The sequence below is a fragment of the Ralstonia sp. VS2407 genome, from assembly GCF_052950655.1.
Window position 1 is genome coordinate 397,318 of record NZ_JBRFVG010000004.1, and the last position, 56,029, is coordinate 453,346.

Genomic DNA, 56,029 nt, shown 5'->3' on the forward strand with positions numbered 1-56,029 from the left:
CGACCTCGGCTTCGCCCAACAATCGTGCACCGCGCACCGTGATGAGGTCCGCCGCGCCCGGGCCGGCACCAATCAGGCTCACGCGGCCGAGTGTTTTGGGGGTCTTCGCTTCCATTGCCTAGGTTCCTTTGCCTTTTCCTGCGGGGCGCACTACCGCGCCCCATCCACATCAGGAAAATGCACGGATCATGCCAGCCGCCACTGTATGGTGCGTGGCTTCGTCCACCAGGATGAACGCGCCGGTCGCCGGGTTGTCACCGTACGCGTCGCACACGATCGGCTTCTGCAGGCTGATATTGACCGTACCGATATCGTTGAGCGCGATCTGCTTGCGGCCGGTTTCGTGCGACAGCGTATGCACGTCGAGCACACGCTCCACATCCGACACGCGTGCAAACACGGTGGCCGTGGTGTGCTTGAGCACGTATTTGCGGGCCGGGTTCAGTTCGTGTTCGTCGAACCAGCACAGGTCGGCGTGCAGTTTCTTGGCTGCGTTGGCGGCAGTGGTCGGGGCAGCGACGATGGTGTCGCCGCGCGAGATGTCCACGTCGTCCGCCAGGCGCACGGTGATGGTCTCGCCGGGGCCGGCGGATTCAGCCGCGCCATTGGGCGTCAGCACCTCGGCCACCGTGGTTTCGCGGTTGGCAGGCAGCACGCGCACGGCTTGGCCGACGCGCACTGTGCCGGCTTCCACACGACCCATGTAGCCGCGGAAATCATCGGCTTGCGAGCCATCCTGGCGCGCCACCAGCTGCACCGGGAAGCGCAGCGCATCGTCGCCCGCCGGAGCGGTCTCTTCCACCTTCAGGTCTTCGAGCAAAGCCAGCAGCGGCTCGCCCTGATACCACGGCATGGCTTCCGATGCGTGCACGATGTTGTCGCCGCGCAGCGCCGACACCGGCACATAACGGACGTCGCGCAGGCCCAGTTGCGTGGCCAATGCATCGTAGGCGGTACGGATTTCGTTGAAGCGCGTTTCGCTGTAGTCGACCAGATCCATCTTGTTGATGGCCACGATCACATGTTGCAGCTCCAGCAGCTTCACGATGGCCGAATGGCGCTTGGTCTGGGCCAGCAGCTCCGTCTTGCCATCGACGGTCGTCACACGCGTGGCATCGATCAGGATGATGGCAGCGTGCGCGGTCGAGGCGCCGGTCACCATGTTGCGGGTGTACTGCTCGTGGCCCGGCGTGTCGGCAATGATGAACTTGCGACGCGCAGTCGAGAAATAGCGGTACGCCACGTCGATCGTGATGCCCTGCTCGCGCTCGGCTTCCAGGCCGTCGGTCAGCAGCGAGAAGTCGATCTGCTCGCCGGCAGTGCGCTTGTTCTTGGCGTTGGCCAGCGCTTGCAGCTGGTCGGTCAGCACGGCCTTGCTGTCGTACAGCAGGCGGCCGATCAGTGTGCTCTTGCCGTCGTCAACGGAACCGGCGGTGATGAAGCGCAGCAGGCCTTGGTGCGATGCAGGATGCGTCGAATGCGTTGTCATGATCAGAAATACCCTTCCTTCTTGCGCTTTTCCATTGAGGCTTCGCTCGTCTGGTCGTCCATGCGCGTGGCGCCGCGTTCAGTGATTTCGGTGACGGCCGTCTCGGCGATGATCTCGGCCGGCGTGGCGGCAGTGCTCGCCACCGGGCACGTGCAGCTGATGTCGCCCACGGTGCGGAAGCGCACCGACAGGACTTCACTCACGTCGCCATCGGCCTTGGGCGTGATCGACGTCACCGGCACCAGCAGGCCGTTCTTGCGCACAACTTCACGTTGATGCGCGTAGTAGATCGGCGGCAGGGCCAGGTTCTCGCGGGCGATGTACTGCCACACGTCGAGTTCCGTCCAGTTGGAGATCGGGAACACGCGCATCTGCTCGCCTTGCGCCATGCGGGCGTTGTACAGGCTCCAGAGTTCCGGGCGCTGCGCCTTCGGATCCCACTGGCCGAATTCATCGCGGAACGAGAAGATGCGTTCCTTCGCGCGGGCCTTTTCTTCATCGCGCCGGGCGCCGCCCATCAGGGCGTCGAAGCCGTGCGATTCGATCGTTTCCAGCAGCGTGACAGCCTGGGCGGCGTTGCGCGAGTCGGTTTCCTTGCGCAGGCGCACCGTGCCGCGCTTGATGGAATCTTCCACATGCCCGACCACCAGACGCGCACCCAGCTTGGCAACCTGCTCGTCGCGGAAGGTGATCACTTCCGGGTAGTTGTGCCCCGTGTCGATGTGCACCAGCGGGAACGGTAGATCGATCTTGCGGTCACCCAGGCGGAATGCCTTGAGCGCCAGATGCAGCATGACGATCGAATCCTTGCCGCCGGAGAACAGCAGCGCCGGGTTGCGGCACTCGGCCACCACCTCGCGGATGATGTAGATCGACTCGGCTTCCAGCCAGTCGAGGTGTTCGTTCTGCACAGGCGTCAGGGCCGTGCCGGGGATCTCGCTCATCACTCCCATGATTCTTCCTTCGCTTTCGCTCAATTCTTTTGCGACAGATTCGTCGCCGAATTTGTCACCGCATTTGCCGCATGCAGACCGCATTCCTTGCTGTCGCGCGATTCCCACCACCACCGGCCGGCACGCACGTCCTCGCCGGCACGCACCGCGCGCGTGCAAGGCTCGCAGCCAATGCTGGGATAGCCCTTGTCATGCAGCGCGTTGGTCGGCACGTTGTGCTGCTCGAGGTAAGCCCAGACTTCGGCCTCGGACCAGTCGAACAGCGGGTTGTACTTGGCGATGCCGCGCGCGGTGTCGTCTTCGGCAAACGGCAGGTCGGCACGGGTGACAGCCTGCTCTCGGCGCTGGCCCGTGAGCCATGCGTCGGCGTCTTTCAGTGCGCGGTTCAGCGGCACCACCTTGCGGATGTTGCAGCAGGCCTTACGCAGCTCGATGCTGTCGTAAAAGGCGTTGAGGCCATGGTCGCGTACGTAGGCTTCCACCGCGCGAGCGTCCGGTGTGTATTGCTCGATCGCATAACCGTAGTGCGCGCGGATGCGGTCGAGCATCGCGAGCGTTTCGGCATGCAGGCGCCCGGTTTGCAGCGTGAAGATCGGCAGGTGCGCGCGTACGGCTTCGGGGCTGCGCAGGATGGCATCTGTCACGACCATGTCTTCGGCGGCCAGGCTGGTGGCGAACTTCGCCACGCCGTGCTTGGCGGCAATCTCGGCCAGGCGCTCAAACAGCGCAGCTTCCTTGGCGGCCAGGGCTTCCGCCGTGCCGGTGTAGACGGGGCGCGCCCACAGCACGGGGCGCCCGATTGCGGACACCGGCACTTCGGACACGGCGATCTCTTGGCCTTCTTGTGCGTCACTCAGGCTCACGCGGCCTCCTGGACAGCACGCTCGCGGCGGAACAGCGGGCGCGGTTCATCGACGGCGCCTTGGTACCGCACGCTGATCTCGCCAAAGCCATTCAGCGCGTCGTCGATGTTCTTGTCTGCGCGCACGGCGTAGGCGTCAAAACCGCAACGGCGCATGAAGTCGAGCTGATCGCGCAGCACGTCGCCAATGGCGCGCAACTCACGCGTAAAGCCCAGGCGCTGGCGCAGCAGGAACGCGGTGCTGTAGCCGCGGCCGTCACGAAAGACCGGGAAATCCACCGCCACCAGCGACAGGTTCGGCAGGTCAGCCTCCAGCGCGAACGGCTCGTCGTCCGGAGCGAGCCACACCGCCAGCGTGCCAGCGCGGGCGCGGCCGAGCAGCGCATCGCGGTTGGCTTGCCAATAGGCCAGCGGCACGATGGCGTGCGCAGCGGCCTCCACGTCGGCTTGCGTCAGTTCGCCCCCTTCCGGCGCACGCAGCACGGCCCATTCGTCAGCCACGACTTGCGGGGCACCGTTTTGCAGCTTGATGATCTTGCTCATGTTCATTTCCCTCGGCGTTCAGGCTTCTTCACGGGCGTAGACGCGTTCCTTGAACGGAGCCATGCCGATGCGGTGATAGGTGTCGATGAACAGCTCGTCTTCCGTGCGGTTGGCAACGAAGGTGTCGATGATGCGTTCGATCACGTCGGGCATTTCTTCAGCCTTGAACGACGGGCCGATGATCTTGCCGATCGCCGAATCGTTGCCCTGCGCGCCGCCCAGCGACACCTGGTACCACTCCTCTTCGTGCTTATCGACACCCAGGATGCCGATGTTGCCGACGTGGTGGTGCCCGCACGAGTTGATGCAACCCGAGATGTTGAGCGAGAGCTCGCCCAGATCGTGAACGAAGTCCAGATTGTCGAAACGGGCCTGAATTGCTTGTGCGATGGGGATCGACTTGGCGTTCGCCAGCGAGCAGAAGTCGCCGCCCGGGCACGCAATGATGTCGGTCAGCAGGCCGATGTTTGCGGTGGCCATGCCGTGTTCCTTGGCCAATTGCCACAGCTCGAACAGATCGTGCTTCTTCACATCCGGCAGGATCAGGTTCTGCTCGTGCGCGACACGCAGCTCGCCAAAACCAAAGCGCTCGGACCAATCCGCCACCAGCGACATCTGCTCGGCCGTCGCATCACCCGGCGGCAGCGCCGCGCCCGGCTTGAGCGACAGCGTAACGGCAGCGTAGCCCGGCACGCGGTGCGGATGCACATTGCGGCTCACCCAGCGGGCGAACGCCTTGTTCTCCAGCAGCGCCTTTTCGTAGGTGGCGTCGGTGTCGGCCAGCTTTTCATACGCGGGCGGCGCGAAGAATTGCGCCACGCGGTCGAACTCGGCCTGCGGGATGGTCGACGGGCCATCCTTGATGTGCTGCCACTCTTCTTCCACCTGGCGGGCGAATTCTTCCGCGCCGATGGCCTTCACGAGAATCTTGATGCGCGCCTTGTACTTGTTGTCGCGGCGGCCGTAGCGGTTGTACACACGCACGGCAGCCTCGATGTACGACAGCATGTGCTGCCACGGCAGGTCTTCCTTGATGATCGCGCCCAGGATCGGGGTGCGCCCCATGCCGCCGCCGGCCAGGATGCGCAGCAGGGTCTGGCCGTTCTTCTCATAGGCGTAGACACCAATGTCGTGCAGTTGCGTCACGGCACGGTCTTCGCGCGAGGCCGACACGGCGATTTTGAACTTGCGCGGCAGGAACGCGAATTCAGGAATGAACGTCGACCATTGGCGCAGGATTTCTGCAAGCGGACGCGCGTCGATCACCTCGTCCGGTGCCACGCCGGCAAACTGATCCGTCGTGATGTTACGGATGCAGTTGCCCGAAGTCTGGATGGCATGCATCTCCACCGAGGCCAGCTTGGCCAGGATGTCGGGCACCTGCTCCAGCTCGATCCAGTTGTACTGGATGTTCTGGCGCGTGCTGAAGTGGCCGTACCCGCGATCATGCTCGGCGGCGATGTGGCTGAGCATGCGCAGTTGCTTGGCGCGCAGATGGCCATACGGAATCGCCACGCGCAGCATGTAGGCGTGGCGCTGGTAGTACAGGCCATTCTGCAGGCGCAGCGGCAGGAACTCTTCTTCCGTCAGTTCGCCCGAGATACGGCGGCGCACCTGGTCGCGAAACTGCTCTACGCGGTCTGCGACGAGGCGGTGGTCGTAAGCGTCGTATTGATACATGACTGTTCGGTCCAATCCGGCTGGGCCGGCGTGCGATTCAATTTGGGGAAAGCGTTTCGTTATGGTGCTGCTGCCGGCTCAGCGACAGCAGCCACAATCAAGCAGGGCCGGCATGCGATCACGCATCACGACACCAGCTTGATGGCCGTGATCGTCAGCGTGGCGGCAAGCGCGCCGCGCACCAGACGTTCCGGCAGATTCTTGGACAGGCGCGCGCCCAGCCAGATACCCGGGATGGAGCCCACCAGCAGCGACACCAGCAGGTTCCAGTCGATCGTGCCCAGATACATGTGGCCCAGGCCCGCCACGGCGGTCAGCGGCACGGCATAGGCGATGTCGGTGCCGGCCACTTCGGCGCTCTTCAATTCGGGATACAGGATCAGGATGAGCGTCGCGCCCACGGCGCCTGCACCAATGGACGACACCGTCACCAGCACGCCCAGCACCACGCCGACGATGACCGTGGCCACGGCCAGTGCCGTGCCCTGCAGACGATAACGCGGGTTGGCCGCCAGCCAGCCCAATACGCGCTGACGGAACAGCAGCGAAATCACCGTCAGGATGACCGACGCGCCGATCGTCACGCGAATCACGTGCATCCACTCCGCATCCAGGTTGCCGGCCGTCTTCAGCACGATCACCGTCACCAGCGCGGCGGGCAGGCTGCCCAGGCAGAGGCGCTTGACGATGTCCCAGCGAATATGACCGTGGCTACGATGTGCGATCGTGCCAACGCCCTTGGTCAACGAGGCAAATGCCAGGTCCGTGCCGACAGCGGTCGCTGGCGAAAAGCCGAACATCAGCGTCAGCAGCGGAGTCATCAGCGATCCACCGCCAACGCCCGTCAGGCCGACCAACAGGCCGACCAGCAAACCGGAAACCGTATAGGCGAGCGTCATGGCGCGGGGGACAGTGAGGGCGTGTTATCACGAAGTTCGAGCATCGTAATGAACGCGCCTCATATCCCAAACCAATAAAAAATTGTTTGTTTATATGGTGTCGGTTATAAGTAGCGTTCAGTTCGCACCCGTTCTTCTTTATCGACCGCGCAGCCATGAACCTTCACCAATTCCGCTTCGTGCGCGAAGCCGTGCGGCAGAAATTCAACCTGACAGAGGCCGCGAAAGCGCTCTATACATCACAACCCGGCGTCTCCAAGGCGATCATCGAGCTGGAAGAGGAGCTGGGCGTCGATATCTTCACCCGGCACGGCAAGCGCATCCGGGGTCTCACGGAACCGGGCAGACGCATCCTGGCCTCGGTCGAGCGCGTGCTGGAAGAGGTCGAAACCCTCAAGCGCGTCGGCAAGGACTACGCTGCGCAGGACCAGGGCAACTTCACCATCGCCACCACGCACACGCAGGCGCGCTACGCGCTGCCCAAGGCGATTGCCGAGTTCACGCGCAAATACCCCAAGGTTCGCCTGTCCATTCAGCAGGGCACGCCCGCGCAGATTGCCGAGATGGTCCTGCACGACCAGGCCGACCTTGCCATCGCCACCGAAGGCATGTCGCATGTGAAGGATCTGATCTCGATCCCGGGTTACCAGTGGCAGCATGTGGTGGTCACGCCGCCTGATCACCCGCTTCTGTCTCGCCAGCACCTGACGCTGGATGACCTGAAGGGTTATCCGATCATCACATACGACCAGCACTTTGCCGGGCGCCCCAAGATCGACCACGCCTTCGAGCTGCGCCAGATCAAGCCCGACATCGTGCTAGAGGCCATCGACGCGGATGTCATCAAGACCTACGTGGAAGTGGGCCTGGGCGTCGGCATCGTGGCGGGCGTCGCGTTTGACGCAGAGCGCGACCGCAACCTGCGCGCGATTCCGGCCGGCCACCTCTTCGGCACCAACGTCACGCACCTCGGCGTCAAACAAGGCGCGTATTTGCGCGGCTTCGTCTACACCTTCATCGAACTGTTTGCGCCGACGCTCACGCGCAAGCTGGTAGAACAACTCATGTCCGGCGATCACGAAGCGTACGAGCTCTGATTCGCCCGCAATTGCAATTGCCCAACTTCCCCGGAGATTTCATGACGACCCGACGTCGCCTGCTGTGCGGCCTCGCGCTCCTTGCCAGCGCAGCCGCCATTGCCCTGCCCGCCCAAGCCGACATCCGCGTGGGTGTGGTGCTGTCGACCACTGGCCCCGCTGCGGCCATTGGCATTCCCAGCAAGAACACCGTGCAGATGTGGCCCGCGACCATCGGCGGCCAGCGTGCGCAGGTCATCATCCTGGACGACGCATCCGACCCGTCGATGGCGGTGCGCGACGTGCGCAAGCTGATCGCCGAAGACAAGGTGGATGTGATCGTCGGCCCGACGATCGTGCCGACGGCGCTGGCCTCGCTCGACGCGGTGGCTGAAGGTCAAACGCCGATGATCACGCTGGCCGCCTCCGCTTCCATCGTCGAGCCGCAGGACGCCAAACGCCGCTGGGCCTTCAAGATGCCGCAGAACGATTCGCAGATGGCCACGCTCGTTACGCAGCACATGGCGGACAGCGGCGTGCACACCGTCGGCTTTATCGGCTTTACCGATGCGTATGGCGAAAGCTGGTGGCGTGAATTCTCGAAGCTGGCCGAAGTGCGCAAGCTGCACGTGGTGGCCAACGAGCGCTTTGCGCGCACAGATACCAGTGTGACCGGCCAGATTCTCAAACTGATGGCCGCCAGGCCCGACGCCATCCTGATTGCCGGCGCCGGCACCCCGGCCGCCCTGCCCCAACGCACGCTGGTCGAGCGCGGCTACAAGGGCCACATCTACCAGACGCACGGCATCGCCAGCACGGAATTCCTCAAGGTGGGCGGCAAGGACGTGGAAGGCACCCTCTTCCCGACCGGCCCCGTGGTGGTGGCGCGCGAGCTGCCGGCCAGCCATCCGGTACGCAAAGTCGCCGTGGAATTTGCCGATCGCTATGAAGCCAAGTACGGCCCCAACACCGTCACGCAATTTGCGGGCGACGCATGGGGCGCGTGGCAGTTGCTCGACAACGCCACGGCCCGCGCGCTCAAGACCGGCGCCAAGCCTGGCACACCCGCTTTCCGCGCCGCCCTGCGCGACGCGCTGGAAAACACGCGCGATCTGACTGTGCCCAACGGCGTGCTGAACCTGAATGCCCAGGATCACCAGGGCTTCGACCAACGCTCGCGCGTGATGGGCATTATCAAAAACGGCCGCTTTGCTTACGCTGGCCCGCGCTAATCCAACACGCACAGATCTGCCATGACACGTATCGCCTTCATCGGCCTCGGCAACATGGGCACGCCGATGGTCCAGCACCTGATTGCCGCCGGGCACACCGTGCGCGCCTATGTGCGCCGTCCGGAGGCCGCCGACAATGCGCGCGCCATCGGCGCCGAGCCCTGCAGCACCCCTGCGGAAGCCGCACGCGACGCCGAAGTCATCTTCACCAACATCACCTCCACGGCCGATGTGGAAGGCGTGCTGCTGGGCCCGGATGGCGTCGTCCATGGCGCACCGCGCGGCGCTGTGTGCATCGACCACAGCACGATCTCCGCCGTAGCCACGCGCCGCATTGCGGCCGAGCTGGAAGCAGCAGGCATCGAATTTCTCGATGCGCCGGTTTCGGGCGGCACCATGGGCGCGCAAAAGGCCACGCTGTCGATCATGGTGGGCGGCAAGCCTGAGGTGCTGGAACGCGTTCGGCCGCTGCTCGAACTGCTGGGCACGACGATCACACACGTCGGCGATCACGGTGCCGGCCAGGTAGCCAAGGCGTGCAACCAGATCGTGCAGGTCATCAATATTCAGGGCATTGCCGAAGCCATGCTGTTTGCACGAGCCCAGGGCACCGACCCGTCGCGTGTTTTGGCAGCCATCGGCCCGGGCTTTGCGGGCAGCCGCATGCTCGACATGATGGGCCCCAAGATGGCAGAGCGTAACTTTGCCGCCGGCATCGAAGCCCGCCTGCATGACAAGGATTTTGGCCTCGTGCGCGAGATCGCCCAGGAACTCGGCCTGCAGATGCCGGCGATGGAGCTCGTGGCTTCGCAGCTCAATACGCTGGTCGCCAATGGCTGGGGATATGACGATACGGCGTCGCTGCTGCGCGTGCTGGAGCAGCAGAACAATCAACAGGCGGATTGAGCATCTTCCAGCCCGCCTTGTTTGGCTGGCCAGACTTCTGGCATAATTGCCGGCTCATCAGCACCCGCCCGAGTGGTGAAATTGGTAGACGCAGGGGACTCAAAATCCCCCGCCGCAAGGCGTGCCGGTTCGATTCCGGCCTCGGGCACCAGAATTCAAGCCGCTTCTGTTCACGCAGAAGCGGCTTTTTCATTGGCACTCACCAACCCGACGACAGCCAGCAACGCGCCCCGCCAGGCGTGGGATAATGCGGGTTTTGCCCCGGGCGCGGCTCAAGAGGTTGATCGCACGGGCGCGCGAGGGCCTTTATCCGCGTGGCCCGCCCCACCATCGACTTTCTTCAGCACCCAAAATGCCCGCATACCGTTCCAAAACCTCCACCGCCGGCCGCAACATGGCGGGGGCACGCTCGCTCTGGCGCGCCACCGGCATGAAAGATGAAGACTTCCAGAAGCCGATCATCGCGGTGGTCAACTCGTTCACCCAGTTCGTGCCCGGCCACGTGCACCTGAAAGACCTCGGTCAGCTCGTCGCGCGCGAGATCGAAGCCGCGGGCGGTGTTGCCAAGGAATTCAACACGATTGCCGTGGATGACGGCATCGCCATGGGCCACGACGGCATGCTGTATTCGCTGCCCAGCCGCGACATCATTGCCGACTCGGTCGAATACATGGTCAACGCGCACTGCGCCGACGCCATGGTGTGCATCTCCAACTGCGACAAGATCACCCCGGGCATGCTGATGGCCGCCATGCGCCTGAACATTCCGGTGATCTTCGTCTCGGGCGGCCCGATGGAAGCGGGCAAGACGCGCCTGGCCAACCCGGTCACCAAGGCCATCGAGATCAAGAAGCTCGACCTGATCGACGCGATGGTGATCGCGGCCGATAGCAAGTATTCCGACGAGGAAGTGGCCGAAGTCGAGCGCTCGGCATGCCCGACCTGCGGTTCGTGCTCGGGCATGTTCACGGCCAACTCGATGAACTGCCTGACCGAAGCCCTGGGCCTGTCGCTGCCGGGCAACGGCACCGTGGTCGCCACGCACGCAGACCGCGAGCAGCTCTTCAAGCGCGCCGGCCACCGCATCGTTGAACTGGCCCGCCAGTACTACGAGCAGGACGACGAACGTGTGCTGCCGCGTTCGGTCGGCTTCAAGGCATTTGAGAACGCCATGACGCTCGACATCGCGATGGGCGGTTCGACCAACACGATCCTGCACCTGCTGGCCATCGCACAGGAAGCCGAGATCGACTTCACGATGGCGGACATCGACCGCCTTTCGCGCGTCGTGCCGCAGCTGTGCAAGGTTGCGCCGAACACGAACAAGTACCACATCGAAGACGTGCACCGCGCCGGCGGCATCATGGCCATCCTGGGTGAGCTGGACCGCGCTGGCAAGCTGCACACCGACGCTCCCACCGTGCACGCGCCCACGATGAAGGACGCGCTGGACCAGTGGGACATCGTCCGCACGTCGGACGAAGCCGTGCAGACGTTCTACCGTGCCGGCCCCGCCGGTATCCCGACGCAGGTCGCGTTCAGCCAGAACACGCGCTGGCCGAGCCTGGACCTTGACCGCGCCGAAGGATGTATCCGCTCGAACGAGCATGCGTTCTCGAAGGAAGGCGGTCTGGCCGTGCTCCGGGGCAACATCGCGCTGGACGGCTGCGTGGTGAAGACCGCCGGCGTGGACGAAAGCATTCTCGTGTTCGAAGGCACGGCGCACGTGACCGAATCGCAGGACGAAGCGGTCGCGAACATCCTCGCCGACAAGGTCAAGGCCGGCGACGTGGTGGTCGTGCGTTACGAAGGCCCGAAGGGTGGCCCCGGCATGCAGGAAATGCTGTACCCGACGAGCTACATCAAGTCCAAGGGCCTGGGCAAAGCCTGCGCGCTGCTGACGGACGGCCGCTTCTCGGGCGGCACGTCGGGCCTGTCGATCGGTCACTGCTCGCCGGAAGCGGCTGCAGGCGGCGCGATCGGCCTGGTGCGCAACGGCGACAAGATCCGCATCGATATCCCCAACCGGACGATCAACGTGCTGGTGTCGGACGAAGAACTCGCGCGTCGCCGCGAAGAGCAGAACGCCAAAGGCTGGAAGCCTGCGCAGCCGCGTCCGCGCAAGGTGTCGGCCGCGCTCAAGGCGTACGCCAAGCTGGTCATGTCGGCGGACAAGGGCGCGGTGCGCGACCTGTCGCAACTGGACGACTGATGCGTCACGGGCCAAGCGCTCGTCAACGTGAAAAAGCCGCTCCGAAGAGCGGCTTTTTCTATTGTGCCGACGGCGCGGCGTTCAATCCCACGCCGGCGCAAGCCCCTCGGGTGACACCTCGCGGCCGTTGCGCTCAAGCGCGGCGATCTGCGCCATGTCGTCTGCCGTCAGTTGCAGCGCTTGTGCGCGCAGGTTGCTCGCAAGATTCTCGCGCTTGGTCGACGACGGGATCACCGAATAGCCGAGCTGCATCGCCCAGGCCAGCACCACCTGCGCCGGCGTTGCCTCGTGCCGCCGCGCAACCGCGCCGATCACCGGATCGCCCAGCACCTTGCCGTACGCAAGCGTCATGTACGACGTGACGTGAATGCCCTCGTGCTGCAGGAATTCAACGAGCTTGCGGTTCTGCAGATACGGGCTCAGCTCGATCTGGTTGGTGGCGATGGCGTCTTTGCCGACCGCCGCCATCGCCTGTTGCGTCAGCGCGATGTTGAAGTTCGAGACGCCGATCTCGCGCGTCAAACCCCGGGCCTTGGCATCGGCCAGCGCGGTCATGAATTCTTCGAGCGACACGCCGTTGTTGGGCGCAGGCCAGTGGATGAGCGTGAGGTCGACGTAGTCGGTTCGCAGCTTGGCGAGGCTGTCTTCGAGGCTTGCCGCAAGCTTGCCCTTGGCGTAGTTGTCGACCCAGATCTTGGTGGTGAGGAAGAGGTCTTCGCGGCGCACGCCGGAGCCGACAATGGCCTCGCCCACGTCGGCTTCATTGCCGTAGATCTGGGCCGTGTCGATTGCGCGGTAGCCGAGTTCCAGGCCATTGCGAACCGAGTCGATGACAACCTGACCCTTCAGGCGAAACGTGCCAAGGCCAAAAGCGGGAATCTTGTTCATCTTGTGCTCCAAGGGGAAATCGAATCAGGGGTTCATGGCAAGGCGCGTCCTGCGCTGCACGACATGCAGCCCCACCAGCGCAAGGCCTGCCGCAGCAATCGCGGCGCCGACAATCGGCACTGCCGCATAGCCCAAGCCTGCGGAGATAGCCGCACCACCCGCTGCCGCGCCCAGGGCGTTGCCGAGGTTGAACGCCCCCACGTTGACCGACGAAGCGAGGCCCGGCGCTTCAGCCGCGGCGCGCATCACACGCATCTGCAACGGCGGCACAACCGCGAAGGTGGCAATGCCCCACACCAGCAGCGCGGCGGCCGCACCGACGTGTGTCTTGGCGAGCAGAGGAAACGCGAGCATCGTCACGATCAGCAACAACAGAAAGCCGATCAGGCTGCCGTCGAGCGAGCGATCGGCCAGGCGGCCACCGGCAATGTTGCCGATCGAAAAACCGATGCCGATCAGCACCAGCATGGCCGTCACGAACGCCGGCGAGGCACCGGTCAACTGAGCGAGTGTGGGGGCGACGTACGTGTACAGCGTGAACATCGCGCCCGCACCGAGCACCGTGGTGGCAAGGGCGCCCAGCACGGCGGGACGTGTGAGCACCGCAAGTTCCGCGCGCAGGTTGGGCATCTTGCCGGCATCGCCCTTCGGCAACGCGGTGAACAGGCCGGCGATTGCGATCAGGCCCAGGCTTGCCGTGGCGGCAAACGACATGCGCCAGCCGATCATCTGGCCAAGCCACGTCGCGGCCGGCACGCCACCGACGTTGGCGATCGTCAGGCCCATGAACATCGTCGCCACGGCGCTGGCCTGCTTCTCACGCGGCACGAGGCTAGCGGCAACCACGGAACCCAGCCCGAAGAACGCGCCGTGGTTGAGGCTGGTGACGAGCCGCGCGAGCAGCAGCGTCGTGTAATCAGGCGCGACGGCCGACAGCAGGTTGCCGATGGTGAAGATGCTCATCAGCGCGATCAGCGCCTTGCGTCGCGGCCAGCGTGCGAGCAACAGCGTCATGATCGGCGCACCGACCATCACGCCGATCGCATACGCGCTGATCAACATGCCGGCCTGGGGGATCGATACATGCACGCCCTCGGCAATCACGGGCAGCAAGCCCATCGGCGAGAACTCGGTGGTGCCGATGCCAAAGGCGCCGGCGGCAAGCGCGAGCAGCGGCAGCGTCGCGCTGCTGCGCGTGGGCTCGGCGGAAGTGGGGGTGGGGTTCATGCGGTGTACTCCAAAGCAGAGGAATGGAAAGCGGGCAGAACCTCTGCCGCGATTTCCGCAAACGTTTCAGCAAGCGGGCGACGATTTCGGCGGAAGTGCAGCCCGATATGCTGCACACCGGCTTCGCGCATCGCCGCCAATTCTTCGGACAGTGCAATGCGCCCGGCACGTGCGCCAAAGCGATGACGTTGCAGCGGTTCGTGCGGGTCTTCGGCCAGATCGAGGTGGATGAAGCTCACGTAGGGCTTGTCGCCCGCAACGGCACGCCATGCGGCGGCGCGTTGCGCGTGATCGGCCGGCGCGCCCGGGTAGGCAAGGCAACCGTCCATGTGGGTGCCGATCCACGCTGGCGTCTGTTGCGCCAGGCCGGCCACCAGCAGCGGAAGCGGCGTGCGCATGGCCGGCAGAATCTCCACCCCGGCGGGCAAGCTGCCGCGCGCCCCGTCACGCAATAGCGCGACCTGGTCGCGGAAGCTTGCACCGCGCGATTCGAAGTCGCGGCCGAACAGCGGATATTCGACGGGCCGGTCTCCGCTTGCCACGCCAAGCAGCAGACGACCGCCACTCAATTCCTGGATGGTCGTGGTCGATTTGAGCGTCAGCAGCGGCTCGCGCAGCGGCACCACAACGGCCGCCGTACCGAGCAGAATGTTGCGCGTGATGCCAGCCAGGTAGCCGAGGTAAGAGAACACTTCGAACACCTGCGCGGCATCGCCGAATGCGGGGTCATACACCGGCACATCGCGCACCCACAGGGCACGAAAGCCGAGTGAATCCGCGAGTTTGGCGAGGGTTGCGTGGTGTTCGATATCGGGCACACCGTGGCGGCGCCCGTCACGCAGGCGCTTGGCGTCGCCGGTGGCGGACCAATCGTTGTCCAGCGGCAGTTCAATGCCAATGCTGAAGCCGCCGTGGGTCAGTTTGTCGAGTGCGGGAGGCATGATTGTGATCGGGTCAAAAGGCGCGCTGCGGGCGATGCATTCGCTATCAGCGCAAAGGGCATGGACCGCAGTGTGCGGGCTCCACCTTTGCAGAAAAACCCGCCCGTCAACGAAACAGTCTTGATTGGCAATCAACAATCCACGCAAGTCAGAACGCACTCCGGGTTGGCAATACAGCAACACGGCGGGCTTTCCCAAATATGTCACACCGTGATATATTCCGGCCCGAACCGTTTGATTCCGCCATGTCTACCCCCGCCCGACCTTTATCCAAGCAGGAGTTCGAGAGCCTCTCCGATTTCCGCTATCACCTGCGCCGCTTCCTGCGCGCATCTGAAGATCTGATCCACGCCAAGGGCATCACGCCGCTGCAGTATCAGCTGCTGCTGCACGTGAAAGGCTATGCCGGGCGCGAATGGGCCACCGTCGGCGAGCTGGCCGAGCGCCTGCAGGCCGCGCCGCATGGCACGGCGGCACTCATCACGCGCTGCGAAGAAGCGGGCCTGGTCGAACGCCGTCAGAGCGATACCGACGCGCGTCAGGTGGAAGTGCACCTTTCCCGCAAGGGTGATCACCTCGTCGCGCTGCTGGCCGGGCTGCATCAGAGCGAGCTGTCGGCCTTCAGCCGCGCTTTCAAGATCCCCCACCTCGATCACCCCGCCGATCCCTCCGCCGAGCAGTAACCTCATGCAAACCCTTGAACACCACCAGCACCGGCGCGACTTTGCGACCGACACCACGCTGTTCCGCACCACTGCGCTGGCGGTCGTCATCGCCGCGTTTGCCACGCTGGCCGCCGTGGCGCTGCTCAACCTGATCCGCTTCTTCACCAACCTATTCTTTTTCCAGACGCTGTCGCTGGCCGACCGCTCGCCGGCCACCAACACGCTCGGCGCATGGGTGATTGCGGTACCGCTCATCGGCGGGCTGATCGTCGGGTTGATGGCGCGCTTTGGCTCGGAGAAGATTCGCGGCCACGGCATTCCCGAGGCCATCGAGGCCATCCTGTTCGGCAAGAGCAAGATGTCGCCCAAGGTGGCGGTGCTCAAGCCGCTGTCGTCGGGCATCGTGATCGGCAGCGGCGGCCCGTTTGGCGCGGAAGGCCCGATCATCATGACGGGCGGCGCGATCGGCTCGCTGTTCGCGCAGTTCTTCAAGCTGACGGCCGCCGAGCGCAAGACGCTGCTGGTGGCCGGTGCCACGGCGGGCATGACGGCCGTGTTCGGCACGCCCGTGGCCGCGCTGCTGCTGGCGGTGGAACTGCTGCTGTTCGAATGGCGCCCGCGCAGCATGCTGCCCGTGGCGGTGGCATGTGCCGTGGCGGGCTTCCTCCGTGTGCTGGTGCTGGAACCCGGCCCCCTCTTCCCGCTGGAAACCGCACCGGCAACGCTGCCTGCGCTGGGCTCGTGCGTGGTCGCCGGGTTGCTGTGCGGCGCGCTGGCACGCTCGCTGTCGATGGCGCTGTACAAGACCGAAGACCTGTTCGGCCGCCTGCCCATCCACTGGATGTGGTGGCCGGCCATCGGTGGCTTGGTGGTTGGCATTGGCGGCTACTTCGAGCCGCGCGCGCTGGGTGTCGGCTACGACGTCATCGGCGATCTGCTGCACAACCATCTCGCCATCAGCGTGGCGCTGGCGCTGCTGGTGGTCAAGGCCATCATCTGGGTGATCGCGCTGGGCTCCGGTACGTCGGGCGGCGTGCTCGCCCCGCTGCTGATGATGGGCGCCGGCTTGGGGGTGCTGATCGGACCCGTGCTGCCGGGTGGTGACCCAGGCCTGTGGCCGCTAGTATGCATGGCCGCCATGCTGGCCGGCGTGCTGGGCGCCCCGCTCACCGCCATCGTCTTCGCCTTCGGGCTGACACACGATGTGAACGCCCCGCTGCCAATTCTGCTGGCCGTGGCCGTGTCCTACGGCTTTGTCGTGCTGACCATGCCGCGCTCGATCATGACCGAGAAGATCGCGCGCCGCGGCTTCCACATCTATCGCGAATACGCTGTCGACCCGCTTGAGCGCCACGCCGTGGATGAAGTCATGACGCGTTCGGTGCAGACCATCGACGCACACGCCACACTGGCCGATACACTCGCCAACCGCTTTGGGCCCAAGCAGGCGCACCGCGCGTTTCCGGTCGTGCAAGGTGGGACGAATGGCAGGCTGATCGGCATGCTTGACCGCGATGCGCTGCTGGCGGGCCAGAAGCGCGGCGCCGTCACCGTTGCCGAATTGTTTGGTGCGAATGCTCCCGTGATGGCACTGCCCGGCGAGACCTGCCGCATCGTCGCCACGCGCCTGGCAGTGCATGGGTTGGAGCGGCTGCCGGTGGTGGCCGATTCGCAATCGCGCGCGCTGGTGGGCATTGTTTCGCGCAGCGATCTGGTCAAACCCTCCCTGGCGTTCTTTGATGAGGAGCAGCGCCGCGAGCGCTTCCGCCGTGTGCCGCTGTCGGGCACGCGCACGCAGCTCGAACTTCGCCGCCGCCGCGCTGGCCGCGTCGCGCGCTAGTCGCCAGTTTCAGCCGGCGACGTGCCGGTTGCGCCCGCTTTCCTTGGCGCGATACAGCGCCAGGTCGGCGCGCTTGAGCATCTCCGACGCCGTATCGCCCGGGCGGCAGACCGTCATGCCCATGCTGACGGTCATCGACAGTCCGGTCGGGAAACTCTCGTCCGTCTCGGCCACTGCCGTACGCAGGCGCTCCGCCACCTCGGTGGCCGTCTCCAATGTGGTGCGGCCCATCACCATGGCGAATTCCTCGCCGCCCAGACGCCCGACCAGATCACTGCTGCGCAGCACGCCCGTGGCAAGCGATGCAAAGCGCTGCAGCGCCATGTCGCCCACAGCGTGGCCCCATGTGTCGTTGATGCGCTTGAAGTGATCCAGATCGGCCAGCACAAGCACGAGCGGTTCGCCGCGATTGTGGGCACGTGCGAGCACCGTATCGAACAGCGCCAGGAAGCGACGCCGCGTCAGCACACCCGTGAGATGGTCGAAATGCGCCTCGTTGGCGAGCGCGCTGTTGGTGCGCTGCAGCCGCTGGTTCAGATGGCGCGTCAAGCGGTGATGCTGCCGCTCGCGCACCAGAGACCACGCCACCAGCACGAACGTCACCAGCACGCTTACAAACAGCACGAAGCCGATCGCGCGGTTGCGCGCATGATTGGCGATCTGCTGGCCCCACGCAGGCAGCGGCTCGGCCACGACGACGGTGAGGTCCGCACTGGCATTGCGAGACACGGTGAGCGATGGCATCGCACTGCCCTCGCGCCAAGCCAGCGTATCCCGCACCTCGGCCGGCACCCAGCTGGGCACGTCGTGATGCGCCTTTGCCGTGGGCTGATAGGGCCACGGTTCGAAGTCGACGCGCTGGTAGGCGTTGTACCGGTCGCTGGCGCCCATGCGCTGCAGGCGCGCATCCGGCAGGATCTTGCCCACCAGCGACGCGTCAGTCGATAAAATGATCAGCCCGTTCGGATCGGTCACCAGCGACGTCGGGTGCGACACCCAGTGCTGCAGCCTCGCGAGGCTCACCTTGGTGCCCATCGCCGCGACCAGGTATCCACCAGCGTCATACACCGGCGCAGCGAAGAACAAGCCCGGCACGCCCGTCACCCGGCCAATCGTGAACTGTTCGCCGAGGCCGCCCAGCATCGCCTCCTTCATGTACGGCTGCATGCTCGACTGCACGCCAACGAACGAATCGGCATGACCGGCGTTATTGGCCAGCACCACGTAATTGTGTTGGTTGACGACCCAGACGTAGTCGAGCCCGAGATTGCCGGCGGTCGTGTTCAGGAATGCGTCGATATCGGCCACTTCCGGGTGCGACATCGCCTCTTGGGCACGCGAGCCCTGGTCCATCAGGTTCCAGCGCCGGGTGTCGACGCGCGCTACGGCACGCGGGATGGCATCGATCTGCGCGAGCGTCTGCGGCAGCGCCCGCAGCAAGGCCACGTCGGCCGTGATCTGGCTCGACATACCTTCCGCTACCTGCGCGGCCAGCTGGCGGCGCGCATCGATCATCTGCTGCATGTCGCGCGCGCTCATCGAATCCGCCACGAAGCTGGCGGCAAACCAGGAGGCACCGACGCCCACCGCCACTGCCGACAGCCAAAGCGCCAACCGCACAACGCGCAGCCGGGTGCCGTGCGACGGCGTTGCAGCGGCAGGCGCAGGCGCCTTCATGTCAGGCCTCGCTACTCAGGAAATCCGCCACCGTCGGGTAGCGCAGCGCCATACGCAACTCCCGCACGAGCCGCGTGTTGCGCAGCCGGCGCGATTCGCTCATGAACGACAGCAGCGCGGGCTCGATCTGCTGTGCGGCCTCGGCTCGCGAAATGCGCGGCGGCCGCTGCAAGCCGCGCGCGTCGGCCACCGCATCAAAGTAATCGCCCATGCGCAGCTCCGATGCGTCAGTGGCATGCACAACGCGCTGCGGTTTCCCCCGGAACAACGCGGCAACGACGGCGCGCGCCAGGTCGTCGGCGTGAATGTGGTTGGTGTAGACATCGTCCTCGGCGCGCAAGGCGGGCGTGCCGCGTTCGAGCCGCGCAACAGGCAGCCGGTCCGCCGCATAGATGCCGGGAATGCGCAAAATCGACGTGCGCCAGCCGCCGCCCGCACCGAACCAGCGCACACGGCGCTCTGCGGCGACACGGCGCTGGGCACGCGCCGTGGTTGGCTTCACCGGGCGGGATTCGTCGACCCAGGCGCCGCCTGCATCGCCGTAGACGCCACTGGTGCTGGCATACACGAACGCACGCGCTTGGAGGGGAGTTTTCAAGCGGCCAGTGAGGCCACGCGGCCTGCGTGCCCGCTCGGGTAAAATGCGAGGTTTTGTAGCTGGGGAAACCGGGGCTGGCTGCGCCAGCACGTGCAGTAGCGCGGCAGTACGCGGATCATCGTTGCCCGCAGAGGGCGGCGGTGCCAGATGCAGCACGCGGGCGCTTAACCCTCGCAGGCGGCGCAACGACGCGGGATCGTCCAGATTGGCGACAATCGGCACGGCACCGGCTTCGCGCAACGGAGCGCACCCTTCAAGGCGTGAGGTGACGGCAAAGACGCGAAAACGCGTGCGGAGCGTCGCCAGGCAGCGTTGCCCAACATCGCCGCAGCCGACGATCAGCACGCGGGGACGGCGCAAGCGCAGCGAAGATTTAGATGGCCGAGCGGCTGACTGATTCACCATCGGACGTGCTGCCGGATTGACCATCATTGCATGCCCAGATGGGCGACCAGACACACTTTTCAACATATTTGGATTGTAGTATGGCTTACCAGATCAACGTGCTGCCCAGCGGCCGTCAATTCCAGGCCGAAGACGGCGAGACCATCCTTGCAGCCGCGCTGCGCCAGGGCATCGGCCTGCCGTACGGCTGCAAGAACGGCGCGTGCGGCTCGTGCAAGGGCCTCGTGCGCGAGGGCTCGATCGTCCAGGGCAACCACTCGCCCAACGCGCTGAGCGCCCAGGAGGCCACCGAAGGCCGCGCGCTGTTCTGCTGCGCCACGCCTGCCACGGACGTCACCATCGAAGTGCGCGAAGTGCACGGCGCGGGCGATGTCCCCATCAAGAAGATTCCATGCCGCGTCGCGTCGCTGGAAAAGGCCGCGCCGGACGTCACCATCGTCAAGCTGCAACTGCCTGCCACCGAGCGTATGCAATTTCTGGCCGGACAGTACGTGGAATTCCTCCTGCGCGACGGCAAGCGCCGCAGCTACTCGATCGCCAACCCGCCGCACGACGACGGTCCGATCGAGCTGCACATCCGCCACATGCCGGGCGGCGCCTTTACCGACTACGTGTTCGGCGCCAAGGAAGGCGCCCCGGCCATGAAGGAGCGTGACATCCTGCGCTTCGAGGGGCCGCTCGGCAGCTTCTTCCTGCGTGAAGAATCCGACAAGCCGATCATCCTGCTGGCCTCGGGCACCGGCTTTGCGCCCATCAAGGCGATCATCGAGCACGCACAGTTCATCGGCAGCACGCGCCCGATGACGCTGTACTGGGGCGGCCGTCGCCCGCAAGACCTGTACATGCACGCCAAGGCCGAAGAATGGGCGCGCACGCTGCCGAACTTCACCTACGTGCCGGTCGTCTCCAACGCCCTGCCCGAAGACGCCTGGACAGGCCGCACCGGCTTCGTTCACCAAGCGGTGATGGCCGATCACCCCGACCTGTCGGGCCACGAGGTCTACGCCTGCGGCGCGCCGGTGGTAATCAACTCGGCCCGCACAGATTTTGCCGCCCAGTGCGGGATGCACCCGGATGCGTTCTTCGCCGATTCCTTCACCTCAGAGGCGGATCTCCACCCGGCCGGCTGACGTTGCACAAATCCCAAGAACGTCAAAATTTCGTTTTGACTTGACTTGGCATCCGTCTTATTCTTGCGCCTTATGAACCCAGCCCTGCACCTCCGACGCCGCCGTACGTTGCTCCCTCCGGGAAGCCACGCGGCTGTCTGCTGATTGCATATCGGGTTCACAGGATTCGACGATCACAAGGCCACGGGGCAACCCCCGTGGCCTTTGTCTTTTTCCAACTCGCGTTTTTTCGGTTTTTCATCTTCCTGCCGCCTTTTTCTGGAGCTTTGCCATGGCGTTTGCTGACTACCCCGTCCAGTCCCTGATGTACATCACCAACCGGCCCGAGATCGTCTTCACCGAAGGCAAGGGCTCTTGGCTGACGGACCACAACGGCAAGCGATACCTGGACTTCGTGCAAGGCTGGGCCGTCAACTGCCTCGGCCACTCCAACGATGGCATGATCGAAGCGCTGAACGCGCAGGCCAGGAAGCTGATCAACCCGAGCCCGGCGTTCTACAACGAGCCGATGGCCAAGCTGGCCGGCCTGCTGACCGCGCACAGCTGTTTCGACAAGGTGTTCTTCGCCAACAGCGGCGCCGAAGCCAACGAAGGCGCCATCAAGCTCGCCCGCAAGTGGGGCAAGAAGCATAAGAACGGCGCCTTCCAGATCATCACGTTCGACCACAGCTTCCACGGCCGCACGCTCGCAACCATGAGCGCATCCGGCAAGGCCGGCTGGGACACCATCTTCGCGCCGCAGGTGCCGGGCTTCCCGAAGGCCATCCTGAACGACATTGCCTCGGTGGAAGCGCTCATCACCGACGAGACTGTCGGCGTGATGCTGGAGCCGGTGCAAGGCGAAGGCGGCGTGCTGCCCGCCACGCCGGAATTCATGCAGCAACTGCGCGCGCTGACCAAGAAGCACAAGATCCTGTTGATCGTTGATGAAGTGCAGGCCGGTTGCGGCCGCTGCGGCACGCTCTTCGCCTACCAGCTCTCGAACATCGAGCCGGACATCATGACGCTCGGCAAGGGCATCGGCGGCGGCGTGCCGCTCTCGGCCCTGCTGTGCACGGATGAAGTTGCCAGCTTCGAGGCCGGCGACCAAGGCGGCACTTACAACGGCAACCCGCTGATGACGGCCGTGGGGTGCTCGGTGATCGAGCAACTCCTGGCCCCGGGCTTCCTGGCTGGCGTGCAAGAACGCGGCGCCTATCTGCGCACCCAACTGCTCAAGCTGAGCGAAGAGTTTGGCCTGGCTGGCGAACGCGGTAACGGCCTGCTGCGCGCCCTGCTGCTCGGCAAGGATATCGGCGGCCAACTGGTGGAAGCCGCTCGCGAGATGAACCCGACCGGCCTGCTGCTGAACGCCCCGCGCCCCAACATCCTGCGCTTCATGCCTGCGCTGAACGTGACGACAGAAGAGATCGACACGATGATCGGCATGCTGCGCACGCTGTTGAAAGCACACGCCTAAAGCGCATCGCATGACCCCGAGGGCGGCGCGCAATGCGTCGCCCTTCATCGCCCCATCGCTGCTCCCACTCTGAGGTTTGCCATGGCCGTGACGCGAGACGTTCCGGCCACGGGGATCGTGTTGTCTGATGATTCCGCGTGGCTTCCGCTGGACGACATCTACGATTTTCTCTCGCAGGAAACGTACTGGGCCCGCGGCCTGCCGCGCGACGTATTCGAACGATCGATCGCGAACTCGCTGTGCCTAGGCGCGTATCGACAAGCCAACGATGGCTCGCATGGTGACCTTGTGGGTTTTGCGCGCGTCATCACCGATCGTGCGACATTCGCTTACCTGTGCGATGTGTTCGTGCTGCCGGCGTGGCGAGGAAAAGGCGTCTCGCACGCGCTGATGGATTTCCTGCGTGAGCATCCGGACCTGCAGACCCTGCGCCGCACAGTGCTGGTGACAACGGGCGCCGACTGGCTTTATCGCAAGCATGGCTTTACCGATGTGCCCGCAGGTGTCGGGTTCATGCAATTGCATCGGCCAAACATCTATACGGCGGGATCTGCCTGACACGTTGGCCATGCGCAAAGAAAAAGCCCCGCGATTGCGGGGCTTTCTCATGGTGCTGATGGTGCTTATTCGCCCAGGTAGGCGGCACGCACCTTCGGATCGTCGAGCATCTGCTTGGCATCGCCGCTCATGGTGATGAGACCGGAGTCCATCACGTAGCCGCGGTGCGCAGCCTGCAGCGCCAGGCGCGCGTTCTGCTCAACGAGCAGCACGGTCACGCCCTGCGCCGAGATGTCGCGCACGACCTCGAAGATCTTCTCCACCATGATCGGGGAGAGACCCATCGACGGCTCGTCCAGCAGCAGCAGCTTCGGTTGGCTCATCAGCGCACGCGCCATGGCCAGCATCTGCTGCTCGCCGCCCGACATCGTGCCGGCCAGCTGGTTTGCACGTTCCTTCAGGCGCGGGAAGATGCCGAACATGCGGTCGATGTCGGCCTTGATGTTGGCCTCGTCGTTGCGCGTGAAGGCACCCATCTGCAGGTTCTCGACGATGGTCATGCGCGCGAACACGCCGCGGCCTTCCGGCACCATCGCCAGGCCCTGCTTGAGCAGGTTGTAGCTCGGCACGCCCTTGATGGACTTGCCGAGATACTGCACGTCACCGCCGGCCCAGCCCTGCAGGCCGGTGATGGCCTTCATGGTGGTCGTCTTGCCGGCGCCGTTGGCACCGATCAGCGTGACCAGCTCACCTTCGCGAATCTCCAGATCCACGCCCTTGACCGCCTGGATGCCGCCGTACGCGACCTTCAGGCTGTCGATCTTCAACATTACTGGTTTCATATTCCGTTCCTCTGCGTCAGTGCGCTGACGCGCCGAGGTAGGCCTCGATCACGGCGGGGTTGCTCTGCACTTCCTGCGGCAGGCCTTGTGCGATCACCTTGCCGTAATCCAGCACGGTCAGGCGGTTGCACAGGCCCATCACCAGCTTCACATCGTGCTCGATCAGCAGGATGGTCTTGCCGTCGGAACGGATCTTGTCGAGCAGGCCACGGAGCTCCACTTTTTCCGTGGCGTTCATGCCGGCAGCCGGCTCGTCCAGGGCCAGCAGCTTGGGCTGCGTGGCCAGGGCGCGTGCGATCTCCAGACGACGCTGGTGACCGTACGACAGGTTGCGCGCCGTGTAGTTGGCATACTTGCCGATGCCGACGTAGTCCAGCAGGTCGTGCGCCCAGTCTTCGATGGACTGCTCTTCTTCGCGTGCCGCCTTGGTGCGGAACACCGCGCCGATCAAGCCGGCCTTGGTCCGCACGTGGCGGCCGACCATGACGTTTTCCGCCGCAGTCATATCGCCGAACAGGCGGATGTTCTGGAACGTGCGCGCGATGCCGGCCTTGGCCACTTCGTGCACGGCGGTCGGCTGGTAAGGCGTGCCGCCCAGCACGAACTCGCCTGCGTCAGGCGTATACAAGCCCGTGATGACGTTGAAGAACGTGGTCTTGCCGGCGCCGTTCGGGCCGATCAAACCGTAGATTTCGCCTTCGCGAATTTCCAGGCTCACGTCGGACAGCGCTTGCAGGCCGCCGAAACGCTTTTGGACTCCTCGGATCGAGAGGAGGACGTTGTTATTGCTCATGTGCGTGCCTCCATCAGATACGGGACAGTCCACCAGCCCGCTGCTTTTGCGGACGGTCTTCCTTGCGCGGCGAGGGCCACAGGCCCGCAGGGCGATACAGCATTACCACCACCATCGCCAGGCCGAACAGCAGCTGACGCAGCACTTCCGCTTCCACGATCACATGGCCGAACAGCTTGTTCTGGAGCGGCTCAGCCAGGGCGCGCAGCAGTTCCTGGAAGCCCACCAGCAGAATGCCGCCCAGGATCACGCCCGGGATATGGCCCATGCCGCCCAGCACCACGATCGCCAGGATGTAGATCGACTCCCACAGCACGAACGATTCCGGCGACACGAAGCCCTGGAACGACGCGAACATCGCACCCGACACACCGCCGAACGACGCACCCATCGCAAAGGCCAGCAGCTTGATGTTGCGGGTGTTGATGCCCATCGCCTTGGCGGCGATTTCATCTTCACGCAGCGCCACCCATGCGCGACCGATACGCGAGTTCTGCAACCGCAGGCACACGATGATGATGATCGCGGCCAGGATCACGAACAGGTAGTAGTACATGTAGACCGAGTCGAAGCGGATGCCGAAGAAATCATGGCGCTTCGAGAAGTCGAACCCGAAGATCTTGACCGGCTCGATCAGGTTGATGCCCTTCGGACCGTTGGTGATGTTCACCGGGCGGTCGAGGTTGTTCATGAAGATCCGGATGATTTCACCAAAGCCCAGCGTCACGATGGCGAGGTAGTCACCGCGCAGCTTCAGCACCGGCGTGCCCAGCAGGATACCGAACAGCGCCGCCAACCCGGCACCCAGCGGGATCACCCACCAGACAATCAGGTGGAGCCCATTGGGGAACATGTTGTGGATCCACTCGAACTGATTGGACAGGTGCGGCGAACCCAGCAATGCCATCATGTAGGCGCCCACCGCATAGAACGCGATGTAGCCCAGGTCAAGCAGGCCGGCAAAGCCCACCACGATGTTCAGGCCCAGGGCCAGCATGATGTACAGCAGCGCGAAGTCCAGCACGCGCACCCAGTAGTTGCCACCTGCGGCACCCACGATGAACGGCGCGAAGATCGCAAGGATCAGGAAGCCGTACAGCGCGGCGCGCGTCTTCATCGGCGCTTTGAAATTTTCTGTCATGGCGCTCCCCTTCTTATGCGCGGTCCGCAACGCGTTCGCCCATGATGCCGGACGGGCGGAACAGCAGCACGCCAATCAGCACGATGAATGCGAACACATCCTGGTAGTTCGAACCGAACACACCGCCAGTCAGATCACCGATATAACCGGCACCCAGTGCTTCGATCAGGCCCAGCAGCATGCCGCCAACCATGGCGCCCGCCAGGTTGCCGATGCCGCCCAGCACCGCGGCGGTAAACGCCTTCAGGCCGGGGATGAAGCCCATGTAGAAGTGGGCGTTGCCGTAGTTGGTCGCCATCATCACGCCAGCGACCGCAGCCATCGCAGCGCCGATCATGAACGTGGCGGAGATCACGAAGTTCGGGTTGACGCCCATCAGGCCTGCCACACGCTGGTTCTCGGCGGTAGCGCGCATGGCGCGGCCGAGCTTGGTGCGGTTAACCAGCAGGATCAGCCCAATCATCACCAGGATCGAGACCACGATGATGACGATCTCCTTGCCGGTGATGGTCGCCCCGGTCGAGCCGATATCGATCGGGCTCGAAGGCAAGAGCTCAGGGAAGCTCAACGGGTTGCGCGACCAGATCATCATCGCGAGCGTCTGCAGCACGATCGACACGCCGATGGCGGTGATCAGCGGCGCCAGGCGCGGCGCATTGCGCAGCGGCCGGTAAGCGACACGTTCGATGGTGTAGGCCACGATGGCGCAGACCGGCATTGCAAATAGCAGTGCAAACACCAGCGTGAGCCAGTTAGGCAGATTGGGGAAGTACTTTTGGAGGAAGTTGATGGCGGTCAGGGCAGACATTGCACCGACCATCAGAACATCGCCGTGGGCGAAGTTGATGATGCCGAGAATACCGTAGACCATGGTGTAGCCAAGTGCGATCAGCGCGTAAATGCTGCCGAGCACCAGACCGTTCACGATCTGCTGGATAAAGATATCCATGAGAACAGCTCCTGCTATGCCTTGCTTTGTTGTAGGCGACGGGATGACGCGCCCGCAAGGTATGCGATCAATCGGATGGGTAAGGTGAGGTTGCTGGTAAGCGGCCTGCCGACACGCCCATGGTGAGGGCCTTGTTTCATTGGCGAGGCTATGAAAAACGGCACCGCAGGGGTAGTCGCGGTGCCGTTTTTAGGGCGGATAACCCTTCGATTACATCTTCACAACGTCAAGAACAGTCTTCTTCTTGTCCTTGTAGTTGTACAGGGTGATGGAACCTTGCTTCAGGTCACCCTTGTCATCGAACGAGATGTTGCCGATCACGCCGTTGTAGTTGGTTGCCGGCATGGCAGCCAGGATCTTGGCCGGATCGGTCGAGTTGGCACGCTTCATCGCGTCGATGATCACGTTGACAGCGTCATACGTGAACGGAGCGTAGATCTGCACCGGCGTGTGGAAACGGTCTTGGTACTTCTTGTCGAAGTCCGCGCCCTTCTCCATCTTCGACAGCGCCAGGCCTGCTTCCGAGCAGACGATGTTGTCGATTGCGTCGCCAGCCAGTTCGGCCACCTTGTCGGTACACACGCCGTCGCCGCCAACGATCTTGGCCGTGATGCCCAGTTCCTTGGCTTGCTTGGCGAACGGGCCGCCGGTGGCGTCCATGCCGCCGTACATGATCACGTCCGGCTTCTTGCCCTTGATCTTGGTCAGAATGGCCTTGAAGTCGGTCGCCTTGTCGTTGGTCGCCTCACGCGCCACGACGTTCACGCCGTCGGCCTTCGCGGTCTTCTCGAACTCGTCGGCCAGGCCCTTACCGTAGGCGGTGGCATCGTCAACAATTGCCACGGTCTTGGCGCCCAGGGTCTTGGCGGCGTAGTTCGCCAGTGCCGGACCTTGTTGCGCGTCGGTTGCAACCACGCGGTAGGTCGTCTTGAAGCCTTGCTTGGTGTAGTCGGGGTTCGTCGACGACGGCGAGATCTGCACGATACCTGCATCGCTGTAGATCTTCGAGGCCGGGATCGACACGCCCGAGTTCAGGTGGCCAACGACGGCAACAACGTGCTCGTCAACCAGCTTCTGCGCCACGGCGGTACCGGTCTTCGGGTCGCCTGCATCGTCTTCACCGACCAGTTCCAGCTTGATCTTCTTGCCGTCGATGGTCAGGCCTTCCTTGTTGGCTTCTTCAACGGCCAGGCGTGCACCGTTTTCGTTGTCTTTGCCAAGGTGAGCAATACCGCCCGTGAGCGGAGCCGCGTGACCGATCTTGACGACGGTCTCGCCGCCGCCGGCAGCAGCAGCCGGAGCCGACGTTGCTGCAGGTGCAGCAGCTTGGTCTGCGGGCTTTTCCTCGTTCTTACCGCAAGCTGCTACGAGTGCCACGGCAGCCGCAAGCGGCAGAACTTTGGCAAACTTAATTTGCATGAGTGATCTCCTAGATCTCGCAAGAGCAAGAAGAGCGTCCTGCCTCCCGGCCGCTCCCCCCGCGCCGATTGTTTCAATTTGAAACGCGCGAATTGTATCCCCTTTTATTGCGGATGCAATACGCGTCGCAACAACGATTTTTGCAGTAACTACGCCGCTTTACGGGCTTTCCCCAATGCCCAAACAGGCGTCATTTCGCGCAGGCATTCGCGAACGGCGGATAGCCTTATCAAGAAGCGTGCCAGACTAGGGGAAACCCCCTATTCATGCGGCTTGGCGGACGATTGCCACGGTAAATCAAGGCTTCGGCGGCATTGAAGAGGTTTTGCAACGCACAAAACAAAACGGCCACTCCGGGAAGAAGTGGCCGCTGATTCCTCAAAAGCGCTTTATGCACCGCATTAGGGCGCACAGTTTTTGTGCGCTTTTAAGTGGGTATTTACATAAAGGTATTCAATTGATTTGAAGACCCCTCGGAAGGGGGAAAGACATGTTTTCCTGGATACCGTCGAGCGGACGAACGGTGCGCGCGCCCAACGCCTTGAGGCGGTCGACGATCGACTGCGCCAGCTCTTCGGGCGCCGAAGCACCCGCTGTCAGGCCCACGCGGCGTTTGCCGGCCACCCATTCGGGCCTCACCTGTTCCGGCGTATCCACCATATAGGCAGGCACGCCCAGCTTCTCGGCCAGCTCACGCAGGCGGTTCGAGTTCGAGCTGTTCGGGCTGCCGACCACGATCACCACTTCCACTTGCGGCGCCATGAACTTCACGGCGTCCTGGCGATTCTGCGTCGCGTAGCAGATGTCCTGCTTCTTGGGCTCGTGCACGGCCGGAAAGCGCGCCTTGATGGCCGCCACGATCTCCTGGGTCTCGTCCACCGACAACGTGGTCTGCGTCACGTACGCCAGACGCGTCGGGTCTTTCACTTCGAGGTGCGCAACATCATCGACGGATTCGACCAGCAGCATGCCGTCGTTGGCTTGGCCCATGGTGCCTTCCACCTCGGGATGGCCCTTGTGCCCAATCATGATGATCTCGAAACCCTGCGCACGCATCTTCGAGACTTCCACGTGAACCTTCGTCACCAGCGGGCAGGTTGCATCGAACACACGCAGGCCGCGCGCCTCCGCCGCCTCGCGCACCGCCCGCGACACACCATGCGCGCTGAAGATGACCGTGCCGCCAACGGGCACATCGTCGAGTTCCTGCACGAACACCGCGCCCTTGTTGCGCAGATCGCCAACGACATAGGCGTTGTGCACGATCTCGTGGCGCACGTAAATGGGCGCCCCAAACAGCTCCAGCGCGCGCTCGACGATCTCGATGGCGCGATCGACGCCGGCGCAGAAACCGCGCGGCTGCGCCAACAAGACCTCGGCGTCGGCCTGGGTGACAGGATCAATGGGATCGCGCGGGGCGTTCACGGCGTTGCTCATATCAAAGAATGCCGATCAGCTGGACTTCAAACACGATCGTCTGGCCAGCGAGCGGGTGGTTGAAGTCGAACAGCGCGGAGGTTTCGCCGACTTCCTTGAGCACGCCGGCATATTTGCCGCCGCTCGGCGCATTGAACTCAACCAGGTCGCCCGGCTGGTAATCCTCTTCGAACGAAGAATTCTCGCGCAGCGTGGCCAGCGACACGCGCTGCAACAGTTCCGGATTACGCGGACCGAACGCCTGCTCGGGCGCCAGGCGGAACGTCGTGCGCTCGCCCTCGCGCATACCGAGCAGCGCCTGCTCCAGCGTTGGCGCCAACTGGCCTTGGCCCAGCAGCAGCGTGGCCGGCTTGTCATCGAAGGTCGTGACGATGTCCGTGTCGTTTTCCAGCGCGATGCGGTAATGCAGCGTCAGAAAGGAATCCGGGCCTACCACCTTGCCCGCCGTGCCGCTTGGCGTCGCCGCGGACGCCTCGTTCACCAAATTTTGCACGCTTAACCTGCTTGACCAAAAAGTAACCCGTTATTGTACGTCAGCCCTCCCTGCGGCCGCAGGCGCAAAGCCTACTGCACTCTCGCTGGCAGGGCCTTTCCTCCGCTCATCCAAACCCTATGGCAATCGTCGACTGGCCCGCCCACGAGCGGCCGCGTGAAAAACTGCTCGCCCACGGCGCCGCCGCGCTCTCCGATGCGGAACTGCTGGCCATCTTCCTGCGCGTGGGTATGCCAGGCAAAAGCGCGGTCGACCTCGCCCGAGAACTGCTCACGCACTTTGGGTCGCTCGCCCGGCTGTGCCACGCCTCTCAACAAGAGTTCTCCTCGATCAACGGCATGGGCCCCGCCAAATACGCGCAGCTGCACGCGCTGCTGGAAGTCGCGCGGCGCGCACTAAAAGAAGAGCTCACGCACGGCCGGACCTTTGACTCTCCACAAAGCGTGAAGGATTTTTTGCGCCTGACATTGGGGCACCGCCCGCACGAGGTGTTCGCCTGCTTCTTTCTAGATGTACGACACCGGCTCATTGCCTGGGAAGAACTCTTTCGCGGCACACTGACGGAAGCCCGCGTCTACCCGCGCGAGATCGCCAAGCGCGCACTGCATCACAATGCGGCCGCAGTGATCCTGGCGCACAACCACCCTACCGGCAACACGGAGCCCAGCGAAGCCGACATCATCCTGACCCGCGAGTTGTGCCGCGCACTGGCCATGCTCGACGTGATCGTCCTGGATCACATGATCGTCGGCCGCGGCCACGTCTATGGCTTCCTCGAACACGGCAAAATGTAGTGCCGATGCGGCATCGCACGGTCCCCAACGGCAATCCATCGATCTCGTTGATTTGTCAGCGGTTTTGTGTGTATAATCCGCGTTTCGCTGAAGTCCCACCTCTACAGTGGCGCTGCGCTTGGTTTTGGTCCCAGCGCCCGGTCGCAAACTGTAGCCAACGAATTTAGTTAGGAGTGCTCCATGGCACGCGTCTGTCAAGTGACCGGGAAAGCGCCGATGGTCGGCAATAACGTTTCCCACGCAAACAACAAGACCAAGCGCCGTTTTCTGCCGAACCTGCAGAATCGCCGCTTCTGGGTCGAATCCGAAAACCGCTGGGTCAGCCTGCGCGTCTCGAACGCTGGTCTGCGCCTGATCGATAAAAAAGGCATCGACGAAGTGCTCGTGGACCTGCGCGCACGCGGCGAAGTCTAATTAGGAGTTAAACATGGCCAGCAAAGGCGGACGCGACAAGATCAAGCTGGAATCGACCGCAGGTACGGGTCATTTCTACACGACCACCAAGAACAAGCGCACCAAGCCGGAAAAGATGGAGATCATGAAGTTCGATCCCGTCGCCCGCAAGCACGTCGCTTACAAGGAAACCAAGATCAAGTAATCCTCACGGATTGCGCATCTTGTTTCCGTCGGCATGACCGACAGCAAAAACCCGCTCTCAGGCGGGTTTTTTGTTGCCTGCTGTTTGGCGCATGCTGGGGTGTACACTGCTCTTCTTTCCGATTGACACGCGACTGTGTTACTCACCAGCCGCGCCTGCACCGCGTCCCGCGTCTTCCATGAATTTCGATGTTGCCGTTGTTGGCAGCGGCTTGGCGGGTCTGACCGTCGCCCTGCACCTAGCCGATCACCGCCGCGTGGTTGTCATCAGCAAACGCAGCCTGCCGGAAGGCGCCAGCGATTGGGCGCAGGGCGGCATTGCCGCAGTGCTCGATTCAGGCGACAGCCATGACGAGCACGTCGACGACACGCTCATCGCCGGAGCAGGACTGTGCGATGAAGCCGCCACTCGCTACATCGTCGAGAACGGGCGTTCGGCCATTGAATGGCTGATCGGCCATGGCGTGCCTTTCACCCGCGACGAGCAGGCTGAACTCGGCTTCCACCTGACGCGCGAAGGCGGCCATCGCCACCGACGCATCATCCACGCCGCCGATGCCACCGGCCATGCCGTGGTCACGACGCTGGTTGAGAAGGTACGCAACCACCCGAACATCACGCTGCTGGAAGACCACTTTGCGATCGACCTGATTACCGATGCAAAGCTGGGCCGGCCGGGCATGCGCTGCCATGGCCTGTACGCACTCGACATTGCATCGGGCCACGTCAAGACGATTACCGCGAGCCAAACCGTGATGGCCACGGGCGGCGCAGGCAAGGTCTATCTCTATACGACGAATCCGGACACGGCCAGCGGCGACGGTATTGCCATGGCTTGGCGTGCGGGCTGCCGGGTAGCGAACATGGAGTTCATCCAGTTCCATCCCACGTGCCTGTATCACCCGTTCGCGAAATCGTTTCTGATTACCGAAGCCGTGCGCGGTGAAGGCGGCAAGCTGATCCTGCCCGACGGCACGCGCTTCATGCCGGCGCATGATGAGCGCGCTGAGTTGGCTCCGCGCGATATCGTCGCCCGCGCCATCGACTTCGAGATGAAGAAGCGTGGCCTGGACTGCGTCTATCTGGACATCAGCCACCAGAGCCCGGCGTTCCTCAAGGAACATTTCCCGACCATCATGGCGCGCTGCCTGGAGCTGGGCATCGACATCACGCGTCAACCGATTCCGGTCGTGCCGGCGGCGCATTACACGTGCGGCGGCGTGGTGACGGACCACCTTGGGCGCACGGATATCGCCGGTCTGTATGCGGTAGGCGAGACGGCGTACACCGGCTTGCACGGCGCCAACCGGCTGGCCAGCAATTCGCTGCTGGAATGCATGGTGATCGGGCGCGGTGCGGCGGAAGACATCCTGGCGCAACCGCCCTCAAACTCGACGCCGGTGCAGATTCCCGCGTGGGATGAGAGCCGCGTGACCGACGCCGATGAAGAAGTGGTCGTCTCGCACAATTGGGACGAGCTGCGCCGCATGATGTGGAACTACGTCGGCATCGTGCGCACGAACAAGCGGCTCGAGCGGGCCCAGCACCGCATTGCGCTGTTGCGTGAGGAGATTACGGAGTACTACGCCAACTTCCGCGTGAGCCACGATCTGCTGGAGCTGCGCAACCTCGTCGAGGCCGCCTCGCTGATCGTCGACAGTGCGCTATCACGGCATGAGAGCCGCGGCCTGCATTTCTCGCGCGACTACCCCGAGACATTGCCCAAGGCGCTGCCGACGGTCATGCAGCCGACCCATCGGCAGATCGCCCGGAAACGCTAAGGCTTACTCGACGATCCGCAAAGAGAAGTCGGTCGCGCGCACGTCCTTCGTCAGCGCGCCGACAGAGACACGGTCCACACCCGTTTCGGCAAATGCGCGGATCGTCTCGATGTTCACGCCGCCGGACACCTCCAGCAGCGCCTTGCCCGCCGTTACGCGCACAGCCTCACGCATCGCGGGCGGCTCGAAATTGTCGAGCAGCACGGACGTAGCGCCCGCCGCCAGCGCCTCCTCAAGCTGAGTCAGCGTTTCTACCTCGATCTGGATTGTCACGCCGGTGTTCAGTGCCTGCGCCGCACGCAGGGCTGCCGTCACGCCGCCCGCCGCAGCAATGTGGTTTTCCTTGATCAGGATGCCGTCGTACAACGCCAGGCGTTGATTCTCGCCACCACCGATACGCACGGCGTACTTCTGCGCCAGACGCAAGCCCGGCAGCGTCTTGCGCGTGTCGAGCACGCGGGCGCGCGTGCCGTCGATGGCTGCGGCGTAATGCGAGGTCGCCGTCGCCACACCGGAAAGCAATTGCAGGAAGTTCAACGATGGCCGTTCGGCTGTCAGCAGCGACCGTGCTGGGCCTTCGATCTCGCACACCACCGAATCGGGCGCCATGCGGTCGCCTTCGTGCTGGCGCCACGTAACGCGCAGCGTTGGATCAACGGCGTGCATACATGCATCGAACCAAGGCGTGCCGCACAGCACCGCGGTCTCGCGCACGATCACCCGCGCACGCGCATGGCGATCAGCAGGGATCAGCAAGCCGGTGCGGTCACCCGTGCCGACGTCCTCGGCAATCGCAGCAGACACGTTGGCGGACAATGCCTCGCGCAGTGCCGGCCCAAAGCTATCGAAAATTGCCTGCGCCGCCGTGGCAAAGCTCGTCGTGTTCATCTGGGTTGCCGTCATGCCGGGCCGATTCCTTGAAAGAGTTGCGCGTTGGCGGCCAGCTCACCCTGCGGGCGAACCATGGCTTTCTCCCGCGCGGCAAAATCCAGCATGCGATCGATGCAGACGACGGCTTGCTTACCGATGGCCGGATCAACGTGGATCTCGTTACGACCGGTTTCCAGCACCTCGGCCAGATTGGTCAGCGCATTCATCGCCATCCAGGGGCAATGTGCGCAGCTCTTGCAGGTCGCGGCGTTGCCAGCCGTCGGTGCCTCGATGAAGCGCTTGCCTGGGGCCGCCATGCGCATCTTGTGCAGGATGCCGTTGTCGGTCGCGACGATGAATTCCTGTGCTGACAACGACTGCGCTGCTGAAATGAGCTGCGAAGTCGACCCGACCACATCGGCCTGCGCTACCACCGATTCGGGCGATTCGGGGTGGACGAGAATCTTCGCGTTCGGGTGCTCGGCGCGCAGCAGGTCCAGCTCTACGCCCTTGAATTCGTCGTGCACCAGACAGGAGCCCTGCCACATCAGCATGTCGGCGCCGGTCTGTTTCTGAATGTAGCTGCCGAGATGACGATCGGGGGCCCACAGGATCTTCTTTCCCTGCGCGTGCAGGTGCTGCACGATCTTCAGCCCAATCGATGACGTCACCATCCAGTCGGCACGCGCCTTCACGGCGGCGCTGGTATTGGCATAGACCACCACAGTGCGATCCGGATGCGCGTCGCAGAAGGCGGCGAACTCATCCGGCGGGCAACCCAGATCCAGCGAGCAAGTCGCATCCAGATCCGGCATCAGCACAGTTTTTTCGGGGCTCAGAATCTTGGCGGTCTCGCCCATGAAGCGCACGCCCGCCACGATCAGTGTCTTGGCCGAATGGTCGCGACCAAAGCGAGCCATCTCCAGCGAATCGGACACGCAGCCACCGGTCTCCTCGGCCAGGTCCTGCAGGTCAGCGTCGACGTAATAGTGCGCGACCAGCACGGCCTCGCGCTCCTTGAGCAGGCGCTTGATGCGAGCCTTCAGTTCATCGCGTTCCTCGCGCGACAGCACCGGCGGCACCTTGGCCCAGGCGTGGGCCACGCAGCTTGCGCCGGATTGCGCCTCGGAAAGCATATCCGGGCGCTCGAATTCAACCGTCTTGATTTGGGTTTCCATGGTGGTCTCCGCGTCCATTCGCGCTGTTAGGGCGCCGAGAAGCTGGCGCGGCAATGAAACGGACGGCGTGTGAGGAGGACTGGCACCGCGATACTTTGTCGCGGCCTGTTAAAAATGTGAGTTGGGGGCAGTTTACCCAAAAGAAAAGCCCCGCTGCGGAGCGGGGCTTCACCTATGAAACAAGAAACTCAGGCGTAGCGGCGCAGGCGAACAGCAAATTCCTGCAGCGCGTGGATGCCGCTTTCCTCGGCACGCTTGCACCACTCTTGCAATTGATGCAGCAGTTGCTCGCGCGTGGCGTTCGAGCGGCCCCACAGTGCGCCAAGTTCGCGGCGCATCTCAACGAAGGTGTGCAACGCCGAATGGTCCGACACGATTTGCGAGAGCTGCTCACGCTGCGGCGCGCCCAGCTTGGTTTCGTCGCGGTGGAACCACTTGCGAGCGGGCTTCAGCGCACGGTATTCAACAGCGCGCGAGTCCTTCAGCTTGGCCAGCTCTTGGCGGTAAGCCGTCTTGACCGTCTTCGCGTAACGAGCCATCACGTCGTAGCGGTTGGCGATGATGGCTTCCAGGGTGTTCTGGTCGACCGGCTTCACGTCGCCAAAACGAGCCTTGGGCGCCACTTTCTTGACCTTTGCCAAACCCACGATTTCCAGCGCGCGGATGTAGCCCCAGCCGATATCGAACTCGTACCACTTGACCGAAAACTTGGCCGACGTGGCGTACGTGTGGTGATTGTTGTGCAGTTCTTCGCCGCCGATGATGATGCCCCACGGCGACACGTTGGTCGAAGCGTCTTCGCAGTCGAAGTTGCGGTAACCCCAGAAGTGGCCCAGACCATTGATGATGCCGGCAGCGTGGATCGGGATCCACAGCATCTGCACCGCCCACACCGTCAGGCCCAGCGCGCCGAACATCAGCACGTCCAGAATCAGCATCAAACCGACGCCCTGCCACGTGAACTTGGAATACACGTTCTTCTCGACCCAATCATCCGGCGTACCGTGGCCGAACTTCTGGATCGTTTCCTTATTCTTGGCCTCGGCGCGATAGAGCTCAGCACCTTCCATCAACACCTTGCGGATGCCACGGGTCTGCGGGCTGTGCGGATCCTCTTCGGTTTCGCACTTGGCGTGGTGCTTGCGGTGAATGGCGGTCCATTCCTTGGTGACCATGCCGGTGGTCAGCCACAGCCAGAAGCGGAAGAAGTGTCCGGCAATGGGATGCACGTCCAGCGCACGGTGCGCCTGGCAACGGTGCAGAAAAATCGTGACGCTGGCGATGGTGATGTGCGTCATCACCAGCGTGAAAATCAGGATCTGCCACCAGGCCCAATTCAGGGTGCCGTTGGCGAGGAAAGTCAGAAAGGAGTCGATCAAAGTGTTCTCCGTGGTCAACTCGGGTGATCAAAGCAGCCTTTGGTCCGTCAAATCAATCCGGACGGTGCTGCCTGTTAAGGCCATCCGCTGTCGCAGCGTTACGACAATGGGGTCGTGTTGGCGGGGATTCGGGTGTTGGCACCCGGCTTGCGCGTCACATCGGCGAGCTTGCGGCTGCTACCCATATGACCTCCGCCCCAGCGCAATACAAGGTGTTCGCGGTGCTTTGTCGCAAGTGCTATGCCCTTTGCGACGGCCCGTCTGATCCTTTGTGGGAGCACTCGGCATTTTAACCGAATACCCCCTCTATTCCATGGGGGAAAACCGCCGATTTGACCTCAGACAAGTGGGCACCGTTCCGCCTATAGATGTGTTAGGTCGGCACGGATGCGCTGGATGAGGCTGTAGCGTCACCCGAAGTGCTCGAAGCGCCCTGCTGCAGCGCCAACGGCCCGAGCACACGCACTTCCCGTTGCGGATATGGAATGTCGATGCCGGCCTCTTTGAAGCGGCGATAGATCGCGCGGTTCAGGTCAGACTGCACGCCCAGCTTGCCGTTGTGCGGATCGCCGATCCACACGCCGAGTTCGTACTCGATGCCGCTGTCGGCAAACAGGGCCATGAAGGCGGCGGGTGCGGGCTCGGGAAGAATGCGTGGAATGCCCTCTGCGCATTGCAGCAGCAGCGCCAGCACCGCTTCCGGATCAGCGGCATATGATGCCTGCACGCGCACCGCCACGCGCACGGTGCCGCGCTCGTTGTGGTTCTGCACAGCCTGCGCGACCATCAGTTCGTTCGGCACCAGCGTATCGCCATCGCCGTTGCGCACCACGGTGTAGCGCGTGCGGATCTGCGTGACGATGCCGGTGTATGTGCTGACCGTAATCTGATCGCCAAGCTTGAGCGAGCGCTCAAGCAGGATGATGAAGCCGGAGACGTAATTGCTGGCGATCTTCTGCAAGCCAAAGCCCAGGCCCACGCCGAGCGCCCCGCCAAACACCGACAACACCGTCAAATCGATGCCTACCAGCGACAGGCTCAGCAGCAGCGACACCAGCAGCAGCGCTGCCTTGGTCACCCGCGACAGCACCACCTTCAGGTTGGCATCGATGGCCGAAGCACGCGTAATACGGCTGTCCAGCCACGAGCCGAACCACATCGCCACGAGCACGGTGACGAGAATCCACACCACGCCCATCAGCATGGCGGCGAGGCTCACCTTCTGCTTGCCGCCGAGCGCAAAGCGAATGCCGTCGAGGTAATCCACCACATCGCCCAGCACACCCAGCACGTAGAGCACCATGCCGATCCACATCAGCGTGGTCAGCACACGCTCGGCGACGACAAGCATGCCGTGCAGCTCGCCATTGGCCGACAGCACGCGGCGCAGCACGTAGAAGCCGAGATAGAGAATCGCCAGGCCAAACAGCGGCACCGCAGCCAGGCGGAATACGCTGATCGGCATGGTGCCGATCAAGGCATAGCGCGCACCAAGCACCAGCAGCCAGCCAATCAACGGGAACATCGCCCGCTCCAGGCTCGACCAGGCAAAACGCAGCGCGAACGTGTCGTTCGCATGGGCCGTATGCAAGCGCCGCGAAATCGGCCGCGCGATCAGCCACGCGGCAACGAGCACCAACACCAGCACGCCCAGTTGCCAGATAAAGCGAGGCCCACCCAGATCGGAGACGATGTCGTCGATCATGTGGCCCAGCGCGATATGGTTGAGGTTCAGCGGCAATCCGTTCATTGGCGTGACCGGTTATTACACACCCTTATTGGGTCCGATAGGGCAACGCATCGCCCACATGCTTCTGCCAATTGGCGGCATAGCGCTGGGCGAGATCGGCGTCGCCGCGCACGATCAGTACGTTCTCGGCATTGCCGCGCTGCGCGGTCTGCGTAAAGTTGAAGCTGCCGGTAACCAGCACCGGATGCGCGCCGCGCGGGTCGATCACGATGACCTTGTTGTGCGCATTCTTGTAGCGCACCTCCAGCCACACGGGGATGCCCGCATTGGCGACCTCGGGCACGCGGCTGCCGCCGGAGCGCGTCATCTGCTCGCGATCGGCCAGCACACGCACGTCCACCCCGCGCTGATGCGCTGCCACCAGCGCACGCGTAATCGCCCTGTTCGACAGCAGGTACGCCTGCACCAGCACCTGCTCGCGCGCCTGGTCGATGGCGTCGGCCAACAACCCTTCGATGTCATCGTCGGGCGTAAACGCTGCCTGCACCGTGCCCTTGGCCGGCAGCACCGGCGGCGTGCTGCGGGCCTGAGCCACGCCTCCTGCGGCAAACACCAGCCATGCGGCCAGCAGCCAACCCAAGCGGCGCAACATCATGCGCGGCGCTCCAGCACGGCCGCGAAGAAGCCGTCAGTCTGGTGCGTGTGCGGATACAGCTCCAGGTAGGGCCCCATTTCGAGGGCGATCTTCTGCGCGGCCAGCACCTCACCCGCGGGCACGAGCACGAAGTCTTCATGGGCGGCCAGAAACTGCTCGACCACCTGCTGATTCTCGCGCGCCAGCACGCTGCAGGTCGCGTAGACGAGGCGGCCACCCGGCTTCAGCAGCCGCGCCGCCGATGTCAGGATCGACAGCTGCTTGGCCGACATTTCTTCCACGGCCTGCGCAGATTGGCGCCACTTCAGGTCCGGATTGCGGCGCAGCGTGCCCAAGCCGCTGCACGGGGCGTCGACCAGCACGCGATCGATCTTGCCCGCCAGGCGCTTGACCTTGGCATCGTGCTCGCTGTCGATGCGGCCGGGGTGCACGTTTGACAGGCCGCTGCGCGCCAGGCGCGGGCCCAGGTTCGACAAGCGCTTTTCCGATACGTCGAAGGCATACAGGCGCCCGGTCGAGCGCATCGCCGCGCCGATCGCCAAGGTCTTGCCACCGGCGCCGGCACAGAAATCAACCACCATCTCGCCGCGCTTGGGTGCCAGCAATTGGCAGAGCAGTTGGCTGCCCTCGTCCTGTACCTCGACCGTGCCGTTGGTGAAGATATCGAGCTTGTTCAACGCCGGCTTGCCCGCCAGGCGAATGCCCACCGGCGACAGCGGTGCCGCAGCGCCCTCGATACCGGCTTCGGCCAGTGTTGCGAGCACGGCTTCGCGCTCGCCCTTGAGCATATTCACACGCAAGTCCAGAGGCGCAGGCGTGAGCCACGCTTGCGCCAGTGCCTCGGTGAAGTCCGCACCGTGCTGTGCGACCAGCGCGTCGAACAGCCAGTCGGGCAGATTGGCGCGCACGCGGGCCGCCAGCGCGGCGCGGTCACGGTTTTCCCATCGATCCAGCCATTCTGCTTCGGCCGGGTTCAGGAATGGCGCAATGGCCTCGCGTCCGGCGGTCTGCAGCAAGCCGAGCAGCACCAGTCGACGGCGCGCCGGGCCGGTGCCGCTCTCGGCAAACTGGCCGAATTCCACCTTGCGGCGCAGCACGGCAAAGGCCGCTTCAGCGATGATGCCGCGCTCGCGGTGGCCAAGTTCGTGATGCTCACGGAAGTATTGGCTGACCACCATGTCGGCGGGCGCCGCAAAGTGCAGCAGGCGCGCAAGCACCTTGTCCAGGTGCTCCAGGTGGCTGCCATGCACGCCCGTGCGCGGGCGCGGAGCACTGCGCGGCGCGGGCTTGCCCTGCGGTGCCCGATACCAGCCACCGCCACCGGAACCCGCGCGCTTGTTGCCCGCCCCGCCACTTCCATTGCCGCCCGAACGCTGACGATTCTGGCTCATGCTGCCTCCCGGGCGTTGACGCCAATAACAAGCTGCGACTCGTCCGGCGAGACGCGCACAACACCGTCTTCGATCGACAACCGCCCTTCCACGAACCAGCGCACGGCACGCGGGTAAATCGTGTGTTCCTGTGCCAGAAGCCGCCCGGCCAGCGAGTCCGGCGTGTCGTCCTGACGTACGTCGATAATGGCCTGCAGCACGATCGGGCCGTGGTCCAGGTCAGCGGTGACGAAATGCACCGTCGCGCCATGCACCTTCACGCCCATGGCCAGCGCGGCCTCGTGCGTGTGCAAACCGGGAAAGCACGGCAGCAGCGACGGATGAATGTTCAGCATGCGCCCGGCATAGCGTTTGACAAAGCCCGGCGTAAGGATGCGCATGAAGCCGGCCAGCACCACCAGATCCGGCGAAAAGCCGTCGATCACCTGCGCCAGGGCGGCGTCAAAGCTGTCGCGATCGGGAAACGCCTTGTGGTCGACCACCGCGGTGGCGATGCCGTGTGACGCGGCAAATTTAAGTCCTGCCGCATCGGGCCGATTAGAAATGACGGCGGCAATGCGTCCCGACCAACCTTCGGCCTGACAGGCGCGGACAATGGCTTCCATATTGGAACCGCGTCCGGAAATGAGAATGACGATGTTTTTCATCGCGGCATTTTATCAAGTGCGCCGGAGTTCCCCGAGAAAATCGGGTGTGACGCCTGCACAGCCATGCCGCGGGCGCTTTTGCAGTCACCGTGGCATTTTGCCGACGCATGCCGGCGAAAACGCTGTCATGGCGGCAAAAGGAAGGGGCAACCGTTGGCGCGCTTTGGCGCGCTCTGATAATCTCAGCGCCATAATTGTCCGCGCTCCCGAGGGGTCGGGTGGGCTGCCAGCGATGATCCGACGCGTATCAAACGCCTGTTCATCCTGCGCTGCAACATCGTGCGGGCAATACCGTGACGGTCGATCGGCACAGGGTAAGACTCCCGGCTCGTCGACCATCGCCCGCGCCGGGTCGACACGCGTACAACAACAAGAGGGCATTGCCCTCACCGGGGAATAAGAATGACGAGCTCGCTGCGTAGCCTGCTGGTGGTCGACGACCACCCTCTCGCCTTATCTGGCACGACCACGTTTCTTGCACACGCCTTGCCTGAAGTTCAGGTGCACGCGGCTATTGGCCGGCGCCAGGCGCTTGCGCTGGTGGAAGAAGGCGTCCGACCGGACGTCGTGCTGCTGGACGTGTGGCTGTCCGATTGCACCGGCTTCGACGCCATGCGCGAGCTGCGCGGCAAATTGCCGGAAGCGCGCTTTGCCTTCATGTCTGCCGAGAACACACCGGAAATCGTTGCCAAGGCCCAAGCGCTCGGCGCCATCGGCTTCATCGGCAAGCACGCCGATGCCCATGCTTTCTCCAAGGCAGTGGCCGGCATTTTCGGCGGCGATGCCTCCTTCCCGTCGGAAGACGACATGGGAGGCATCAACGGCAAGGGCGGTGCCTCGCACGGCATCCCCATCACGCCGGCAGAACTGGGACTGACGCCGCGCCAGGGCTCGGTGCTGGCGCTGCTGCTCGAGGGCCTGCCCAACAAATCGATCGCGCGCCAGTTGGGCCTGACGGAAAACACCGTCAAAGAGCACGTCTCGGCGATTCTGCAGCGGCTGGGCGTGCGCACGCGCATCCAGATCATCTCGCGCATGGAACGCTTTCGCCTGACGGGCGCTGCCTGAGCCAGACGCCCCATCCGAGCATTCCGACGGCGCCCTTCACGGCGCCGTTTCACATGACCGTCAATAAGCGACCTGCGGCTCGGCTGAGCGGCCGCGCAGCCAGCGCTTGAGCAGCACGCGCAGCATGTTCGGGTCCATCGGCTTGGCCAGCAGCAGATAGCCGGCTTCTTCGGCGCGCGCCAGGGCGGCGGAGTTGCGATCGCCAGTCAGCAGCACGGCGTGGGCATCGGGGTGGCTGACTTGCCAGCGCTCGAGCAGTTGCAGGCCATCCTCCTCGCCGGGCAGGCGCAGGTCGCAGAAGATGATCTGCGGGCGGATGCCGCGCGCCAGCAGTTGCTCGGCGGAGCGGCCATCGGCGGCGCTGTGGACTTCCACGCCCCACGCTTCGAGCAGCGCGTGCCACGCCTTGCGAATCTGCGGATCGTCGTCTACCACCAGCACCACGCCCGAGAACCGCGGCTGATCGAGCACGGCGCGCTTCTGCTCGGCGCGTGGCTGCGTGGCCAGCGGCGCCTTGATTTCGGCGGGCACCGGCCGGAGCGCCATCCAGAACATCGAACCGCGCCCCGGCACCGAGCGCACGCCAAACGTGCCGCGCAGCAGCCGCACACATTCCTTGTAGATCGACAGGCCCAAACCCAGGCCCTGACTCGGATCGCGCTCGGGGTTTTCAACCTGGTAGTACGTCGAGAAGATGTCTTTCTGGTGCTCAGGCGCGATGCCGATGCCGGTATCCCACACCTCGATCCGCAGATGTTTCTGCCGCACGCGCAGCGCCACCATCACGCCGCCGCGCTCGGTGTAGCGCAGCGCGTTCTGCAGCAGGTTGAACAGCGCCCGGCGCAGCAGCACCGGCTCGGCCATACCGAACACCGGCAACGGCGGAATACGCGCCGCGAGCGTCAGGCCCTTGGCGCGCGCATCCGGCATGAACTGCTGGACCACCTCGGTGATCACCTCGCCCAGATCGACCGGCTCCAGCGTGGGCGACGTCTTGCGGCTCTCCAGCTTGGACAGGTCCAGCAGCGAGCGGAACAGCAAGTCGATGGTCGCCGCGCCCGAGGCCAGTTGCTCCACCAGCGGCGCCAAGGATTCCGACTGGTTGCGCGCCCGCAGCGCCTCCACCAGGAGCACGATCGCATGCACCGGCTGACGCAAGTCGTGGCTGGCGGCCGCCAGGAAGCGCGATTTTTCTTCCGATGCCGACAACGCGCGCTGCTTTTCGTCCTGATAGCGGCGCGCAAGCTGGCGGCTCTCGTTCTCAAGCTGGATTTCGCGCACCAGCGTGTTGTGGATGTTGACGGCATGCCGCGTCAGCAGGGCCGCAAAGAACAGCAGCACGCCGCGCAAATACAGCCCGTGTCCCGGAAATGCCTGGTCGGCCAGCACAAAGTGCGGCGCCAGGATGCCAGTCCCGAGGATCAGCAGGCTGGACGGCACCGGCGCCTGCGACAACACCGCTGCCGCCGCCACACCGATGATCACGATCATCAGCAGACTGCTGAACTCCAGCGACGGCGACATCAGATACAGCCCGGCCGAACAGCCCCACGCCACCCCACCGACCGCCGACATCACGTGCATGCCCGTCCACCACTTGCGGGTGTGCGGGGCCAGCGTCATGCGGGTCAGGTCGTAGCGATAGCCAAAATAGAAGCGCAGACCTGACGCCGTCAGGCACAGCATGATCAGACACCAGCCCAGCAACACCGGGCGGTTGGAGGCGTCCCAGAACGCGGCGACCGTCAAGGCGGGCAGCACGACCGAGGCGGCAATCCCCATGGGCGCCCCGCGATGCACGGCGGCGAGCAGCTTGGCTCGGGCGTCCAGTTCAAGCGGCGCGCGGCTGGCAAGCCCGAACTTGGCGAAGAATAGGCGCAGCGAGGCGTTCAAGGAAATATCGGGAAGAAACGGGATACCGGATTGTGCCGCAAGCATGCGCCGCGCGGGCGCACCGTTCGGACGATTGTGCAACACCCCGACACCCCGCCGCATGCGCGCCGGGGATGGGGCAATCCCTTATATAATGTGCGTTTTGCTGGATTTTGGCGGTTGTCACGCCAATCCGGCACGAAAATGCACTTCTCCTTTCCTCGACCACCGACGCTTCTCGTGAAAGTCTTTCGCGGCTTGCCCAACGCCGAAAGTCGCGCGCCCTGCGCGTTGACCATCGGCAACTTCGACGGCGTACATCGCGGGCACCAGTCTTTGCTGGCCCGCGCACGCGCGGCGGCCGACGCACGCGGATTGCCGCTCACGGTGATGACGTTCGAGCCGCATCCGCGCGAATTCTTCATGCCGGACCGCGCGCCCACCCGCATTGCACTGCTGCGCGACAAGCTGGAAAGCCTGCGCCGCCAGGGCGTCGACCGCGTGGTCGTGGAGCATTTCAACGCGCATTTCGCCGGGCAGACGCCGGACGAGTTCGTGCGCAATGTTCTGGTCGATGGCCTGCACACGCGCTGGCTGCTGGTGGGCGATGATTTCCGCTTCGGCGCCAAGCGCGCTGGCGATTTCGCTTATCTGCAGGCCGCCGGTGCCCAGTTCGGCTTCGAAGTCGAGCAGATGGGTTCGGTGTCGGAGTCCGGCGTGCGCATCTCCAGCTCGGCCGTGCGCGAGGCGCTGGCCGCCGGCGACCTGGAACACGCTCGCCGCCTGTTGGGGCACGGTTATGCCATCAGCGGACACGTGGTGCACGGGCAAAAGCTCGGCCGCTCGCTGGGCTTCCCGACGCTGAATTTGCGCATTTCGCATCGCAAGCCGGCAGTGGCCGGCATCTTTGTCGTGCAGGTGCACGGGCTGGCCGAAAAACCGCTGCCTGCCGTCGCCAGCATCGGTGTACGCCCAACGGTGGACGACTCCGGCCGCGTGCTGCTGGAAGTGCACATCTTCGATTACCACGCGAGCGTCTACGGCAAGCTGGTGCGTGTGGAATTCATGAAGAAGCTGCGCGACGAGGCTCGTTACGATTCGCTCGATGCCCTCAAGGACGCCATCGCGCAGGACTGCGTTCATGCACGGCAGTTCTTCGGCCTGCCCATTCCGCCAGCCGGCGAGTCGCCAACGCTTCGGCGCGACTTCGCCACCTCCGCCACCGACCGAATTCAGTAGGCGGCCGACCCGTTCGCCGCCCAGAAGCCACACGCTGCGCACGCGCGCCCTGCACTGTCAGCCGCGCCTGCACCGATCCGATTTGCCCGAATCTGCCCCACATCACACCATGTCCGATTCCAAGAAGCCCACGCCGGAGAAGAGCAAGTACCCGGTCAACCTGCTGGACACCCCGTTCCCCATGCGCGGCGATCTGCCCAAGCGCGAACCGCAGTGGGTCAAGCAATGGCAGGACAAGCAGCTCTACAAGAAGATCCGCGCCGCACGCAAGGGCGCGAAGAAGTTCATCCTCCACGACGGCCCGCCGTATGCCAACGGCGATCTGCACATCGGCCACGCGGTCAACAAGATCCTCAAGGACATGGTGATCAAGGCGCGCGGCCTGACTGGCCTGGACGCCGTCTACGTGCCGGGCTGGGATTGCCACGGCATGCCGATCGAGATCCAGATCGAGAAGCAGTTCGGCAAGGGCCTGCCCGTCAAGGAAGTACAAGAGAAGGCGCGTGCGTACGCCACGGGCCAGATCGCACGCCAGAAGGCGGATTTCGAGCGCCTGGGGGTGCTGGGCGACTGGGCCGATCCGTACCTCACCATGAACTTCCGCAACGAAGCGGATGAGGTGCGTGCGCTCGGCAAGATCCTGGAGAAAGGCTACGTCTTCCGCGGCCTGAAACCGGTCAACTGGTGTTTCGATTGCGGCTCGGCATTGGCTGAAGCCGAAGTGGAATACGCGGACCGCACCGACCTGTCGATCGATGTCGGCTTCCCGTTTGCCGATATCGACGCACTGGCGAGCGCCTTCCACGTGGGCGCCGACGTGCTCAAGGCCAAGCCAGGCTGGATTGTGATCTGGACCACCACGCCGTGGACGATCCCCTCCAACCAGGCGCTGAACCTGCACCCGGAAATCGAATACGCGCTGGTCGACACGCCGCGCGGCCTGCTGATCGTCGCCAAGGAGCGCGTCGAGGCCTGCCTGCAAAGCTGGAAGCTCGAAGGCACGGTGCTGGCCACGTGCGAAGGCGCGGCGCTCTCGGGCGTGCGCTTCCACCATCCGCTCGCCAAGATGGACGCGGGCTACGATCGCACCTCGCCCGTCTACCTGGGCGACTACGTGACCATCGACACCGGCACCGGCATCGTCCACTCCGCGCCGGCGTATGGCGTGGAAGACTTCCAGTCCTGCAAGTCGCACGGCATGCCCGACTCGGAAATCATCAACCCGGTGATGGGCAACGGCGTGTACGCATCGACGCTGCCGCTGTTCGGCGGCCAGATGATCTGGGACGCCAACCCGAAGATCGTCGAGGTGCTGCGTGACTCGGGCAACCTGTTCGATGCGCACAAGCACCCGCACAGCTATATGCACTGCTGGCGCCACAAGACGCCGATCATCTATCGCGCCACGTCGCAGTGGTTTGCGGGGATGGACGTGCAGCCCAACGACGGCAACGCTACGCTGCGCGAAACGGCACTCGCCGGCATCGACGCCACCGCGTTCTACCCGTCGTGGGGCAAGCAGCGCCTGCACAACATGATCGCCAACCGCCCGGACTGGACGCTCTCGCGCCAGCGCCAATGGGGCGTGCCGATGGCCTTCTTCGTGCACAAGGAAACCGGCGCGCTGCACCCGCGCACGCCTGAGCTGCTGGAGCAGGTCGCCCAGCGCATCGAAAAGAGCGGCATCGAAGCCTGGCAGACGCTGGACCCGCGCGAACTGCTCGGCGATGAGGCCGACATGTATGAGAAGAACCGCGACACGCTCGACGTGTGGTTCGACTCGGGCACGACGCACTGGCACGTCATCCGCGGCTCGCACGCGGCGGATCTGTACGACGCTTCGGCCGACCTGCCGGACGGCCGCCTGGCTGATCTGTATCTGGAAGGCTCTGACCAGCACCGCGGTTGGTTCCACTCGTCGCTGCTGACGGCTTCGATGCTGTACGGCAAGCCGCCGTACAAGGGCCTGCTGACGCACGGCTTCACGGTGGACGGCGAAGGCCGCAAGATGTCCAAGTCGATCGGTAACACGATCGCGCCGCAGGAAATCGCCAACAAGATGGGCGCCGAGATCATCCGCCTGTGGGTGGCCTCGACCGATTACTCGGGCGAACTGGCCATCTCGGATGAGATCCTGAAGCGCGTGGTGGAAGGCTATCGCCGCATCCGCAACACGCTGCGCTTCCTGCTCGCCAACCTGACGGATTACGACCACGCCAAGCACACGCTGCCGACCGAACAATGGCTGGAGATCGACCGCTACGCCGTGGCGATGACGGATGCGTTGCAGAAGGAAGTCCTGTCGCACTACGATGTGTACGAATTCCACCCGGTGGTCGCCAAGCTGCAGACGTTCTGCTCGGAAGACCTGGGCGGCTTCTACCTCGACGTGCTGAAGGACCGCCTGTACACGACGGCGCCCGATTCCGTGGCGCGCCGCTCGGCGCAGAACGCGCTGTATCACATCACCCAGGCCATGCTGCACTGGATGGCGCCGTTCCTGTCGTTCACGGCAGAAGAAGCGTGGCAAGTGTTTGCGCACGGCACGGAGCACACCGACACCATCTTCACCAGCACGTACTACAACGCTCCGGTACCGCAAGGCGCCAGCGCGCTGCTCGAGAAGTGGGCCGCCATCCGCAACGTGCGCGGCGAAGTCACCAGGCAACTGGAGGCGCTGCGCATCGACGGCAAGATCGGCTCGTCGCTGCAGGCGGAGGTGACGGTGTCGGCGGGTGAATCGGTGCATGACGCGCTGGCCAGCCTCGGCGACGACCTGCGCTTCGTGCTGATCACGTCCGCAGCCAAGCTGGAGCGCGCGCCGGAAGGCGGCGATCTGCTCATCACCGTGGTGCCGTCCACGCACGCCAAGTGCGAGCGCTGCTGGCACTACCGCGCCGACGTCGGCCACGACCACGCGCACCCGACCCTCTGCAAGCGCTGCACCGACAACCTGTTCGGCGCCGGCGAACAACGGAGCGCTGCCTGATGGCCACTCGCAACAACGGCAAGAGCAAGTCGATCGGGATGAAGAAGAGCGGCGGCGGTCATGGCGTGGGCCCCTGGCTCGGCCTGGCCGTCATCTGGATCCTGCTGGACCAGTTGACCAAGATCGCCGTCCTCAAGACTTTCACTTACGGCGAGTCGCGCCCGATCACCGGGTTCTTCAACCTGGTGCTCGCCTATAACAAGGGGGCGGCGTTTTCGTTCCTGGCGGCGGCGGGGGGCTGGCAGCGCTGGTTCTTCACGGGTCTGGGCGTAGCAGCTGCGCTGTTCATCGTGTGGCTGCTCAAGCGCCATAGCGGGCAGAAGTTGTTCTGCTTTGCGCTGGCGCTGATTCTGGGCGGCGCGCTTGGCAACGTGATCGACCGCGTCATCTACGGTCACGTGGTGGACTTCCTCGACTTCTACCTGCACAACTACCACTGGCCGGCCTTCAACGTGGCGGACTGCGGCATCACCATCGGCGCGGTGCTGCTGATCGTCGACGAACTGCGGCGCGTGCGGCGGTGACGCTGCAGTGCCAGAACTCCGGCAGTGGAATGGTGAAGCGGTGCTGTGCCTTGACGAGGGCGGCCCGCCCATCGCCAGCGAACAGAATGCGCTGGACCACCTGATCGGCGAGGCGCTAGGGCATGGGGCAACGATGGTTGCGGTGCCCGTCAGCCGCCTTGATGCCGCGTTCTTCGCGCGGCGCACCGGCCTGGCCGGCCGCATCGCGCAGAAGATCACGAGCTACCGATTGAAACTCGCCGTGGTAGGTGACATCTCGGCCTACCTGCACGCCAGCAGTGCGCTGCGCGACTGGGTGCGCGAATCCAACAAGCGCGACACGATCCGCTTCGTGCCCTCGTTTGACGACCTGGCCGCCGATGCGCGGCCCCTGCCCGCCGAATGAGGCTCAGGCCCAGTAGCGTACGGCGTACCACGCCCGTTTGACGTACTCGGCAAGAATCGACCCGGCTTCATAGATCGGCACCGACTTGGCCAGCGTGTCTCCCGGGAATACGCCGTGCGCACCCCAAGTGACTTCCGGCCACACCTTGCGGAACACCGCCAGTGCCCGGCCGGTGTGATACCAGCTCGTGACCAGGATTGCGCTGTTGACGTGCTGGACCGCCAGCGTCTCGCGCGTCATCCGCGCATTTTCCATCGTGCTGCCGGATACACATTCGTGGCCGATACGCTCTGCCGGCACACCGGCCATCACAAGGCGGCGCTCGATCAGGAGGCAATCGCCCTGCCCACTGACGAACACGCGAGGCGCTACGCCTGCGTGGTACAGCTCGGCGGCGCCGATCACGCGCTGGCCCGACTCACCGCCCAGCACAACAATCACGTCTGCGTGCGCGAGCTTCGGCTCGTCGCGCAGCCATGCCTTGGCCCCGCACACGAGCACAGCACCGACCACCGCCGCCGCGATGGCGCCACCACCCATCCAGGCGAGGAAATTGCGGGCTGCCGAACGATCGAAAACCATATCGGGAATACGCGTTTGAGGAAAAACCCGGGCGCCGGACGCGCCGCGGGGCAAGCCGGTATCATCGCCACTGTTCAGCAGGAAGCCCGGGCACCGGGTTGTATCCTGCCGCGCATATCGCGTCAATCGGATTTCCAAGCGGGTTGTTATGGAACTGCAAGGCAAACATTTCGTGCTCGGCCTGACGGGCGGCATCGCGTGCTACAAGTCCGCCGAGCTGGTGCGGCTGTTGACCAAGGCCGGGGCGACCGTGCAGGTGGTGATGACCGAGGCCGCCGCGCACTTCATCACCCCGGTGACGATGCAGGCGCTTTCCGGTCGTCCGGTCTTCACGTCGCAGTGGGACGGCCGCATCGGTAACAACATGCCGCACATCGACCTCTCGCGCGAGGCGGATGCCATCATCATCGCGCCAGCGTCCACCGACTTTCTTGCCAAGCTGGCACACGGCATGGCGGACGACCTGCTCTCCACGCTGTGCATCGCACGCGATTGCCCGCTGCTCGTGGCGCCCGCCATGAACCGCCAGATGTGGGCCGCGCCCGCCACGCAACGCAATGCCGCCCAGTTGCGCGCGGATGACGTCACCCTGCTTGGCCCCGATGCCGGCGACCAAGCCTGCGGCGAAGTCGGCGACGGCCGCATGCTGGAGCCGGAGGACATCGTCGAGCAGCTCATCGGCTTCTTCCAGCCCAAGCTGCTGCGCGGCCACCGCGTGCTGCTGACAGCCGGCCCGACCTTCGAGCCGATCGACCCGGTGCGCGGCATCACGAACCGGTCCAGCGGCAAGATGGGGTTCGCTTTGGCACGGGCGGCAGCTCAGGCCGGTGCCGAAGTCACGCTCGTCGCCGGGCCGTGCCATCAGGACACACCCGCAGGCGTGCTACGCATCGATGTGCAAACCGCCCAGCAGATGCACGACGCCGTCATGCACGAGCTGGATGCTGCCAAGAGCGACATCTTCATCGCCGTTGCGGCGGTGGCCGACTGGCGCGTGGCACAAGCCGCGGAGCAAAAGCTCAAGAAGCAGAACGACACCGACGTACCGGCACTGACGTTCACGCAGAACCCGGACATCCTCGCCGGTGTGGCGCGCCGGGCGAATGCGCCTTTCTGCGTCGGCTTTGCGGCCGAAACCGAACGGCTGGAAGAGTTCGGCGAGGCCAAGCGCCAGAAGAAGGGCATTCCGCTGCTGGTCGGCAATCTTGGTCAGCAGACCTTCGGCCGCGACGACAACGAAGTCGCACTCTTCGATGCCAAGGGCATCACGCGGCTGCCGCGCGCCGACAAGCTGACGCTCGCACGCCAGATCGTCGCCGCCATCGCCGACCGCGTGCACGGAGCACGATCATGAGCGCCGCGCCGATCCGCCTGTCAGTCCTCGACCAGAGCCCCGTCATCTACGGCCACAGCGCACGCGATGCCATCGCCGCCACGGTCGACCTGGCGCAACTCACGGACTCGCTCGGCTACACGCGCTACTGGTGCGCCGAGCACCACGGCCTGCGTGGCGTCAGCAACCCTGCGCCGGAAGTGATGATTGCCCGTGTGGCGAGCGCCACGAAGCACCTGCGGGTGGGCTCCGGCGGCGTGATGCTGCCGTACTACAGCCCGTTCAAGCTGGCCGAGCAGTTCCGCCTGCTGGAGGCCCTGTTCCCCAACCGCATCGACCTGGGTGTCGGCCGGGCACCCGGCGGCGACATGCGTACCGCACAGGCCGTTGCCATGGGCGACTACAACCGCGGCGACATCTTCCCGCAGCAGGTGCAGGAACTGATCTGGCACCTGACAGACACGCTGCCGCCGGACCACCCGGCAGCCGGCGTTCTGCTGCAACCCGAGATCGATACCAAACCCGAGCTGTGGATGCTCGGCTCCAGCGATTTTGGTGGGGCACTGGCCGCGCGCCTGGGCATCCGTTTCGCGTTCGCGCACTTCATCAACCCCCACGTCGGGCACATCGTCGCCCAGCAGTACCGCACGGATTTCGAGCCCGGCTACGAAGCGCGCCCATATAGCGCCGCCGCCGTCTTCGTGATCGCGGCAGACACCGAAGCCGAGGCGCGCCGCTATGAAGCCGCCGTGGACTTGCGCCGCGTGCAGATGGCGCTTGGCGTGAATGGCCCGATCCCCACCGTCGAACAAGGCGAAGCGCACGTCTACACCGAGCGCGACCAGGCCATCGCCATGCGCGAGCGGCCGCGCAGCATCATCGGCACACCGGAATCCGTGGCCGAGCAGATGCATGCGCTCAAGGAGCGCTTCGTCGCCGATGAATTGATCGTGCTGACCGTCGCGCCCAGCTACAAGGCGCGCCTGCGCTCGTACGAGCTGCTGGCCGAGGCGTTTGCGCTACCATCTCCTGCTTCTGCAACCTCTTCGGCCTGCCCCGCATGAAACTCGACGTCAAGATCCTCGACGCCCGCCTGCATGAACAGCTCCCGCAGTACGCCACCACCGGCAGCGCCGGGCTGGACCTGCGCGCCTGCATCGACGCCCCGCTCACCATCGAGCCCGGCACCACGCATCTGGTCCCGACCGGCATGGCCATCCACCTGGCCGACCCGGGCTATGCCGCACTGATCCTGCCGCGCTCGGGCATGGGCCACAAGCACGGCATCGTGCTGGGTAACCTGGTCGGTCTGATCGATTCGGACTACCAGGGTCAGCTCATGGTCAGTACGTGGAACCGTGGCAGCACGGCGTTCGTGCTCAACCCGATGGAGCGCCTTGCGCAACTCGTGATCGTGCCGGTGGTGCAGGCCGAGCTGAACATCGTCGATGACTTTGCCGAGAGCGAGCGCGGCGCCGGTGGTTTCGGCAGCACCGGGCGCCACTGACAACATCGCCCGCGCATAAGAAAAAAGGCCCGGAACAACCGGGCCTTTTCTTTGGTGCGACAAACGCGTCAAGCTTCCGCTTCTTCCTGGGCAGGTGCCGGCGGCGCTTCGTTCTCGGAAAACTCCAGCTTCACCGCATCGGCGTCGTCCAAGTCCACGATCACCTTGCCACCATTCACCAGCTTGCCGAACAGCAGCTCGTCGGCCAGCGCCTTGCGGATCAGGTCCTGAATCAGGCGCTGCATCGGGCGTGCACCCATCAGCGGGTCGAAGCCCTTCTTGGCCAGGAAGCGACGCAGCTTCTCGGTAAAGATGGCATCCACCTTCTTCTCGTGCAGTTGCTCTTCCAGCTGCATGAGGAACTTGTCAACCACGCGCATGATGATTTCCTCATCGAGCGAGCGGAAGCTGATGGTTGCATCCAGACGGTTGCGGAACTCCGGCGTGAACATGCGCTTGATGTCGGCCATCTCGTCGCCCTGTTCGCGCGCCGTGGTGAAACCGATCGTTGCCTTGTTCATCGTCTCGGCGCCCGCATTGGTCGTCATGATGATGATCACGTTGCGGAAATCCGCCTTGCGGCCGTTGTTGTCCGTCAGCGCGCCGTGGTCCATCACCTGCAGCAGGATATTGAAGATGTCCGGGTGCGCCTTTTCAATCTCGTCCAGCAGCAGCACGCAGTGCGGCTTCTTGGTCACGGCTTCCGTCAGCAAGCCGCCCTGGTCGAAGCCCACGTAGCCCGGGGGCGCGCCGATCAGCCGGCTCACCGCATGGCGCTCCATGTACTCCGACATGTCGAAGCGGATCAGCTCGATGCCGAGGATGAACGCGAGCTGCTTGGCGACTTCCGTCTTGCCCACGCCCGTCGGGCCGCTGAACAGGAACGAGCCGATCGGCTTGTCCGTCTTGCCCAGCCCTGCACGCGACATCTTGATCGCCGAAGCCAGCGCATCGATGGCCGGATCTTGCCCGAACACGACCGACTTCAGGTCGCGCTCCAGCGTCTGCAGCTTGCTGCGATCGTCCTGCGACACGCTTTGCGGCGGGACGCGGGCGATGCGCGAGACGATGTCCTCGATCTCGCCCTTGCCGATCGTCTTCTTCTGCTTCGACTTCGGCAGAATGCGTTGCGCCGCACCCGCTTCATCGATCACGTCGATCGCCTTGTCCGGCAAATGACGGTCGGTGATGAAGCGTGCCGACAATTCAGCCGCAGCCGTGAGCGCCGACGACGCGTACTTCACGCCGTGGTGCTCTTCGAAGCGCGACTTCAGGCCACGCAAAATCTGCACGGTCTGATCGACCGTCGGTTCGACCACGTCGATCTTCTGGAAGCGGCGGGACAGCGCTGCGTCCTTCTCGAAGATGCCTCGGTATTCCGTGAACGTCGTCGCGCCGATGCACTTGAGCGCGCCCGACGACAGCGCCGGCTTGAGCAGGTTGCTTGCGTCCAGCGTGCCGCCCGACGCAGCGCCTGCGCCGATCAGCGTATGGATTTCGTCGATGAACAGGATCGCGTTCGGATTGTCCTTGAGCGACTTCAGCACGCCCTTCAGGCGTTGCTCAAAGTCGCCGCGGTACTTGGTGCCGGCCAGCAGCGCGCCCATGTCGAGCGAATAGACGACGGACTTCGCGAGGATGTCCGGCACTTCGCCCTTGGTGATGCGCCATGCCAGGCCTTCGGCGATGGCCGTCTTGCCGACACCGGCCTCGCCGACCAGCAGCGGATTGTTCTTGCGGCGGCGGCACAGCACCTGCACCACGCGCTCGACTTCCTGCTCGCGGCCGATCAGCGGATCGATCTTGCCGGCCTTGGCCAGCGCGTTCAGGTTCTGGGTGAACTGCTCCAGCGGGCTTTCCTTGCCGTCGCCGCCTTCGCCTTCGGGGTTGCCTTCGCCCTGCTTGGCGGGCTCAGCCTGGTCCTTGCGGATGCCGTGGCTGATGAAGTTGACGACGTCCAGCCGGGTCACGCCCTGTTGCTGGAGGTAGTACACCGCGTGCGAATCCTTCTCGCCGAAGATAGCGACCAGCACGTTCGCGCCCGTGACTTCCTTCTTGCCGTTGGATGTGGACTGCACGTGCATGATGGCGCGCTGGATCACGCGCTGGAAACCCAGCGTGGGCTGCGTGTCCACCTCGTCCGTGCCGGGCACCACAGGCGTGTTGTCGGCGATGAAGTTCTTCAGATGCGTGCGAAGGTCTTCGATGTTGGCAGCGCAGGCGCGCAGCACCTCGGCGGCCGTCGGATTGTCCAGCAGCGCAAGCAGCAGATGCTCCACCGTAATGAATTCGTGGCGAGCCTGCCGGGCTTCGACAAACGCCATGTGCAGGCTGACTTCCAGTTCTTGCGCGATCATGCTTCCTCCATCACGCACTGCAGCGGATGCCCCGCCTGCCGTGCATGGGTTGACACTAATTCCACTTTCGTCGCGGCGATATCCCGTGTGTAGATACCGCACACGCCCTTACCTTCCCGATGCACAGTCAGCATGATCTGTGTGGCGGTCTCCCGGTCTTTGCTGAAATACTGCTGAAGAATCATCACGACGAATTCCATCGGGGTGTAGTCGTCGTTGAGCAGCAGCACCTTGTACATCGCGGGCGGTTTGAGCGCTTGCTCTTTCCGCTCGAGGACGGTGCCTGCATCGTGTTGTGGAGTGGTCGCTTGCCGGATTGCCATGGTCTTATTCTAACCACTCCTTTCGAGTTCGCAATTTGGGGAAATAACGCCGACTTCAAGGTCTACAAACGGTTTGGCCCGTGCAGCGTGCGTTCGTCAGCCCTCGGGCGCGAAGGGTTTTACCGCCTCCGCGCTGGCTGAGACGGGCGCAAGCTCCGCGCCTGAGATGCCAATCGTTTTCCGTACCTGGAGGCGATCGGCTGGATTTCGAGCAAAACCTCTTCAGAAACTGACCGTTTTTCGCCACAAACCCACCCTTTGTGGCCTTGACAGTCTCTTACAATCCTCGAACAATCGAATTCAGCATGTGCGCCCTACTGCCCCGCAAACCGTTGGCAGCGAGCCGCATGAATGGTGAGCCCGGGAGGCCTCACACCAGTCGACAACAGATCGACAACCGCTTCAGGCTGTGGTGTTTGCCACAAGAAGACCGATCGCTTGCGGCGCGGTTCCACCCGCGCCATTCGTCGTGCCGTGCAGGCCGGCGGCCGGGCGATGACTGCGCGGTACCGCTCTGCACTGCCCCGACAGGCACACCCTCCCGGCTCGGACTTGTGTTTTAACGGAGGGGTTTTCATGGCACTCGGTACGGTCAAATGGTTTAACGACGCCAA

52 protein-coding genes and 1 tRNA gene (2 of these 53 running past the window's edge) are annotated in these 56,029 nt (G+C 64.1%); 23 read left to right on the top strand and 30 right to left on the bottom strand.

The window, feature by feature from the left end; genetic code table 11:
- The 7 genes from cobA to ACU8YE_RS09720 form a co-directional block, all read right to left on the bottom strand.
- Window positions 1-115, bottom strand: the start of a protein-coding gene (cobA, locus tag ACU8YE_RS09690; RefSeq protein WP_232040772.1) for a uroporphyrinogen-III C-methyltransferase. The gene continues 692 nt to the left of window position 1, outside the view; only the first 115 of its 807 coding nucleotides appear in the window; its start codon is at window positions 113-115; its stop codon lies beyond the left edge, outside the window.
- A 54-nt stretch (window positions 116-169) separates the two neighbouring features.
- The gene (locus tag ACU8YE_RS09695) at window positions 170-1,489 is read right to left on the bottom strand and encodes a sulfate adenylyltransferase subunit 1 (RefSeq protein ID WP_232040773.1); all 1,320 of its coding nucleotides are present in this window, start codon (window positions 1,487-1,489) and stop codon (window positions 170-172) included.
- Between the two features lie 2 nt (window positions 1,490-1,491).
- Window positions 1,492-2,442 carry a sulfate adenylyltransferase subunit CysD gene (gene cysD, locus ACU8YE_RS09700; protein WP_446928592.1) on the bottom strand — a complete coding sequence of 317 codons (951 nt, stop codon included), beginning with the start codon at window positions 2,440-2,442 and terminating at the stop codon, window positions 1,492-1,494.
- A gap of 20 nt (window positions 2,443-2,462) precedes the next feature.
- On the bottom strand, window positions 2,463-3,299 hold the full coding sequence (locus ACU8YE_RS09705; protein ID WP_232043041.1) for a phosphoadenylyl-sulfate reductase: 837 nt from the start codon (window positions 3,297-3,299) through the stop codon (window positions 2,463-2,465).
- A 2-nt stretch (window positions 3,300-3,301) separates the two neighbouring features.
- A complete protein-coding gene (locus ACU8YE_RS09710) occupies window positions 3,302-3,847 on the bottom strand; it encodes a DUF934 domain-containing protein (protein ID WP_316870024.1) in 546 nt (181 codons plus the stop codon).
- Between the two features lie 18 nt (window positions 3,848-3,865).
- Window positions 3,866-5,527 carry a nitrite/sulfite reductase gene (locus ACU8YE_RS09715; protein WP_232040776.1) on the bottom strand — a complete coding sequence of 554 codons (1,662 nt, stop codon included), beginning with the start codon at window positions 5,525-5,527 and terminating at the stop codon, window positions 3,866-3,868.
- Window positions 5,528-5,652: 125 nt separating this feature from the next.
- Entirely contained in the window at window positions 5,653-6,426 is a 774-nt protein-coding gene (locus ACU8YE_RS09720) for a sulfite exporter TauE/SafE family protein (protein WP_045202820.1), read from the bottom strand.
- A gap of 155 nt (window positions 6,427-6,581) precedes the next feature.
- Here ACU8YE_RS09720 and ACU8YE_RS09725 point away from each other — a divergent pair, with 155 nt between their 5' ends.
- The 5 genes from ACU8YE_RS09725 (at window position 6,582) to ilvD (ending at window position 11,852) form a co-directional block, all read left to right on the top strand.
- Entirely contained in the window at window positions 6,582-7,523 is a 942-nt protein-coding gene (locus ACU8YE_RS09725; RefSeq protein ID WP_316872980.1) for a CysB family HTH-type transcriptional regulator, read from the top strand.
- 41 nt (window positions 7,524-7,564) lie between these two features.
- A complete protein-coding gene (locus ACU8YE_RS09730) occupies window positions 7,565-8,734 on the top strand; it encodes an ABC transporter substrate-binding protein (protein WP_446928593.1) in 1,170 nt (389 codons plus the stop codon).
- 21 nt (window positions 8,735-8,755) lie between these two features.
- Window positions 8,756-9,640 carry an NAD(P)-dependent oxidoreductase gene (locus tag ACU8YE_RS09735; protein ID WP_446928594.1) on the top strand — a complete coding sequence of 295 codons (885 nt, stop codon included), beginning with the start codon at window positions 8,756-8,758 and terminating at the stop codon, window positions 9,638-9,640.
- A 66-nt stretch (window positions 9,641-9,706) separates the two neighbouring features.
- Window positions 9,707-9,791, top strand: a tRNA-Leu gene (locus ACU8YE_RS09740).
- Window positions 9,792-9,992: 201 nt separating this feature from the next.
- Window positions 9,993-11,852 (top strand): dihydroxy-acid dehydratase, encoded by a 1,860-nt coding sequence (gene ilvD, locus ACU8YE_RS09745; RefSeq protein ID WP_232040779.1) that lies wholly within the window; start codon window positions 9,993-9,995, stop codon window positions 11,850-11,852.
- 81 nt (window positions 11,853-11,933) lie between these two features.
- Here ilvD and dkgB read toward each other — a convergent pair whose 3' ends face one another.
- Genes dkgB through ACU8YE_RS09760 form a run of 3 tightly spaced genes read right to left on the bottom strand, consistent with a single transcriptional unit; the run spans window position 11,934 to window position 14,908 of the window.
- The gene (gene dkgB / locus ACU8YE_RS09750) at window positions 11,934-12,740 is read right to left on the bottom strand and encodes a 2,5-didehydrogluconate reductase DkgB (protein WP_446928595.1); all 807 of its coding nucleotides are present in this window, start codon (window positions 12,738-12,740) and stop codon (window positions 11,934-11,936) included.
- Between the two features lie 24 nt (window positions 12,741-12,764).
- Complete coding sequence (locus tag ACU8YE_RS09755; RefSeq protein WP_446928596.1) at window positions 12,765-13,967, bottom strand: MFS transporter; 1,203 nt, start codon at window positions 13,965-13,967, stop codon at window positions 12,765-12,767.
- A complete protein-coding gene (locus ACU8YE_RS09760; RefSeq protein ID WP_446928597.1) occupies window positions 13,964-14,908 on the bottom strand; it encodes a TIGR03571 family LLM class oxidoreductase in 945 nt (314 codons plus the stop codon). Before ACU8YE_RS09760 ends, ACU8YE_RS09755 begins: the two co-directional genes overlap by 4 nt.
- A 245-nt stretch (window positions 14,909-15,153) precedes the next feature.
- On the opposite strand from ACU8YE_RS09760, the gene ACU8YE_RS09765 reads away from it, so the two are divergent.
- Together ACU8YE_RS09765 and ACU8YE_RS09770 are read left to right on the top strand one after the other, a co-directional pair.
- Window positions 15,154-15,591: a MarR family winged helix-turn-helix transcriptional regulator gene (locus ACU8YE_RS09765; protein ID WP_446928598.1), complete on the top strand. Its 438-nt coding sequence runs from the start codon at window positions 15,154-15,156 to the stop codon at window positions 15,589-15,591.
- 4 nt (window positions 15,592-15,595) lie between these two features.
- Window positions 15,596-17,413, top strand: a complete 1,818-nt coding sequence (locus ACU8YE_RS09770) for a chloride channel protein (RefSeq protein WP_446928599.1) — start codon at window positions 15,596-15,598, stop codon at window positions 17,411-17,413.
- 9 nt (window positions 17,414-17,422) lie between these two features.
- On the opposite strand, the gene ACU8YE_RS09775 is transcribed toward ACU8YE_RS09770, so the two are convergent.
- Together ACU8YE_RS09775 and ACU8YE_RS09780 are read right to left on the bottom strand one after the other, a co-directional pair.
- Window positions 17,423-19,090, bottom strand: a complete 1,668-nt coding sequence (locus ACU8YE_RS09775) for a diguanylate cyclase (protein WP_446928600.1) — start codon at window positions 19,088-19,090, stop codon at window positions 17,423-17,425.
- Window position 19,091: 1 nt separating this feature from the next.
- Window positions 19,092-20,093 carry an NAD-dependent epimerase/dehydratase family protein gene (locus ACU8YE_RS09780; protein WP_446928601.1) on the bottom strand — a complete coding sequence of 334 codons (1,002 nt, stop codon included), beginning with the start codon at window positions 20,091-20,093 and terminating at the stop codon, window positions 19,092-19,094.
- Between the two features lie 80 nt (window positions 20,094-20,173).
- Here ACU8YE_RS09780 and ACU8YE_RS09785 point away from each other — a divergent pair, with 80 nt between their 5' ends.
- The 3 genes from ACU8YE_RS09785 to ACU8YE_RS09795 all read left to right on the top strand — a co-directional run bounded on the left by ACU8YE_RS09785 (window position 20,174) and on the right by ACU8YE_RS09795 (window position 23,240).
- A complete protein-coding gene (locus ACU8YE_RS09785; protein ID WP_316872969.1) occupies window positions 20,174-21,223 on the top strand; it encodes a CDP-6-deoxy-delta-3,4-glucoseen reductase in 1,050 nt (349 codons plus the stop codon).
- Window positions 21,224-21,494: 271 nt separating this feature from the next.
- Window positions 21,495-22,682: an acetylornithine transaminase gene (locus ACU8YE_RS09790; RefSeq protein ID WP_232040787.1), complete on the top strand. Its 1,188-nt coding sequence runs from the start codon at window positions 21,495-21,497 to the stop codon at window positions 22,680-22,682.
- An 81-nt stretch (window positions 22,683-22,763) separates the two neighbouring features.
- Window positions 22,764-23,240, top strand: coding sequence for a GNAT family N-acetyltransferase (locus tag ACU8YE_RS09795; RefSeq protein WP_260802018.1), 477 nt, complete (start codon window positions 22,764-22,766; stop codon window positions 23,238-23,240).
- Between the two features lie 65 nt (window positions 23,241-23,305).
- On the opposite strand, the gene ACU8YE_RS09800 is transcribed toward ACU8YE_RS09795, so the two are convergent.
- The 7 genes from ACU8YE_RS09800 to ACU8YE_RS09830 form a co-directional block, all read right to left on the bottom strand.
- Complete coding sequence (locus ACU8YE_RS09800; RefSeq protein ID WP_009241298.1) at window positions 23,306-24,022, bottom strand: ABC transporter ATP-binding protein; 717 nt, start codon at window positions 24,020-24,022, stop codon at window positions 23,306-23,308.
- A gap of 16 nt (window positions 24,023-24,038) precedes the next feature.
- Complete coding sequence (locus ACU8YE_RS09805; RefSeq protein ID WP_004632013.1) at window positions 24,039-24,815, bottom strand: ABC transporter ATP-binding protein; 777 nt, start codon at window positions 24,813-24,815, stop codon at window positions 24,039-24,041.
- A gap of 13 nt (window positions 24,816-24,828) precedes the next feature.
- Window positions 24,829-25,956, bottom strand: coding sequence for an ABC transporter permease subunit (locus ACU8YE_RS09810; protein WP_232040790.1), 1,128 nt, complete (start codon window positions 25,954-25,956; stop codon window positions 24,829-24,831).
- A 13-nt stretch (window positions 25,957-25,969) separates the two neighbouring features.
- Window positions 25,970-26,905 (bottom strand): branched-chain amino acid ABC transporter permease, encoded by a 936-nt coding sequence (locus tag ACU8YE_RS09815; RefSeq protein WP_232040791.1) that lies wholly within the window; start codon window positions 26,903-26,905, stop codon window positions 25,970-25,972.
- A 210-nt stretch (window positions 26,906-27,115) separates the two neighbouring features.
- Window positions 27,116-28,324, bottom strand: coding sequence for a branched-chain amino acid ABC transporter substrate-binding protein (locus tag ACU8YE_RS09820; RefSeq protein ID WP_232040792.1), 1,209 nt, complete (start codon window positions 28,322-28,324; stop codon window positions 27,116-27,118).
- 453 nt (window positions 28,325-28,777) lie between these two features.
- Window positions 28,778-29,761: a 4-hydroxy-3-methylbut-2-enyl diphosphate reductase gene (gene ispH / locus ACU8YE_RS09825; RefSeq protein ID WP_232040793.1), complete on the bottom strand. Its 984-nt coding sequence runs from the start codon at window positions 29,759-29,761 to the stop codon at window positions 28,778-28,780.
- Between the two features lies 1 nt (window position 29,762).
- Complete coding sequence (locus tag ACU8YE_RS09830) at window positions 29,763-30,254, bottom strand: FKBP-type peptidyl-prolyl cis-trans isomerase (protein ID WP_232040794.1); 492 nt, start codon at window positions 30,252-30,254, stop codon at window positions 29,763-29,765.
- A 119-nt stretch (window positions 30,255-30,373) separates the two neighbouring features.
- On the opposite strand from ACU8YE_RS09830, the gene radC reads away from it, so the two are divergent.
- The 4 genes from radC (at window position 30,374) to nadB (ending at window position 33,426) form a co-directional block, all read left to right on the top strand.
- Window positions 30,374-31,048 carry a RadC family protein gene (gene radC / locus ACU8YE_RS09835; RefSeq protein WP_260802019.1) on the top strand — a complete coding sequence of 225 codons (675 nt, stop codon included), beginning with the start codon at window positions 30,374-30,376 and terminating at the stop codon, window positions 31,046-31,048.
- 180 nt (window positions 31,049-31,228) lie between these two features.
- Window positions 31,229-31,462 carry a 50S ribosomal protein L28 gene (gene rpmB / locus ACU8YE_RS09840; protein WP_004631999.1) on the top strand — a complete coding sequence of 78 codons (234 nt, stop codon included), beginning with the start codon at window positions 31,229-31,231 and terminating at the stop codon, window positions 31,460-31,462.
- 13 nt (window positions 31,463-31,475) lie between these two features.
- Window positions 31,476-31,646: a 50S ribosomal protein L33 gene (gene rpmG, locus ACU8YE_RS09845; protein WP_003262397.1), complete on the top strand. Its 171-nt coding sequence runs from the start codon at window positions 31,476-31,478 to the stop codon at window positions 31,644-31,646.
- Window positions 31,647-31,824: 178 nt separating this feature from the next.
- Entirely contained in the window at window positions 31,825-33,426 is a 1,602-nt protein-coding gene (gene nadB / locus ACU8YE_RS09850; protein ID WP_232040796.1) for an L-aspartate oxidase, read from the top strand.
- 3 nt (window positions 33,427-33,429) lie between these two features.
- Here the strand turns inward: nadB and nadC are convergent, their stop codons facing one another.
- From nadC to purN, 7 genes are all read right to left on the bottom strand, one after another.
- On the bottom strand, window positions 33,430-34,329 hold the full coding sequence (gene nadC / locus ACU8YE_RS09855; RefSeq protein WP_446928602.1) for a carboxylating nicotinate-nucleotide diphosphorylase: 900 nt from the start codon (window positions 34,327-34,329) through the stop codon (window positions 33,430-33,432).
- Window positions 34,326-35,474: a quinolinate synthase NadA gene (nadA, locus tag ACU8YE_RS09860; RefSeq protein ID WP_414560963.1), complete on the bottom strand. Its 1,149-nt coding sequence runs from the start codon at window positions 35,472-35,474 to the stop codon at window positions 34,326-34,328. The genes nadC and nadA overlap by 4 nt, the downstream gene beginning before the upstream one ends.
- Before the next feature lie 188 nt (window positions 35,475-35,662).
- Window positions 35,663-36,853 carry a DesA family fatty acid desaturase gene (locus tag ACU8YE_RS09865; RefSeq protein WP_232040799.1) on the bottom strand — a complete coding sequence of 397 codons (1,191 nt, stop codon included), beginning with the start codon at window positions 36,851-36,853 and terminating at the stop codon, window positions 35,663-35,665.
- A gap of 373 nt (window positions 36,854-37,226) precedes the next feature.
- Entirely contained in the window at window positions 37,227-38,603 is a 1,377-nt protein-coding gene (locus ACU8YE_RS09870; protein ID WP_232040800.1) for a mechanosensitive ion channel family protein, read from the bottom strand.
- A 25-nt stretch (window positions 38,604-38,628) separates the two neighbouring features.
- A complete protein-coding gene (locus tag ACU8YE_RS09875) occupies window positions 38,629-39,198 on the bottom strand; it encodes a phospholipase D family nuclease (RefSeq protein ID WP_232040801.1) in 570 nt (189 codons plus the stop codon).
- Complete coding sequence (locus ACU8YE_RS09880) at window positions 39,195-40,589, bottom strand: RsmB/NOP family class I SAM-dependent RNA methyltransferase (protein WP_446928603.1); 1,395 nt, start codon at window positions 40,587-40,589, stop codon at window positions 39,195-39,197. The genes ACU8YE_RS09875 and ACU8YE_RS09880 overlap by 4 nt, the downstream gene beginning before the upstream one ends.
- Complete coding sequence (gene purN / locus ACU8YE_RS09885; RefSeq protein ID WP_232040803.1) at window positions 40,586-41,236, bottom strand: phosphoribosylglycinamide formyltransferase; 651 nt, start codon at window positions 41,234-41,236, stop codon at window positions 40,586-40,588. Before purN ends, ACU8YE_RS09880 begins: the two co-directional genes overlap by 4 nt.
- Before the next feature lie 402 nt (window positions 41,237-41,638).
- On the opposite strand from purN, the gene ACU8YE_RS09890 reads away from it, so the two are divergent.
- Window positions 41,639-42,304, top strand: coding sequence for a response regulator transcription factor (locus ACU8YE_RS09890; protein ID WP_004631976.1), 666 nt, complete (start codon window positions 41,639-41,641; stop codon window positions 42,302-42,304).
- A 60-nt stretch (window positions 42,305-42,364) separates the two neighbouring features.
- On the opposite strand, the gene ACU8YE_RS09895 is transcribed toward ACU8YE_RS09890, so the two are convergent.
- Window positions 42,365-44,197 (bottom strand): ATP-binding response regulator, encoded by a 1,833-nt coding sequence (locus tag ACU8YE_RS09895; protein WP_232040804.1) that lies wholly within the window; start codon window positions 44,195-44,197, stop codon window positions 42,365-42,367.
- Window positions 44,198-44,416: 219 nt separating this feature from the next.
- Here ACU8YE_RS09895 and ACU8YE_RS09900 point away from each other — a divergent pair, with 219 nt between their 5' ends.
- From ACU8YE_RS09900 to ACU8YE_RS09915, 4 genes are all read left to right on the top strand, one after another.
- A complete protein-coding gene (locus ACU8YE_RS09900; protein WP_260802025.1) occupies window positions 44,417-45,415 on the top strand; it encodes a bifunctional riboflavin kinase/FAD synthetase in 999 nt (332 codons plus the stop codon).
- 109 nt (window positions 45,416-45,524) lie between these two features.
- Complete coding sequence (gene ileS / locus ACU8YE_RS09905; protein WP_446928604.1) at window positions 45,525-48,404, top strand: isoleucine--tRNA ligase; 2,880 nt, start codon at window positions 45,525-45,527, stop codon at window positions 48,402-48,404.
- Window positions 48,404-48,928, top strand: coding sequence for a signal peptidase II (gene lspA, locus ACU8YE_RS09910; protein WP_446928605.1), 525 nt, complete (start codon window positions 48,404-48,406; stop codon window positions 48,926-48,928). Before ileS ends, lspA begins: the two co-directional genes overlap by 1 nt.
- A 7-nt stretch (window positions 48,929-48,935) precedes the next feature.
- On the top strand, window positions 48,936-49,313 hold the full coding sequence (locus ACU8YE_RS09915) for a DUF4180 domain-containing protein (RefSeq protein ID WP_440076173.1): 378 nt from the start codon (window positions 48,936-48,938) through the stop codon (window positions 49,311-49,313).
- Between the two features lie 3 nt (window positions 49,314-49,316).
- Here the strand turns inward: ACU8YE_RS09915 and ACU8YE_RS09920 are convergent, their stop codons facing one another.
- Window positions 49,317-49,895, bottom strand: coding sequence for a YdcF family protein (locus tag ACU8YE_RS09920; protein ID WP_316654398.1), 579 nt, complete (start codon window positions 49,893-49,895; stop codon window positions 49,317-49,319).
- Window positions 49,896-50,043: 148 nt separating this feature from the next.
- On the opposite strand from ACU8YE_RS09920, the gene coaBC reads away from it, so the two are divergent.
- The 3 genes from coaBC to dut are packed head-to-tail and all read left to right on the top strand — an operon-like array spanning window position 50,044 to window position 52,735.
- Window positions 50,044-51,249, top strand: coding sequence for a bifunctional phosphopantothenoylcysteine decarboxylase/phosphopantothenate--cysteine ligase CoaBC (gene coaBC, locus ACU8YE_RS09925; protein WP_414560969.1), 1,206 nt, complete (start codon window positions 50,044-50,046; stop codon window positions 51,247-51,249).
- Complete coding sequence (locus tag ACU8YE_RS09930; protein WP_446928606.1) at window positions 51,246-52,292, top strand: LLM class flavin-dependent oxidoreductase; 1,047 nt, start codon at window positions 51,246-51,248, stop codon at window positions 52,290-52,292. Before coaBC ends, ACU8YE_RS09930 begins: the two co-directional genes overlap by 4 nt.
- Window positions 52,289-52,735, top strand: coding sequence for a dUTP diphosphatase (gene dut / locus ACU8YE_RS09935; protein ID WP_024974963.1), 447 nt, complete (start codon window positions 52,289-52,291; stop codon window positions 52,733-52,735). The genes ACU8YE_RS09930 and dut overlap by 4 nt, the downstream gene beginning before the upstream one ends.
- Window positions 52,736-52,803: 68 nt before the next feature.
- Here dut and clpA read toward each other — a convergent pair whose 3' ends face one another.
- Together clpA and clpS are read right to left on the bottom strand one after the other, a co-directional pair.
- Window positions 52,804-55,092 (bottom strand): ATP-dependent Clp protease ATP-binding subunit ClpA, encoded by a 2,289-nt coding sequence (gene clpA, locus ACU8YE_RS09940; protein ID WP_004631957.1) that lies wholly within the window; start codon window positions 55,090-55,092, stop codon window positions 52,804-52,806.
- The gene (gene clpS / locus ACU8YE_RS09945) at window positions 55,089-55,415 is read right to left on the bottom strand and encodes an ATP-dependent Clp protease adapter ClpS (RefSeq protein WP_003261876.1); all 327 of its coding nucleotides are present in this window, start codon (window positions 55,413-55,415) and stop codon (window positions 55,089-55,091) included. Before clpS ends, clpA begins: the two co-directional genes overlap by 4 nt.
- A gap of 576 nt (window positions 55,416-55,991) precedes the next feature.
- On the opposite strand from clpS, the gene ACU8YE_RS09950 reads away from it, so the two are divergent.
- A protein-coding gene (locus tag ACU8YE_RS09950) for a cold-shock protein (protein WP_004631953.1) crosses the window boundary here: on the top strand, window positions 55,992-56,029 show its start. Its footprint extends 166 nt past the window's final position; 38 of the gene's 204 nt are visible here — the first part of the coding sequence; its start codon is at window positions 55,992-55,994; its stop codon lies off the right edge, out of view.

Excerpts from the sequence above, each read along its gene's own strand:
- ACU8YE_RS09695 (WP_232040773.1), bottom strand. The coding sequence starts at position 1,489 with ATGACAACGCATTCGACGCATCCTGCATCGCACCAAGGCCTGCTGCGC.
- cysD (WP_446928592.1), bottom strand. The coding sequence starts at position 2,442 with ATGGGAGTGATGAGCGAGATCCCCGGCACGGCCCTGACGCCTGTGCAG.
- ACU8YE_RS09710 (WP_316870024.1), bottom strand. The coding sequence starts at position 3,847 with ATGAGCAAGATCATCAAGCTGCAAAACGGTGCCCCGCAAGTCGTGGCT.
- ACU8YE_RS09715 (WP_232040776.1), bottom strand. The coding sequence starts at position 5,527 with ATGTATCAATACGACGCTTACGACCACCGCCTCGTCGCAGACCGCGTA.
- ACU8YE_RS09720 (WP_045202820.1), bottom strand. The coding sequence starts at position 6,426 with ATGACGCTCGCCTATACGGTTTCCGGTTTGCTGGTCGGCCTGTTGGTC.
- ACU8YE_RS09725 (WP_316872980.1), top strand. The coding sequence starts at position 6,582 with ATGAACCTTCACCAATTCCGCTTCGTGCGCGAAGCCGTGCGGCAGAAA.
- ACU8YE_RS09730 (WP_446928593.1), top strand. The coding sequence starts at position 7,565 with ATGACGACCCGACGTCGCCTGCTGTGCGGCCTCGCGCTCCTTGCCAGC.
- ACU8YE_RS09735 (WP_446928594.1), top strand. The coding sequence starts at position 8,756 with ATGACACGTATCGCCTTCATCGGCCTCGGCAACATGGGCACGCCGATG.
- ilvD (WP_232040779.1), top strand. The coding sequence starts at position 9,993 with ATGCCCGCATACCGTTCCAAAACCTCCACCGCCGGCCGCAACATGGCG.
- dkgB (WP_446928595.1), bottom strand. The coding sequence starts at position 12,740 with ATGAACAAGATTCCCGCTTTTGGCCTTGGCACGTTTCGCCTGAAGGGT.
- ACU8YE_RS09755 (WP_446928596.1), bottom strand. The coding sequence starts at position 13,967 with ATGAACCCCACCCCCACTTCCGCCGAGCCCACGCGCAGCAGCGCGACG.
- ACU8YE_RS09760 (WP_446928597.1), bottom strand. The coding sequence starts at position 14,908 with ATGCCTCCCGCACTCGACAAACTGACCCACGGCGGCTTCAGCATTGGC.
- ACU8YE_RS09765 (WP_446928598.1), top strand. The coding sequence starts at position 15,154 with ATGTCTACCCCCGCCCGACCTTTATCCAAGCAGGAGTTCGAGAGCCTC.
- ACU8YE_RS09770 (WP_446928599.1), top strand. The coding sequence starts at position 15,596 with ATGCAAACCCTTGAACACCACCAGCACCGGCGCGACTTTGCGACCGAC.
- ACU8YE_RS09775 (WP_446928600.1), bottom strand. The coding sequence starts at position 19,090 with ATGAAGGCGCCTGCGCCTGCCGCTGCAACGCCGTCGCACGGCACCCGG.
- ACU8YE_RS09780 (WP_446928601.1), bottom strand. The coding sequence starts at position 20,093 with ATGGTGAATCAGTCAGCCGCTCGGCCATCTAAATCTTCGCTGCGCTTG.
- ACU8YE_RS09785 (WP_316872969.1), top strand. The coding sequence starts at position 20,174 with ATGGCTTACCAGATCAACGTGCTGCCCAGCGGCCGTCAATTCCAGGCC.
- ACU8YE_RS09790 (WP_232040787.1), top strand. The coding sequence starts at position 21,495 with ATGGCGTTTGCTGACTACCCCGTCCAGTCCCTGATGTACATCACCAAC.
- ACU8YE_RS09795 (WP_260802018.1), top strand. The coding sequence starts at position 22,764 with ATGGCCGTGACGCGAGACGTTCCGGCCACGGGGATCGTGTTGTCTGAT.
- ACU8YE_RS09800 (WP_009241298.1), bottom strand. The coding sequence starts at position 24,022 with ATGAAACCAGTAATGTTGAAGATCGACAGCCTGAAGGTCGCGTACGGC.
- ACU8YE_RS09805 (WP_004632013.1), bottom strand. The coding sequence starts at position 24,815 with ATGAGCAATAACAACGTCCTCCTCTCGATCCGAGGAGTCCAAAAGCGT.
- ACU8YE_RS09810 (WP_232040790.1), bottom strand. The coding sequence starts at position 25,956 with ATGACAGAAAATTTCAAAGCGCCGATGAAGACGCGCGCCGCGCTGTAC.
- ACU8YE_RS09815 (WP_232040791.1), bottom strand. The coding sequence starts at position 26,905 with ATGGATATCTTTATCCAGCAGATCGTGAACGGTCTGGTGCTCGGCAGC.
- ACU8YE_RS09820 (WP_232040792.1), bottom strand. The coding sequence starts at position 28,324 with ATGCAAATTAAGTTTGCCAAAGTTCTGCCGCTTGCGGCTGCCGTGGCA.
- ispH (WP_232040793.1), bottom strand. The coding sequence starts at position 29,761 with ATGAGCAACGCCGTGAACGCCCCGCGCGATCCCATTGATCCTGTCACC.
- radC (WP_260802019.1), top strand. The coding sequence starts at position 30,374 with ATGGCAATCGTCGACTGGCCCGCCCACGAGCGGCCGCGTGAAAAACTG.
- rpmB (WP_004631999.1), top strand. The coding sequence starts at position 31,229 with ATGGCACGCGTCTGTCAAGTGACCGGGAAAGCGCCGATGGTCGGCAAT.
- rpmG (WP_003262397.1), top strand. The coding sequence starts at position 31,476 with ATGGCCAGCAAAGGCGGACGCGACAAGATCAAGCTGGAATCGACCGCA.
- nadB (WP_232040796.1), top strand. The coding sequence starts at position 31,825 with ATGAATTTCGATGTTGCCGTTGTTGGCAGCGGCTTGGCGGGTCTGACC.
- nadC (WP_446928602.1), bottom strand. The coding sequence starts at position 34,329 with ATGACGGCAACCCAGATGAACACGACGAGCTTTGCCACGGCGGCGCAG.
- nadA (WP_414560963.1), bottom strand. The coding sequence starts at position 35,474 with ATGGAAACCCAAATCAAGACGGTTGAATTCGAGCGCCCGGATATGCTT.
- ACU8YE_RS09870 (WP_232040800.1), bottom strand. The coding sequence starts at position 38,603 with ATGAACGGATTGCCGCTGAACCTCAACCATATCGCGCTGGGCCACATG.
- ACU8YE_RS09875 (WP_232040801.1), bottom strand. The coding sequence starts at position 39,198 with ATGATGTTGCGCCGCTTGGGTTGGCTGCTGGCCGCATGGCTGGTGTTT.
- ACU8YE_RS09880 (WP_446928603.1), bottom strand. The coding sequence starts at position 40,589 with ATGAGCCAGAATCGTCAGCGTTCGGGCGGCAATGGAAGTGGCGGGGCG.
- purN (WP_232040803.1), bottom strand. The coding sequence starts at position 41,236 with ATGAAAAACATCGTCATTCTCATTTCCGGACGCGGTTCCAATATGGAA.
- ACU8YE_RS09890 (WP_004631976.1), top strand. The coding sequence starts at position 41,639 with ATGACGAGCTCGCTGCGTAGCCTGCTGGTGGTCGACGACCACCCTCTC.
- ileS (WP_446928604.1), top strand. The coding sequence starts at position 45,525 with ATGTCCGATTCCAAGAAGCCCACGCCGGAGAAGAGCAAGTACCCGGTC.
- lspA (WP_446928605.1), top strand. The coding sequence starts at position 48,404 with ATGGCCACTCGCAACAACGGCAAGAGCAAGTCGATCGGGATGAAGAAG.
- ACU8YE_RS09920 (WP_316654398.1), bottom strand. The coding sequence starts at position 49,895 with ATGGTTTTCGATCGTTCGGCAGCCCGCAATTTCCTCGCCTGGATGGGT.
- coaBC (WP_414560969.1), top strand. The coding sequence starts at position 50,044 with ATGGAACTGCAAGGCAAACATTTCGTGCTCGGCCTGACGGGCGGCATC.
- ACU8YE_RS09930 (WP_446928606.1), top strand. The coding sequence starts at position 51,246 with ATGAGCGCCGCGCCGATCCGCCTGTCAGTCCTCGACCAGAGCCCCGTC.
- dut (WP_024974963.1), top strand. The coding sequence starts at position 52,289 with ATGAAACTCGACGTCAAGATCCTCGACGCCCGCCTGCATGAACAGCTC.
- clpA (WP_004631957.1), bottom strand. The coding sequence starts at position 55,092 with ATGATCGCGCAAGAACTGGAAGTCAGCCTGCACATGGCGTTTGTCGAA.
- clpS (WP_003261876.1), bottom strand. The coding sequence starts at position 55,415 with ATGGCAATCCGGCAAGCGACCACTCCACAACACGATGCAGGCACCGTC.